The organism is Mycobacterium sp. NPDC003323 (assembly GCF_053589535.1).
Genome location: NZ_JBSFSB010000023.1, coordinates 1 through 57,443, shown reverse-complemented (window position 1 = coordinate 57,443; position 57,443 = coordinate 1). Strand labels below are relative to the sequence as shown.

The following is a 57,443-nucleotide window of genomic DNA, read 5'->3' as shown; positions in this document are numbered from 1 at the left end:
CATGCCCGCCCCCTTGGCCATCCCGCCGACGGTCCAGCTGTCGGCATGCAACGCAACCTGTTTGGGAACCGTGTCGGTGGTCATGATGGCCCGGGCGGCCTCGTCGCCGCCGGTCAGTCCGCCCGCCATCTCGTGCACGATCTCGGTGACGCCGGCAAGCACCTTGTCCATCGGCAGCCGGTCACCGATCAGACCGGTCGAGCACACGGCGACCTCGATGGCGCCGGTCTCGGTGCCCCAGTCGCTCAGCGCCGCGGCGACCGCCTCGGCCGTGGTGTGGGTGTCCTGGAACCCGCCGGCTCCGGTGCAGGCATTGGCGCCGCCGGAGTTCAGGATGACGGCCCGCAGCCGGCCCGTGGTCAGCACCTGCTGGGACCACTGCACCGGCGCCGCCTTGATCTGGTTGCGGGTGAACACGCCGGCGGCGTGATGATCGGGGCCCTCGTTGAACACCAACGCCAGATCCAGCGCACCGGAAGCCTTGATTCCGGCCGAGATCCCGGTGGCCCGGAAGCCTGCCGGCGCCGTCACGCCCTGCGTGCGTACCAGCTTCGGGGCCGGATGGTTCGCTTCGCTCACGGTGCCACTCCCACGGTCGACAGTCCTTCGGTCTCGGGCCAGCCCAGCGCCAGGTTCATCGACTGCACCGCCGCGCCCCCGGTGCCCTTGGTGAGGTTGTCGATGGCACAGATGGCCACCAGCGTCTTGGCCTCGTCGTCGACGGCTACAGCGATCTGCGCGGCGTTGCTACCGATCACGGCGCCGGTCTTGGGCAACAGCCCTTCGGGCAGCAGGTGAATGAACGGCTCGTCGGCATAGGCCTTCTCGTAGGCCGCCCGGATCTCGGCCTCGGACGCTTCGGTCGGCGCGGTGCAGGTGGCCAGGATGCCCCTCGACGTCGGGATGAGCACCGGGGTGAACGAGACGGTGACGGGCTTGTCGGTGACCGTGCGCAGCCCCTGGGCGATCTCCGGGATGTGCCGGTGTTTGCCGCCGACGTTGTAGGCCCGCGCGGAGCCGATCACCTCGGCCCCCAGCAGCTCGACCTTGGCCGACTTGCCCGCACCGGACGTTCCGCTGACCGCGACGACGGTGACCTTCGGGTCGACCAGATCGGCCGCGACGGCCGGCAGCAGGGCCAGCAGGGCCGAGGTCGGATAGCAACCCGGCACCGCGATGCGCGTCGCACCGATGAGAGCCTCCCGGCCGCCGGGCAACTCCGGCAGACCGTAGGGCCACGTGCCGGCGTGGGCGCTGCCGTAGAACTTCTCCCAGTCGGCGGCGTCGGTCAGCCGGAAGTCCGCGCCGCAGTCGATGATGACGGTGTCGCCGAGCTGTTCTGCGAGTTCGGCCGAATGGCCGTGCGGCAGGCCGAGGAACACCACGTCATGCTGGGCGAGCAGCGCGGCATCGGTCGGTTGCAGCACCCGGTCGGCCAGCGGCAGCAGGTGCGGATGGTGCTCGCCGAGCGTGCTGCCCGCGCTGGCCGCGGCGGTCAGCGCACCGATGGTCAGCCTGCCGTCGGCGTATGCGGGATGGCCGAGCAGCAGACGCAGGATTTCCCCGCCGGCATACCCGCTGGCACCGGCGACGGCTACGGAAGTCATACACCGATCTTTGCATTGTTATGCAGTCAAATGCAAACTCATTAATACCCGCGCGCCGAAGCTGACGAAATGTCGACTTCCACTCGCACTTCTCGGCCCGTTTGTTCGGTTGGGCGAGAAGGTACTAGGCACGTTGGACGGCGCCGAGACGCTCGGCCGCGGCGGCCACCGCGGCGTCGCGCGCCGCACTGGCCTCGTCTTCGGTCAGCGTCCGATCGGCGGCCCGGAACCGCAGCGCCAGGGTCAGCGATTTACGCCCCTCCCCGATCTGCGGGCCGGTGTAGACATCGAACAACCGGACATCCTCGAGCAGCTCACCGGCGCCGTCGCGGACCGCGTCCACGACCGACTGGGCGGCGACATCCTGCTCGACGATGAGGCTGATGTCCTGGAACACCGCCGGGAACGGCGACACCGCCGGCGCGGGCAGCCGCTCGACGATCGGGATGTCGTCGAGATCGAGTTCCACCGCGCAGGTTCCCGCCGGCAGCCCGGTGCGTTCGATGACCGCCGGGTGCAGCTGACCGGCATAACCCACCGGGATGTCGCCCACGAGCACCTCGGCGCACCGGCCGGGATGCCAGGGCAGGTGCGCTGCGGCCCGCAGCGTCAGTTCGACGCCGACGGCGCGGCCGATGACGCGGACCGCCTCGAAGGCATCGGCGGCCTCGACCCTGCGGCCCGGGCCCCACGGTCCGGCGGGCTCGCGCAGACCGGCCAGCACCACGCCGACGTGTTCGGGCTGCCGGGGCAGCGAACGGTCCAGCCCGGCGATCTCGGCATCGGTGGGCCTGCGGTCGGTCGGGATCCGGTCCACGGCCCTGGTGTCGTCGGTCTGCAGCGCCACATGCGAGATGGCGAACAGCGAGGTGTCCACCGCGCCGCGGGACACGTTGCGCGCCAACGCTTCCAGCAGACCCGGCAACAACGTCGTGGCCAGGTGCGGGCGATCAGCCTCCAGCGGGTTGAGCACCGAGACGACGGAGCGGCGCGGATCGTCCTCGCCCAACCCCCAGGTGTCGAAGATCCCGGCCGGCAGGAACGGGGTCGGCAGGACCTCGACGAAACCGCCGAGCGCCAGCGACTTCCCGAGCGCCCGACGTCGCTTCTGGACCGCGGTCAGACCACGTCCGGGCGGAGCCAGCGGAAGCACCGACGGGATGGCGTCCAGCCCCTCCAGCCGCAGCACCTCCTCGACCAGGTCGGCCGGCTCGCGCAGATCGGGCCGCCAGCTCGGCGGTGTCGCGGTGATGGTGCCGTCGGCCTCGGTCACCGCGGCGCCGATCTGGGCCAGCCGTCGCGCCGCGACACCGGCCGGGTAGCTCACCCCGGCGACGCGGTCGGGCAGATCGGCAGGCATGCTGACCGGCGCGGGCGAGAAGTCATCCCGCGGCGGGTCACCGCGCCAATCGGTGAGCGTGGGATCAACTGTGCCACCGGCGATTTCGGCGAGCAGCGTGGCGCAGCGGTCCAGCGCGGCCACCGAGATGGCCGGGTCGACGGTGCGCTCGTAGCGCCGGCCCGCCTCGCTGACCAGACGCAGCCGACGCTGGGTCCGCGACACCGCGGCCGGATCCCACACCGCGGCCTCCAACAGCACATCGGTGGTGGTGTCGCGCACCTCGGTGGTTCCGGCACCCATGACGCCGCCGATCGCCGCGGTGGCGACGTCGTCGACGATCAGCACATCACCGTCGTTGAGGGTGCGGGTGATGTCGTCGAGGGTGGTGACCTGCTCCCCCGCCGCGGCGAACCGCACGTCGAACGCGCCGGTGATCAACGACCGGTCGTGGGCATGCATCGGGTGGCCGAGTTCCAGCATCACGTAGTTGGTGACATCGACCGCCGGTGAGATGGCCCGGATCCCGGACAGCAGCAGCCGTCGCTGCAACCACCACGGTGACACCGCGGCCGGGTCGATGCCGGTGACCGGGCGCAGGCCGAACCGCAGCACCCCGGTGCCGGGCTGCACCGTCAGCGGCCACGCCTCACCGTCGGCGGGCAACGCCGGCACCTCGGCGGGATCGACGAAGTCGAGGTCCAGCGCGCACGCGATATCGCGGGCCAGTCCCCGCACCGACAGGCAGTAGCCGCGGTCCGGGGTGATGGCGAGGTGGAAGACCGCGTCGTCCAGGCCGAGCACCTCGATACCGGAGGCACCGGGCTGCGCGGTTCCCGGCGGCAGCACGATGATGCCGGAGTGATCGACCCCGAGGTTCAGTTCGGCGGCCGAGCAGATCATCCCATCGGAGGTACGCCCGTAGGTCTTGCGCTTGGCGATGGTGAAGTCACCGGGGAGCGTGGTGCCGGGCAGTGCCACCACCACCAGGTCATCGACCGCGAAATTACGTGCGCCGCAGACGATGTCGCGGGGTTCGGGCTCACCGACGTCGACCTTGCAGGCCCGGATGGGCTTCTTGAACTCGGTCAGTTCCTCGATTTCGGTGACGCGCCCGACGGTCAGCGGACCGGTGACCGGGCCGACCGGGATGATCTCCTCGACCTCGTGACCGATGCGGATGAGCGTCTGCTCCAGATCCGCAACCGACATGTCCCAGTCCGGAGCCCCGGCGCGCAGGGCCTCACGCAACCAGCTGTACGGAATACGCATCAGGCACCCACTCCGAACGGCAGGGAGAACCGTACGTCACCCTCGACCATGTCGCGCATGTCCGGAATACCGTTGCGGAACTGCAGGGTTCGCTCCAATCCCATGCCGAAGGCGAAGCCGGAGTACCGGAGAGGGTCGATCCCGCACGCGCGCAGGACGTTCGGGTTGACCATGCCGCAACCACCCCATTCGACCCAGCCCGGCCCGCCCTTCTTGTTTTCGAACCACACGTCGACCTCGGCCGACGGCTCGGTGAAGGGAAAGAAGTGCGGACGGAACCGGGTGCGGCCGGCCGGCCCGAATTCGGCGCGGGCCAGCGCATCCAGCGTGCCGCGCAGGTTGGCCATTGTCAGCCCCCTGTCCACGGCCAATCCCTCCACCTGATGGAAGACCGGGGTGTGCGTGGCGTCGAGTTCGTCGGTGCGGAACGTGCGACCCAGCGAGACGATGTACACCGGCAGGTCACGCTCCAGCAGCGCGCGGATCTGCACCGGCGAGGTGTGCGTGCGCAACACCTGCCGCGATCCGTCGGGCGCGATCTGGAAAGTGTCCTGCTCGCTGCGCGCGGGGTGATCCGGCGGGAAGTTCAGGGCGTCGAAGTTGAACTGCTCGGTCTCCACCTCGGGGCCCTCGGCCAGTTCCCAACCCATCGCCACGAAGGTGTCGGCGATCCGCTCGGTCAGCAGGGTGATGGGATGCCGCGCCCCGACCGGCTGCCGCGTCGAGGGCAGCGTGACGTCGATGCGCTCGGCCACCAGCACCGCGGCATCGCGCTCGGCGCGCAGCACCGCCAGCCGCTCGTCGTAGCTCTGTTGGGCCTCGGTGCGCGCGATGTTGACCCGCTTGCCGGCATCGGCGCGTTCGGTCTTGGGCAGTGTCCCCAGCACCTGGCGCGCGAGCGCGATCGGGGAACGGTCACCGAGATGTTCGGTCTTCGCCTTGGCCAGCGCGTCCAGGTCGGCGGCGGCGTCGAAGGCCTGCCGGGCCGCGGCAACTGCGCTGATCAGGGCGTCTTCTGAGAGCTCCGTCACCCGGCGATCATAGGTGATGGGTCATTGAGAGCGACGTCACGCACCCTCGGCGTCGGCGGCCTGCCCACCGGGCAACTGGGGCAGCCTCCTGACCCAGTACATCATCAGGTCCTCGGGCACGCCGCTGGGTCTGGTGGCGAAGAGCTGCTTGCGGACGCGTTTGACACCGATGCCCAGCGCCTCGAAATCCTTCTCGTCGATGGCCTCCAGCGTGGTGTGCGAGATGACCAGCCCGCCCTTGGTGGCCCGCTCCATCACGCGCGCGGCGATGTTGACATCGACGCCGAGCCAGTCCGAGCCGATGCGCTGCGGATGCCCGGTGTGGATCCCGGCCCGCATCCGTGGGGTGTAGCCGTCGACCTCGACGGTGCCGACGGCCTCCAACGCGGCCAGCACCGCCCGGATGGCGGTGGCGGCATCGGAGAACACCACCATCGCACCGTCACCCATCCGCTTCACGATGTGACCGCCCTGAGCGAGCAGCGGCGGCTCGGCGACCTGCGCGACGCGCCGCAACAGTCGCAGCGTCGCGTCGTCACCGGCGCGCAGCGACCACGCCGAGAATCCGACCAGGTCGGTGAACACCAAAGTCATCTCACGATTGGCCGGTTTACCCGAGACCCGCTCGGTGAGCGCCTGCCACACCTGCAGGGCGCCGAGGCTGATCTCGCGGGACACCGCGTCACGTTCCAGCAGCCGGTCGGCCGCCCGGGCGGCGGCCCGCGGGCCCCCGTCGCCGGCCGTCGACAGCGGATCACCGAACTCCGGATCCCCGGGCAGGGCCCGCCGCGCGCGCCGCAGGAAGGCGATGACATCGGCGTTGTAATTGGTCGCGGTGAGCCACCCCAGTGGACCCGCCGGACGCGGCACCTCGGCGGGCATGCGGTCCCCGGTGCGTGCGGATCGTTCCTCGAACGATTCGACATCCACGTCGCCACGATATGTGGCACCTGCGGTAGCGGCAACGACGCCGCGCGACGACGTTGCTCACACCGCGGCAAACACGACGAACCGACAGGTCACGGCCATGTCGAGGCGCAATCGCCGGCACATAACGGCGTTGCATCACGTCGCGCGGTGTCATAGACAACACCCGTTGTCACGCATATGGTGGCCGGATATCCGTGGTTTTCAAGGCTCGACGAGGACGCCATGACCGTTGTAGAAGCCGACCCCGATTCGACCGCCGTGCCGAAGGTGATCCCTCTCGGCCCGGACTCTTTGACCTGGAAGTACTTCGGCGATCTGCGCACCGGCCTGCTCGGCGTGTGGATCGGCTCGATCCAGAACATGTATCCGGAGTTGGGGGCCGGCGTCGAGGACCACTCCATCCTGTTACGGGAACCGCTGCAGCGGGTCGCCCGATCGGTGTACCCGATCATGGGTGTGGTCTACGACGGTGACCGCGCTACCGATACGGGACAGCAGATCAAGAGCTTCCACCACGACATCAAGGGTGTCGACGGGCAGGGGCGGCGATACCACGCCCTCAACCCGGACACCTTCTACTGGGCACACGCGACGTTCTTCATGCTGATCATCAAGACGGCCGAGTATTTCTGCGGCGGACTCACCGAATCCGAGAAACACCAACTGTTCGACGAGCACGTGCAGTGGTACCGGATGTACGGAATGAGCATGCGTCCGGTGCCGGACTCCTGGGAGGACTTCTGCCAGTACTGGGATCACAAGTGCCGCGAGGAGTTGGAGATCAACCAGGCCACCTTGGATATCTTCTCCATCCGGATCCCGAAGCCGTGGTTCGTGCTCATGCCGACGCGGGCGTGGGACCAGATCTTCCGACCGTTGGTCGGCGCCCAGCGGTGGGTGGCCGCCGGCGTGTTCGATCCGGCCGTGCGGGAGAAGGCGGGCATGCGCTGGACACCGGGCGACGAGATCCTGCTGCGCCTGCTCGGTAAGGCGGTCGAACTGGCGTTCATCGCGGTGCCCGATGAGATCCGGTTGCACCCGCGGGCCGTGTCGGCCTACCGGCGCGCCGGGGGCCGTATCCCTGCGGACGCTCCCCTGGTGGAAGCACCGGGTTTCATGGCACCTCCGGCGGACCGGCGTGGTCTGTCGATGCATTACCAACCCCCGCACAAGTCGCTGCTGGACCGCGCGGGGTCGCTCATCCACACCACGTTCTCACTGGCCGGGTTGCGCCCGTCCGCCAAACGAAAGGCTGCCTGACCCGATGCTGGAATGGTCTGATGTCGACATCGCCGTGCGCGATGCGGTGCGCGAGTTCGTCGACAAGGAGATCCGGCCCCATATCGACGCGCTGGAGAGCGGCGATATGGAGCCCTACCCCATCGTCCGTAAGCTGTTCGCCGCCTTCGGCATCGACGCCATGGCGCGGGAATCGTTGGAGCGCAGGCTGTCTCGCCTGCGCGACGGTGCACCGGCCAAGGAGTCCAGGCCGTCGGGCGGGATGTTCGGCGGCGGACCCGATCAGGCCGGCATGGGTTTCGTCCTGATCAGCGAGCTGTGCCGGGTGTCCATGGGTCTGGTCACCGGCATGGGTGTCAGCCTCGGGCTGACGGTGCCGACCATCCAGGGCCGGGGCACGGTTGCCCAGCAGGAGCGGTGGCTGCCCGGGCTGGTGACCTACGAGAAGATCGGCGCCTGGGCGATCACCGAACCCGATTCCGGCTCGGATGCTTTCGGCGGCATGAAGTCCTACGTGACCCGCGACGGTGAGGACTACATCCTCAACGGGCAGAAGACGTTCATCACCAACGGCCCCGATGCGGATGTCGTCGTGGTGTACGCCAAGCTGGACGAGCCGGGTGTCGACAAGCGCGACCGCAAGGTGCTGACCTTCGTCCTGGACCGCGGCATGGAGGGTTTCGTCCAGTCGAAACCGTTCCAGAAGATGGGTATCCACTCTTCGCGCACCGGCGAGCTGTTCTTCAACAACGTCCGGCTCGGCCGGGACCGACTGCTCGGAGAGACCGAGGACAACTCCGCGGGCGACGGCCGCGACAGTGCCCGGTCGAGCTTCTCCGCAGAGCGGATCGGGGTGGCGGCCATGGCCCTGGGAGTCATCGAGGAATGTCTGCGGCTGTCGGTCGACTACGCGAAGACCCGGGTGCTGTGGGGCAAGGAGATCGCCCAGTTCCAGTTGATCCAGCTCAAGCTGGCCAACATGGAGGTGGCCCGGATGAACGTGCGCAACATGCTGTTCCGGGTCATCGAGTCGGCGCAGCAGGGTGCGCCCATCAGTCTGGCCGAGGCGTCGGCGATGAAATGGTACTGCTCGCAGGCCGCCACGGATGTGGCGATGGAGGCCGTGCAGTTGTTCGGCGGCAACGGGTACATGACCGAGTACCGGGTGGAACAGCTCGCCCGCGACGCGAAGTCGCTGATGATCTACGCCGGGTCCAACGAGGTGCAGATCACCCATGTCGCGCGGGGGCTGTTGGGCTGATCGGCCCCATCCGGCGAGCAGACGCAAACTGGCACCAAATCGACCTTTTCTGGGCAGTTTTGCGTCTGCTCGCGTGAGGAAAGGGGATTCCCGCGCTCGCGCTAGGGGGAAAGCTGCGCGCGGGAGCTCTTGTAGAGGCAGATCGCCGCGGCGGCAGCGACATTGAGGCTCTCCGCGCTGCCCTTCATCGGAATCTGCACGCGCACATCGGCGGCCGCGGCAATGTCGGCAGGCAATCCGTGGGCCTCCGAGCCGAACAGCCAGGCCGTCGGCACGTCCAGCTTCGTGGTGTCCAGCGACGCTTCGCCCTCCAGCGTCGTGGCCATCACCACCAATTCGGCGTCGCCGAGGTCCGAGATGAGCGCCACGGTGTCGGCTGCCTGCACCACCGGGACCGAGAAGATGCTGCCCGCCGAGGATCGCAGGCATTTCGGGTTGTAGGGGTCCACGCTGTTACCGGCCAGGACCAGCGCGTCGGCGCCCATGGCGTCGGCCAGCCGGATCAGTGTCCCGGCGTTGCCCGGATCCGAGGTCTCCACCGCCACGGCCACCAGCTTCGGCCCGGCGGCCAGCACCCGCTCCAGCGATATCTGCGGGGTGGCGCAGACCGCGATCAACCCGACCGGGGTGACCGTGTCGGACAACGCCTTTGCGGCCTTGTCGGTGACCACGTAGGTCGGCGTGTCAGCGAGCAGCGACCCGAAACGCTGCGCGGCGTCTTCGGTGACGAACACCTCGGAAACGAGACCGCGCCGCAACGCTGCCTCGACGAGATTGGGTCCCTCGGCGAGAAAGCGTGCGGCGCGGCGACGTTCGGCGGGTCGCTGCAGCTTGATCGCTGCGGCTACCCGGTCAGCCCGCTCGGTGAGCGGCGTGACGGAGCCACTCATTCAGCGGTGTCTCAGGCGGCTTCGCCCGACGGTGCGTTGACATCCTCGGGCAGGGCCGCCTTGGCGACCTCGACCAGCGCGGTGAACGCGGCGGCATCGCTGACGGCGATCTCGGCCAGGTTCTTGCGGTCCACCTCGACGCCGGCGGCCTTGAGGCCCTGGATCAGGCGGTTGTAGGTGATGTCGTTGGCGCGGGCCGCAGCGTTGATCCGGGAGATCCACAGCTTGCGGAACTCACCCTTGCGGGCGCGACGGTCGCGGTAGGCGTAGGTCAGCGAGTGGAGCTGCTGCTCCTTGGCCTTGCGGTAGAGCCGCGAACGCTGTCCGCGATAGCCCTTGGACGCCTTGAGAACTGTGCGCCGCTTCTTCTGAGCGTTGACTGCGCGCTTCACGCGTGCCATGAGAGTGTTCCTTGTCTTACGGGGTGGAAAGTGGGCGGTGAAGCGGTGTTAACCGTTCAGCATCTTCTTGACGCGCTTGGTGTCGTTGGCGGCCACCACGGTGCGGCCGTCGAGACGACGGGTGCGCTTGCTCGGCTTGTGCTCGAGCAGGTGGCGCTTGTTGGCCTTCTGGCGGACGACCTTGCCGCTTCCGGTGACGCGGAAGCGCTTGGATGCGCCGCTGTGGGTCTTTGCCTTGGGCATGTGTCCTCAGTTCGTGTGGTGTAGCGGTTCTACGTGGTCTCGTTGGGCTCGGCGTTCGCCGCGCCGCCCGACCGGGGTGTCGGAGCGTCGGCATCATGCGCGGCCTTGGCGCGGGTCTTGGCGCCGCGGTGCGGTGCCAGCACCATCGTCATGTTGCGGCCGTCCTGCTTGGCCGAGGTCTCGACGAAACCGTAATCAGCGACGTCGGCGCCGAGGCGCTGCAGCAGTCGGTAACCCAGTTCGGGGCGGGACTGCTCGCGACCGCGGAACATGATGGTGACCTTGACCTTGGACCCGGCTTCCAGGAAGCGGACCACGTGGCCCTTCTTCGTCTGGTAGTCGTGATCGTCGATCTTCGGCCGGAGCTTCTGCTCCTTGACGACGGTCTGCTGCTGGTTCTTGCGAGACTCGCGCTCCTTGAGTGCCGTCTCGTACTTGAACTTGCCGTAGTCCATGATCTTGCACACCGGCGGCTTGGCGTCCGGGGCGACTTCGACAAGGTCGAGATCGGCGTCGACGGCGACGCGGAGAGCATCTTCGATACGGACGATGCCTACCTGCTCGCCGTTCGGTCCGATCAGGCGAACTTCAGGTACGCGGATGCGCTCGTTGATGCGGGTCTCAGTGCTGATGGGGCCTCCTACGTTGTCTGCTCGTGCCACGACCGTATGGAAGGCCGGGCCAGCAGAGAATCCAACGCCATCAGCAGCTCTGTTCTTCCGAACAGAAAGGCCCTGCACACAGCAGGGCCCGATGCCGACCGATCACGGCTTTCGCCGTCTGCGCGATGCGCAGAACAGGACATCCGCAGATGCCTGTGACCGGACCGCTGGACCGGTATGGTCAGCGGTGGGAGCGGGACTCCACTTACTGTCCCTGGCGTTCGCCGGGACGGTCGATCATGCCACTCTATCAGGCATGACCGATGATCAGGAAACCCAGTCCGCCACAGACCCGCAGATCAGAGAGCTCGCGGAGATCCCGGCGGTCGAGGTGATCACCCGTTCGGCCGTCATGCTGATGAGCGCGGCCGCCGAGAAGCTGGGCTTGGGCGCCGAGGATCCCGACGACAGCCCGCACCGCGACCTCGACGAAGCCCGCCGGCTGATCACCGCGCTCGCCGGTCTGGTCACCTCCTCGGCGGAGTTCCTGGGCCTGCACGCGGGTCCGCTGCGGGACGGTCTGAAGAGCCTGCAGCTGGCGTTCCGCGAGGCCAGCGCCGCCCCCGAGGAACCCGGCCACGGGCCCGGCGAGAAATACACCGGCCCGGTCTGGTGAGCCGGGCCGACGCCCGCCGCGCTCGGGAGTCCGCAGAAACACCCATCTGAGCCGGTAAGCGCCTATTCTCGCGGCCTATGACGGCCACCACCACGCAGCCCCCGTCGGCCCACTCTTCCGCTCCCCGCCGCCCGGCCGGATTTGCGTGGGTGCCCACCGCCGCCGGCTGGATCGTGGGGGTCATCGCGACACTGTCGTTGGTCGCGAGCATCTCGCCCTTCGTCCGCTCGGTCATCCGGGTGCCACGCGAATTCGTCAACGACTACATCTTCAACTTCCCCGACACGAGCTTCGCCTGGGCGTTCGTACTGGCGCTACTGGCCGCCGCGTTGGCGGCCCGCAAGAGCATCGCCTGGTGGATCCTGGTGCTGTACATGGTCGCCGCGGTGGCGGTCAACATCGTCGATCTGGTCACCGGCGACGAGACCTCGATGGACGAGTTAGGCGAGGTCATCGGTCTGGTCTTCCATCTGGTCGCGATCGGTTTCCTGATGCTGGCCCGCCACGAGTTCTGGGCGAAGGTGCGCCGCGGCGCGCTCATCAAGGCGATCGCCACGCTGCTGGCCGGGATGGCGGTCGGCATCGGCACCGGCTGGGGGCTGCTGGAGCTGTTCCCCGGCACATTGGAGCGCGACTTCCGGCTGGCATACGCCGCCAACCGGGTGGTGGCCTTCGCCGGCGTCGATGCCGCCGTCTTCGACGGACAGCATCCCGGCGTCCTGGTCAACGCACTGCTCGGGTTGTTCGGTGCGCTGGCGTTGATGGTGGCGGCGATCGTGTTGTTCCGCTCGCAGCGAGCCACCAACGCGCTGACCGGACCGGACGAATCCGCCATCCGCGGGCTGCTGGAGCTGTACGGCAAGAACGATTCGCTGGGCTACTTCGCCACCCGCCGCGACAAGTCGGTGGTGTTCGCCCCGAACGGACGGGCCGCCATCACCTACCGGGTCGAGGTGGGCGTGTGTCTGGCCAGCGGTGACCCCGTGGGTGACCCGAAGGCCTGGCCCGCCGCGATCGGCGCCTGGCTCAAGCTCTGCCAGGCCTACGGATGGGCGCCGGGTGTGATGGGTGCCAGCGCCGCGGCCGCGCAGGCCTTCCGGGAGGCCGGGCTCAACGCGATCGAACTCGGTGACGAGGCGATCCTGCATCCCGACCGGTTCAAACTGTCCGGCCCCGATATGAAGCCGGTGCGCCAGGCCGTCACCCGGGCACGGCGGGCCGGGCTGGCCGTGCACATCCGCAGGCATCGGGAACTGACCTCCGACGCGATGGCCATGGTGATCGCCCGCGCCGACGAGTGGCGCGACACCGAGACCGAGCGCGGCTTCTCGATGGCGCTGGGGCGCCTGGGCGATCCCGCCGACGGCGACTGCCTGTTGGTCGAGGCGGTTGCCGAAGGTACGACCGACGGCTCCGAGGATCAGGTGGTCGCGATGCTCTCGCTGGTGCCGTGGGGCGCAGGCGGGGTGTCGCTGGATGTGATGCGGCGCTCACCGCAGTCCCCCAACGGCACCATCGAACTGATGGTCAGCGAGCTGTGCCTGCAGGCCGAGGATCTGGGGATCAGCCGGATCTCGTTGAATTTCGCGATGTTCCGCTCCGCCTTCGAACAGGGCGCCCAACTCGGCGCGGGTCCGGTGGCCCGGCTGTGGCGCGCGCTGCTGGTGTTCTTCTCGCGGTGGTGGCAACTGGAAACCCTGTACCGCTCGAACATGAAGTACCAGCCGGAGTGGGTGCCGCGGTACGCCTGCTATGAGGAGACCCGCGAGATCCCGCGGGTCGGTGTCGCCTCGGTGATCGCCGAGGGCTTCCTGGTGCTGCCCCTCTCCCGGCGCAAACCGCACACCGGCGAGCATGTCGCCGCCCCGAAGGCCCTGGTCGACAGCGGCCTGCTGCACCGGGACGGCACCGCCCCGGATGTCGCCTCACTCGCCGAGGATCTCCCCGGGGCCGAGGACAACCGGCTGCCCGAACAGGTCCGCGTCCGGATGGCCAAACTGAAGGCGCTGCAGGACAACGGAGTCGACGCCTATCCCGTCGGAGAGGCACCCAGCCATACGGTGGCTCGGGCGCTGGCCGTGACCGCCGCCGACGAGACCGTCACGGTGGCCGGCCGAGTACTACGGCTGCGCGATTACGGCGGGGTGTTGTTCGCCGTGCTGCGGGACTGGTCCGCCGATGTGCAACTGCTGCTCGACGATTCACGCCTGACCCAGGGGCGCAACGCCGATTTCACCGCCGCGATCGACCTCGGCGACCTGATCGAGGTGACCGGCACCATGGGGCACAGCCGCAACGGCACGCGATCGCTGCTGGTCACCCGGTGGCGGTTGATCGGCAAATGCCTGCGGCCGCTGCCCGACAAGTGGAAGGGACTGACCGATCCGGAGGCGCGGGTGCGCACCCGGTATGTCGACCTGGCGATCAACACCGATGCGCGCGATCTGATCACCGCGCGCAGCCGGATCCTGCATGCCATCCGGGAAACGCTGGTGGGCAAGGATTTCCTGGAGGTCGAGACGCCGATCCTGCAACAGATCCACGGCGGGGCCAACGCCCGGCCGTTCGTCACCCACATCAATGCCTACGACCTCGATCTGTACCTGCGCATCGCGCCGGAGCTGTATCTGAAACGGTTGTGCGTCGGCGGAGTGGAGCGGGTGTTCGAGTTGGGCCGGGCGTTCCGCAACGAGGGTGTGGACTTCAGCCACAATCCCGAGTTCACGTTGCTGGAGGCGTATCAGGCCCATGCCGACTACAACGTCTGGATGCACGGCTGCCGCGAGCTGATCCAGAATGCCGCGCAGGCCGCCAACGGCCGTCAGGTCGTGATGCGGCCCGGACCCGACGGCGCCCTGAACGAGGTCGACATCTCCGGGAACTGGCCGGTCAAGACGGTGCACGGCGCGGTGTCCGAGGCGCTGGGGGCGCAGATCGGGCCGGACACCGACCTTGCCACGCTGCGGTCGCTGTGCGACGAAGCCGGGGTGCCGTACCTGACGCACTGGGACGCCGGTGCCGTCGTGCTCGAACTCTACGAACGGCTCGTCGAGGGGCAGACCGAGCATCCGACGTTCTACAAGGACTTCCCGACATCGGTGTCGCCGCTGACCCGCCCGCACCGCAGCATTCCCGGGGTTGCCGAGCGATGGGATCTGGTGGCCTGGGGTGTCGAACTGGGCACGGCCTACAGCGAGCTCACCGATCCGGTGGAGCAGCGCCGCCGCCTGCAGGAACAGTCATTGCTGGCCGCCGGTGGCGATCCCGAGGCGATGGAACTGGATGAGGATTTCCTGCAGGCGCTCGAATACGCGATGCCGCCGACCGGCGGTCTGGGCGTCGGTGTGGATCGGGTGGTCATGTTGATCACCGGTCGCAGCATCCGCGAGACGCTGCCGTTCCCGTTGGCCAAGCCGCGCTAGGTACCTTTCAGCGACCTCTCAGCGAGCGACGCCACGATGTGGGCGTGACGCTGATGTCCGGCTTGTTCACCCACCGTGATTCGCTGACGCACGGCTGGATTCCGTTGACCGCGCAGGTGATCGCCGGCGCGGTCCTGCTGTTGGTGGTGCGCCGGTATCCCTGGCGGATCCTGTTCGCCGCAGCCGTCGCCGGTATCGCGGCGGCAGTGGCCGCGCACGGGTATGTGAACAGTCAGGGACTCGCCGGCGAACCGGCACCGCCATCGCTGTGGGTGTGGGTGGGATTGACCGGTTTCGCCTGCGGCGCAGCGCTGCTGGGTGGTGCCCGCCTCCGGCCAAGACATCGGGGGGTCGCGCTTACCGCGGTGCCGCTGTGTGCCCTGTGCGCGGCGCTCGCATTGAACCTGTGGACCGGGTACTTCCCCACGATGGGCTCGGCATGGGGACAGCTGACCGATGGGCCGCTGCCCGATGAGACCGATATGGCGACCGTGGCCGCTTTCCAGCCCGGGCACGCGTTGCCCCGTCACGGGTCCCTGGTGGAGGTGGACACCGGGGACGCGGGGTCGCATTTCGCGCACCGCCCAGAACTGGTCTACCTGCCGCCGGCGTGGTTCGCATCGGACCCGCCGCCGCGCCTGCCCGCGCTGCTGATGATCGGCGGTGAACTGAACACGCCGCAGGACTGGGTGCGGGCCGGTTCGGCGGTACAGACTGCCGATGCCTTCGCGACCGCGCACCACGGGAACGCCCCCGTACCGGTGTTCGCCGATGTGGCCGGCGCCTTCAGCAACGACACCGAATGCGTCAACGGTGTTCGCGGCAAGGTCGCCGATCATCTCACCAACGACGTTGTGTCCACAGTTATCTCGAACTTCGAAGTGAGCGCTGACCCGGCGCAGTGGGGCGTGGTGGGCTTCTCGATGGGCGGCACCTGCGCGGTCGACCTGACGGTCATGCACCCGGAGCGGTTCTCGGTGTTCGAGGACATCGCCGGTGATCTGGCCCCGAACACCGGCACCCGCGAACAGACCATCGAGCGACTGTTCGGCGGGAACGCCGCCGCCTACGCCGATTTCGACCCGGCCACCGTCATCGCCCGGCATGGGCACTACTTCGGCGTGTCGGGGTGGTTCGCCGTCAACGGTGCCGGCACCTCACCGCCTCCGCCGCAGGCGGGCGCCGCGCAAACACTGTGCGACCTGGGTACCGCGCACGGTATCGACTGTGCGGTGGTCACCCGGGCGGGCAATCACGATTGGCCCTACGCCGGTGCCGCATTCGCCGAGGCGCTGCCGTGGCTGGCCGCCCGGGTGCACACCCCGGATGTGGCGAGCAGTCCCCTGCCGGGCACCCCCACCGGTCCGGCCACCCGGCAGGTGGCGCGGTGAGGACCGGATCAGTAGTCGGACTCGGCGGCCAGCACCTCGGCGAGGAAGGCGTCGTCGGCGCCCTGCAACCGGCGGCGCGCGAAGGACCGGATCAGCTCACGGGCCGCGCGGTCCTCACCGGACCCGGCTCCGACGGCGACCGACGCGGTACGCCAATCATGGTTCCAGGCGGTGGATTCCGAGATCGGCAACGACAAGGTCGCGGTACCGTTCTCGGCCAGCACACCGTCGGCGGCGATATCACCGCTGCGCAACCGCACCGCGATGCCGGCGGCGCTCGCGGTCACCGCGGCGCGAACGACGACCACCACCGACCCGGCAGCATCGGCGCGCACCGACCAGTCGACGGTGTCCTCTGCCGCGTCGAACACCGCGGGCGGCACCGCGCTCCAACTGACCGACGCCGCTCCCCCGGCGATGACCCCGGCGGCCGATACGTCGACGGGCCCGGCGGCCAGCGCGTAATCGTCTCGACGGCGGTCGGCCGGGGCCGACTCGGCAAGCTCCGGGAGCTCAAGCCAGTCGGCGAGTTCCGCGCATGAGCGCACCAATTCGGTGACTCGTGGATCCCCGGTGCCCAGATGCTGCGCGAGCGTGTCCCGGTGCGGGCGGAGCAGCCCGTCGATATCGGAATCCAAGGTGTCCTCGGCGAAGAAGTCCTGCGCCGCCGCGGTCTGCAGGGCGATCTCGGCGTCCAGGACGGCGGCATCCAGTTCGGCGATCGCGTCGCGCACGCTGGCCGGCCACCACCGACGCAACCAATGCCCGAGGGCCAGGCGTCGCAGCGGCGCCAACGCGGCGGTGTCCACGGTGACTCCCGGCAAGTCGACGGTCGCACCCGGTTCGGCGGGTCGCTCGCGCAGCGCCTCGACGAGTGCGACATGCCCGGCCTCGCCGGTGACCCGCCATACCCAGTCGGCGACGGCAAGATCGGTGAAGGTGAGCTGCACCGGTGCCGCCGGGTCGTCGACCGGCCAGGCCAACACCGCCCCGGCGACCTCGAGCACCGCTGCGGCCGGCGGGTCCGCCACCGGCGAACCGGTGGCCCACAGCCCGTCCTGCGCGACCAGCCTCACCGGACCGCCGCCATCTCCAGCATCGCCTTGATGCGTTGGCGGTGATCAAGGCTCACCGATCGCGCCACACCCTCCAGCAGCGCACGCATCTCGTCGACGTCCACGCAGCTTTCCTGCCAGACATCGCGCCCGTGCAGTCGCGCCCAGAGCCGGCTCAGGTACGGGCGGGCGAAGGCCGACAACTCGTCGGTGACCTGCTGCTGGCGCGGATGCAGCGACTCACCCGCCGCCAGATAGCGGCGAGCGTGCAGCACATAGGCCTCCTTGCGCAGCCGCGCCTGGATCTGGGCGGCCAGCCGGTAGGCCGGTGCCGCCGCCTCGTTCAGCGGCGCGAGTTGGACGGCGATCTCGATCCCGGCCAGCAGGGTGGCCTGGATGTCCTCGGCCAGCAGTCCCCATGGGGCGCAGGCCCGGTCGACCTCCTCGGCGCACAGCAGCGGCACATCGGGCAGTTCGTCGCGATCCAGCGCCCGCCGCAGGGTCGCGCGCACCCGGTCGACGACGCTGCGGTTCAACGGCCGGTCGGTGTCGCTGCCGCCACGTACGGGCGGAGCAGGCTGCGGCACCGCCGAACTCAGCCCGATCGCGGTCAGCGACCACGGTAACTCGGCGTCCGGGTGATGGGCACGCGCACCGAGATTGTAGGGCGTCGCGTCGGCCACCAGCGCCGACCAGACCCGTTGCCGGGCAGCCGATTCGCCGTGGCTGTCGGCATCACCGAGCACCGTGGCCAGCCCGGCCAGGAACGGGTCGGTGATGGCCGCTGTCGGCCGTACGTCTGCCCAGCTGCGCTGCAATTGGGCCGACAATGCGGCGATCGTCCGATCGTCGTCGATGAAGCGGTTGAGCACCTCGATGGCATTGCGATCGCGATCGCCGTGGATGCCGCGTAGAACGGTTTCCGCGGTATCGGAATCATTCGGCGCCGGGGTACCTTTGGTGACGGCCAGTTCGAAGCAGACCGGGAAGTACAGTTCCTGGGCGTTGCCCGTGGTCAACCGCAGCTTGCGGCGCCGAGCCTTGAGCACCGCGAACCACGCTGCGGTATCCCGCAGTTGGCTCTGATGGGACAGGATCACCTGACACATCGTCTCGGCGACCTCGGCCGGCACCACCGGCGTCGAGAAGTGCGGGTTGGACCGCAGTCGCAGCACCAGCGGATCGAGGATCCGTTTCACGGTGCGACTGAGCGGGCCGCCGTCGTCGGCGTTGAGCACCTCGACCCCGGGTCCGATCGCCCGCCAGGCACGGTCGATGACGGCCCGCCGCGGCTGCGGGGGCGCAGCGGCGGCGACCCGTGTCGCGGCCTCGGGGGCGGTGCTCACCCGATCAGGATAGGCATGTCGCCGTCGGGCGCCGCAAAAGTTGGGTTCGGTAGCGCGACGCCGGCGCGAATCTGTACGACATGTCCGCCAGCCTGCTGATGCTCCTGTCCCTGACCTGCGCCATCGTCGGTGCAGCAGCCATCGTTGCCGCCGCGCGTGCCCGATGTGACGATCCGGTGCCGCCGGTATCCACCGCCGTCGGAATCGGCACCGTGTCGACGGTGACCGATCGCATCACCGTGGAGGTCCAGAGCGTGTGCGGTCAGAGGTTCACCGGCCGCCTGCTGGGTTCCCCGGATGATCCGATCACCGCCGCGATCAAGCCGGGGGTCGTGCTGCTGGTCGCGTTCGATCCGGATGCCCGCGAGGAGCTTTCGTTGGCCGACGACATGGTGGCGATCCGTGCCGCGTTCGACCAGATGTTGATCGGCAAGGGGCTGGTCACGAATGATCAGCTGAGCCTGATCCGGCACGGGGTCAAGGGCGCCGGGGTGGTGACGGCTGCCCGGCCGACGGGTGCCGCCCGCGAGGATTACCGCGAGGTCGTGCTGGATCTGATGGTCCGCCGGCCCGAGGGCGGACAGTTCCCGGCGCATGAGACGGCTCTGGTCCCGGCAACCTCACTGGCCCGGCTGCGTCCCGGCTCAGTGATCGACGCCTATTACCGGCTTGGCGACGAATCGTCGGTGGCCGTGTGCGTGCCACCGGCCTGACCGGTGGCGAAGCTGACCAGCGCGGCCCAGTAGACAGGATTGGCGCCGCGGTCCCCCGCCCGCCAGTCCGCCAATCGGTCACGCTGCCAGCGGTTCACCGCGCAGGCGGCATGAAAATCGGTGTCGGCCTGGTGCGCGGTGTCGACCGCGGCGATCACCTCGCCCATCGGATCTGAGTGCGCGTCCTCGGCGAAGCGCCGGTAGCCGGCGCTGGTGGGCAGCGACCACAGCGTGGCGGTGACCAGCTGCGCCCCGCCCAGCACCATCGCCGCGACGATCCCGGTGGCCTCGTCGAAGCGATAGTCACCACCGGAAGCGCAGGCCAGCAGGGCAACTCGGGTTGGAATGGTCAGGTCAGCGGCCATCAGATCCGCCGCGGTGAGCGGTCGGTGGTCACCGACGGGGTCGCCGTAGCCGGGCACCGATGCCCGGCACGCCAGATGCAGCGCGGCACGTTCGGCATGGCCCACACCGCCGTCGGGGTCGGCGCGCCGGGCGCTGTCGCCGGCGCTGGCGTGTCCGACGAACATCAGCCGACTCGGCCGGTGCGCCAAAGCCCCGGCCAGCCAGTGCCGGTCGATATCGGTGCGCCGGAACAGTTCGACGGCGGCCTCGACGCGCGGCAGCACCCGCCGGTCTCGCATCAACGCGGCGTAGTGGGTCGCCAGGACGGTGTCCGGCGCGGGTCGGCCGAGCACGGACCCCAGCGGTGAATCCGGACGCTGGCCGGGCACCCGCGGGTCGAGCACCAGCAGCGGATCACCGTCGGGCGTGGGAATGTTGGGCCGTCGGTTGCGGTCGATGTTGACCGGGACGGCCATCAGCACCTCGGTCAGTTCCATCAGCCGGGTGCCCGACGTCAGATCATCGATCTCGCCTGGCGGCCAGGGGATCACCGCCGGCTGCGGACCATCCGGGGTGATGGCTTCCTGGCGGGCCTGCAGCATCGCGGTGACCTCGGGGCGGACCAGTGGTTCGGCCAGCAGCCCCCAGGGGATGCGGCCCAGTCGTGCGCTCGGCGCGATGAACAGGATCGGACGCGCGGAAGCGGATGCCTTGAGCAGTTGCCAGCCCGCGGCTCCGATCAGCAACACGCCCAGCCGGTAGGCCAGTGCGCTTTCGCTGTCGGGGTCGGTGAACGCGCCGCGCGACAGCGCCCGCTGCAGGGCGTCGACGGGGGTCTCGTCACCGCGCGGGTCCGGTAGCGCGCCGGCGATCTCGTCGAGAGCGGCCAGCAGCAATGTCTCTTCGACGACCCAGGTGACGGTGCATTCCGGTGCGCCGATGATGCGCAGGCTGGCGTAGGTCGCGATCCCGACGTCGGCGAACCGCAGCACCAGCCTCGGACGATCGGTCACGGCCATGTCGGCCAGGCCGGCTGGTCGTTGGTGATCTCGCGGCCGTATCGCTGCCGAGCCAGTGCTCGGTATTGCGCGAGAATCGGTTCTGCGCCGGGGTCCATCCGCAGAGGCGGCAGCGGGCCCAGCCGGGTCAGGGACGGTCCGTGGATCACCGAGCCGGCGGCGACGTCGGCGAGTTCGAGTTCGGGTGTCTGCACGTCGCTGTCGATCAGGACCGCCTGCGCCCCGGCCCAGGCAGGCAGGTTCCCGTCGTTCTCTGCCGCCGTGCTGAATGTGCCCCGCGCACTGTGATATTCGATCAGTTCGGCGGTCAGCGCGGTGTTCTCCCATTCCCAGGACACCGCGAAGGCGCCGGCCAACATGGGCGCCGAGACCCTGGCGGCCCATTGCGCGCGGGCATCAGCATCGGCGATGGTGTGGCGCACGGAATCCACGGCGAGTGCGGCGGGCACCTTCAGCAGTGCGGCCTGTTCCAGTTTGCCCATCGCTCGTCTGAACCCGGCGCTGCCCGTTTCGGCGTTGGTGGTGCCGAGCGACGCGGCGTGCTTGGCCTCGACCTCGTCCCAGGTGTCGTCGGGCTCCCCCGATCCGTCGAAGCCCATATCGGCCAGCGCGTCGGCCCGCCACACCGTGCCCAACTGATCGTCGAGCCGCGCGTATTGCAGCCAACTGCTGCGCGGCCATTCGTCCAGCAGGGTCCGGGCCTGCGCGATGAGTTCGACGGCTTCGGCAAATCGGCCGAAGAATATCGGGATCCAACTGCGCTGCAGCAGTATCCGGTGCAGGTAGAGCGGTTTGCCGAGCTCACGCCAATGCCGCTCGGCATGTTCCCAGCACCGGTCCGCCTCTTCGAGTGCCGCCGAGGCCAGCTTGGTGAAACCGAGGTAGAACCAGCATCGCGACACATCGTGGGCGCGCGCATAGCGGGCGATCACCGGGTACGCCTCGGTGATCAGCCGTTCGACCGACGTATGGTCGCCGCAGGACCACTTGGCGATGGCGCGTTCCAACAGCGTTCTGGCGGTGTCGAGTTCCCAGCCGTGTGCCTCGGCGCGGGCGCCCGCTCTGCGCAACCACGGCTCCGCCTCGGCGAGCCGTCCGGTCTGGATACAGAAACCGCCGTATGCGATTCCGGCGAGAACGAGCAACCGGTCGCCGTGGCTGCCGTCCGGCGCGTCGAGGTCCAGATCCTCGAGCACCCGGTCCCACAGCGGCACGGCGCGGTGGTGCAGATCGTCATCGGCCAACCCTGTGGCACAGTGCATCCGCGCACAGTTCACCAGGTAGCGGTGCTCGGCCGACAGATCCGCGGGTCCGGCCGATCCGCACAACGCGGTCAGGAAGACGGCCGCGTCCTCGTGATCACCGCGGGCCGCCGACAGGCCGGTCTGCAGGAAGTCGGCGCGGCGGCCGTACCGGCACATCATGTGTTCGGTGTCGGTAGTGCGCGCCGACAACGCCCGGTAGGCGTCCAGACAGTCTCGGATGCGCCTGATGCACTCGGCCACACCGTCGTACGCGGTACGCACCAGATAGATCTCGCCGAGTTGGGCGAAGACCTCCATCGCCCAGTCATCTCGATCGGCGGCCTCGGTCGCCGGCAGTTGTGCCAGCAGAAGGTCCTTGGCCGCCGATTCGTTCGACGCCCACGACAGCCGACGGGCCTCGTCCAGTGCATCGGTGATCGACACGGCGTCATCATAGGACGCGCGAAGGCGGCGGACGTGTTTCCACGTCCGCCGCCGTCGGTGATCGATCAGCTGCAGTCGACCTTGATCTCGAACTTCTTGGTGATCATCCCGGCCATGGGATTCTTCATGTCGGCGCCGGTGGCCTCACCGGTGATGGTGTAGGTGCTGCCGTCGACCTTGACCTCTGCCGATCCGGTGCTCGCGCCACCCATCGACGCGACTGCGAGCGCGTTGCCGTCGACCACCAGGCCCACCGACTCCACCTTCGGGGTGGCCTCGTCGGTCATCACGACGCCCAGACCCTGCTGACCGCCGATCGCGCCGCTGGCGACGTTGATCTTGTCGCCCGCCTTGACGCAGGTGACGGAGTTGAGGTCCAGACCGGCCAGGTCCTGACCCTCCACCTTGACCTCGGTGTTGCCGCCGGTAGCGACCTCGGCGGTGCCGGCAGCGCTGCCGGTGCTCGACGCCGACGGTTCGGCCGCCTTGTCATCGGAGCACCCGACCAGTACCGCCGCGGTGGCGAGCATCCCGATCCCGGCGGCCAGAACGCGATTCTTCGTCATGTGTAGTCCCCTTCATTCGCCCGTCGCCCCAGTGGCGCCGTCGTGGGAGTAAGTACATCCGCGGCCGACGGCTACCGATCCCAAACTTCGTGCGGGGGTACGGTGGCGCTATGCCCGATGAGCAGCAGTCATCAGCGGATGAGCCGCTCGACGCCGAGATCGTTCCGGCGGCGCCTGTGCCGCCGGTACCGACCGAAGTCGATACCGGTTACACGCCGGCGGGGGTGCCCACCTTCGATTCGGTGCGCGAGAAGATCGAGACGCGGTTCGGCACCGCAATCGGCGCGACGGAGCTTGCCGAGGAGACGCCCGAGGGGCGATCGGTGGCCGAGCAGTTCGACGCCCGCCAACAGGCGGCGGCCGAACGGCTCAAGCAGATCCGCGAGTCCATGAACCGCGACTAGTGCGTACGTTCACCGTCGCCGAACGCCGCGCCCGGCTGGGCCGGAGGCATCATCTGGCCGCACCCGGCACCGACCTCAAGATGGTGACCGCGGACCTGGTGGGACTGCACGCCACCGATCCGACGACGCCGTATCTGTCGTTGTGGGCCCGGGTGCCGGGGTTCGAGCTCGATCACCTGAGTTCGGCGCTGTACACGGATCGCACGCTGGTGCGGCAGGTGGCGATGCGCCGCACGCTGTGGATGGTGCCGGCGTTTCGGTTGCCCGCCGTCCAGGTTGCCGCCAGCGACCGGGTGGCCGATGCCGAGGGACGCAAGCTGATCGCCGACGTCCAGAAGGCCGCGGTGGCGGCCGATGGTTCGGCCTGGCTGGAGACGGCAGGTACCGCAGTGCGCCGGCATCTCGCGGCCAACGGGCCGACCGGCTCGGCCGAGCTGCGGGCGGCCCTACCCGAACTGGCCGGAACCTGGGATCCCGCGCCCGGAAAGCCCTGGGGCGGTGAGACTCCCCTGGCACCGAGGGTGCTGACGGTGCTCGACCTGCGCGGTGACATCATCCGCGGGCGCAACCAGGGCGGCTGGACATCGTCACGGCCGCTGTGGGTGTCGGCCGATGATTGGCTGGGTGACACCGATCCCGCCGAACCCGACGCTGCCGCCACCGAATTGGTGCGCACCTGGCTGCGCGCCTTCGGACCGGCCACGGTGGCCGATATCAAATGGTGGTTCGGCCACACCGTGACCTGGGTGCGTCGCGCACTGGCCGATATCGGCACCGAGGTGGTCGACCTGCATGGGACGCCCGGGGTGGCGCTGGCCGATGACCTGGACACCGAGCCCGAAGCCGAGCCCTGGTGCGCACTGCTGCCCGGACTCGATGTCACGACGATGGGCTGGACCGAGCGGGACTGGTATCTCGACGGCCATCGCGCCCAGGTCTTCGATACCCGCGGCAACGCCGGTCCGACGGCGTGGGTCGATGGCCGGGTGGTCGGCGCGTGGCGGCAGGACGAGGACGGCCGGGTCGAGTTGAAATTGGTCGGCGATGTGAGCCGCGGCGCACGGAAAAGCTTGCAGCGCAAGGCCGACGAGTTGACCGAGTGGCTGAACGGGGTGCGCATCAGACCGCGTTTCCCGTCACCCTTGAGCAAGAGCTGACCCGCCCTCGGTCGAGCCGCGCACCACCAGCGTGGGCGCCAGAAGAGCAGCTGTACCGAACGGCACCCATGAGTTCGCGAGGTTGGTGCATGCTGCACTCGTTGCCCGTAGCGGCCCGCTGCTTCTCGGGTTGTTCGCGATCGGCACCCTCGGGCAGGTCATCGATGAGTTCCAGAGGATCATCGACAGGCACCGGCTGCGCGACGCCCGACCTGGGCGGGACCGTCCTGATCGTCGCGGTCGCATTCTGGCTCGGTGATGTCTACCCGTTCCTCGGCTGAGCCCTACGGATCGTCATCCACATCCTCGTCGCCCCGCTCCAATAGCCCTTCGGGGTGGTGGTAGTGGTTGAGGGTGTCTTGGCCGACGTCCAGTAGTGGTGGTGGGTGCCAGTGGATGCGGCCGTCTTCGCCGATGCTGGTTGCCCATTTGGTGTCGAAGGCGAGGTGGTTGTCGGGTGCGCAGCCCAGGCCGAGGCCAACGCATTGGCGCACAATACTTTCGAGTCGTATCACCCCGCCACGCTTGACCTGAACCGAACTTGCGGTTCTACCCTGACGGCATGGAACTCGGACAGTACGGCTTCGCCGTCGACCCGACCGACCCGGACGCCCAGCAGATCGCCGATCTCGGGTGCGACACCCTGTGGGTCAACGGTGGTCAGATCGATCGACTTGCTGTCCTCACCGATCTGTTGGCCGCGACGGAACGGGTGCATGTCGCTCCCGCCATCATCCCGCCGGATCTGTACCGCCCCGCCGATGTCGTCGACCTGTACCGCCGGGCCGAGGCCGACACCCCGGGCCGGTTGCTGATCGGACTGGGATCGTCACAACAGAAACCGTTGTCAGCGTTGAAGGATTACGTCGATCAGCTCGCCCAAATCCCCCGCGACCGTCGCCTGCTCGCGGCCTTCGGACCACGCAAACTCGATATCGCCCGGGATCGATTCGCCGGTGCGATGCCGGGCATGGTCACCCCGGAGTACACCGCCGCAGCACGAATTCGACTGGGAGCGGAGGCAGCCCTCGCGGTGGGACAGTACGCCGTGCTCGACACCGACCCGGATGCCGCGCGGCGCACCGCCCGCGTGCCCCTGAAGTTCCTGATGACCATGCCCGGCTACATCAACTCCGCACGACGACAAGGGTTCTCGGACTGCGATATCGAAACTCTCGGCGACCGACTCGTCGACGCATTCGTCGCCTGGGGCACCGCCGACGATATCGCCGCCCGCGTCGCCCGCCATCGGGACGCCGGCGCCGACCACGTCTACCTCAGCGTGCTGTCCGACGGTACTCAACCCAGCGGCCTTGACGCCGCAAGGAAACTGGCGTCCGCCGTCAGGCGCTGACCTTGCTGCGACGCCGCCGCGTCTTGGGTGCCGGTGCCTCCTCGACAGGCGCCGGATCGAGCATCTCGACCAGGAACTGCCCGGTGTAGCTGCCTGGTGTCGCCGCGACATCCTCCGGAGTGCCCGCCGCCACGACGGTACCGCCCCCGGCGCCGCCCTCGGGCCCCATGTCGACGATCCAGTCCGAGGTCTTGATGACATCGAGGTTGTGCTCGATGACGATGACGGTATTGCCCTTGTCGACCAGGCCGTTGATGACCTTGAGCAGCTTGCGGATGTCCTCGAAGTGCAATCCGGTGGTCGGCTCGTCCAGGATGTAGACGGTGCGCCCGGTGGAGCGCTTCTGCAGTTCGGCGGCCAACTTCACACGCTGCGCCTCACCGCCGGACAGCGTCGGCGCCGGCTGGCCCAGCCGCACATAACCCAGACCCACGTCGACAAGCGTCTTCAGGTACCGGTGGATGGAGCTGATCGGCTCGAAGAACTCGGTGGCCTCCTCGATCGGCATGTCCAGCACCTCGGAGATGGTCTTGCCCTTGTAGTGCACCTCGAGGGTCTCGCGGTTGTACCGCGCACCGTGGCAGACCTCGCACGGCACGTACACGTCGGGCAGGAAGTTCATCTCGATCTTCAGCGTGCCGTCACCCGAGCAAGCCTCGCAGCGGCCGCCCTTGACGTTGAAGGAGAATCGGCCCGGCTGATAGCCGCGCACCTTGGCCTCGGTGGTCGCGGCGAACAACGTGCGGATCTTGTCGAACACACCGGTGTAGGTAGCCGGGTTGGACCGCGGTGTGCGACCGATCGGCGACTGGTCGACGCGCACCAGCTTGTCGAGTTGATCGATACCGTTGATCCGGGTGTGCCGGCCCGGGACCTGTCGCGCCCCGTTGAGCTTGTTGGCCAGCACCGTCGCCAGGATGTCGTTGACCAATGTCGACTTACCGGATCCGGACACACCGGTGACGGAGGTGAGCACGCCGAGTGGGAACGCGACCTCGACATCCTTCAGATTGTGCTCGCGGGCGCCGACGACGGTGAGCTGGCGTTTGCGGTCCACCGGCCGGCGGATCGCCGGGACCTCGATGCTCTCCTTGCCCGAAAGGTAAGCGCCGGTGAGCGATTCGGGATTACGGAGCAGGTCTTGGTAGGAACCGCTGTGCACGATGCGGCCACCGTGCTCGCCCGCGGCGGGGCCGATGTCGACCACCCAGTCGGCATGGGCGATGGTGTCCAGGTCGTGCTCGACGACGATCAGTGTGTTGCCCAGATTGCGCAACCGCACCAAAGTGTCGATCAGCTTGCGGTTGTCGCGCTGGTGTAGCCCGATGGACGGCTCGTCGAGCACATACAGCACGCCCACCAGACCGGATCCGATCTGGGTGGCCAACCGGATACGTTGCGCCTCGCCACCGGACAGCGTCGCGGCGGCCCGCGACAGCGACAGGTACTCCAACCCCACGTCGAGCAGGAAGCCCAGCCGCGACTGGATCTCCTTGAGCACCTGCCCGGCGATGGCCTGCTCGCGGGCACCCAGGGTGAGGGCGTTGAGGAAGTCCGCACAGTCGGCGATCGACAGTTCGGCGACCTCGGCGATCGACTTCGCGCCGAACTCGCCGGCCGCCAGGGTGACGGCCAGGATCTCAGGCTTGAGCCGCGTGCCGGAGCATTCCGGGCACGGGATGTCGCGCATGAAGCCCTCGTACCGCTCCTTCATCTGCTCGGAATCGGTCTGCTCCATGCGGCGCTGCAGGAAGGCGAGCACACCCTCGAAATCGGCATAATAGGACCGGGTACGCCCGTACCGATTCTTGTAGCGGACGTGCACCTGATGATCGGAACCCTCGAGGATGGCTTTGCGCGCCTTGGCGGGCAGCTTCTTCCATGGGGTGTTGACGTCGAACCCCATCTCGTCGCCCAGCCCGGACATCATTCGGGTGAAGTACTCCGAGGTGTGCCCCATGGACCAGGGGGCCACCGCCCCTTCGGCCAGTGTCAGCTCCGGATCCGGCACCACCAGATCCGGATCGACCTCCTTCTTGATGCCCAGGCCGGTGCACTCCGGGCAGGCGCCATACGGCGAGTTGAACGAGAACGACCGTGGTTCCAGATCGTCGACCGCCAGTGGGTGGCCGTTGGGACAGGCCAGCTTCTCGGAGAACCGCTGCTCGCGGTGCGGATCGGTCTCGGCGCGGTCGACGAAGTCGAGCACCACGATGCCGTCGGCCAGACCGAGCGCGGTCTCGACCGAGTCGGTGAGCCGCTGCTTGGAGGACGCCTTGACCGTCAGGCGGTCCACGACCACCTCGATATCGTGCTTCTCCTGCTTCTTGAGCTTGGGCGGGTCGGTCAGCGGATAGACCACACCGTCGACGCGCACCCGGCTGTACCCCTGGGTGTTGAGCTTGTCGAACAGGTCCACGAACTCGCCCTTGCGGGTGCGCACCACCGGCGCCAGCACCTGGAACTTGGCGCCCTCCTCCATCGCCAGCACCTGGTCGACGATCTGCTGGGGCGTCTGGCGGGCGATGCGCTCCCCACAGACGGGGCAGTGCGGGGTCCCGGCGCGCGCGTAGAGCAGACGCAGGTAGTCGTACACCTCGGTGATGGTGCCGACCGTCGAGCGCGGGTTGCGGTTGGTGGACTTCTGGTCGATCGACACCGCCGGTGACAGACCCTCGATGAAGTCGACGTCGGGCTTGTCCATCTGCCCGAGGAACTGCCGGGCATAGGCCGACAGCGACTCGACATAGCGGCGCTGGCCCTCGGCGAAGATGGTGTCGAAGGCCAGCGAGGACTTCCCCGAGCCGGACAGCCCGGTGAAGACGATCAGGGCGTCGCGCGGCAGATCAAGATCGACTCCGCGCAGGTTGTGCTCGCGCGCGCCCTTGACGATCAGACGGTCAGACAACGGGTTTTCCTCCCAAGACAGAATTCATCGCCCATGCTAAGTGCCCCCACCGACAAGCCCGCTAGCGTGTGAGTGTGACCAGCCCACACACCCCGTTCACCGAGACCTACACCGGCCATGTCGACCCTGGTTGCGCGGCGCGGCGGACACTGCCCGCCGCGACCATCGTGAAGGCCTCGGTCGGCCCGATGGACAACAACGCCTACCTCGTCACGTGTTCCGCGAGCGGGAAGACGCTGCTCATCGACGCCGCCAATGATGCCGACCGACTGATCGGGCTGATCAGGGAGCACACCCCGGGTGTGGACCTGATCGTCACCAGTCACCAGCACTTCGACCACTGGCAGGCGCTGGAGTCTGTGGCGGCCGCCACCGGCGCACCCACCGCCGCACACGCGCTCGATGCCGAGCCGCTGCCGGTCACCCCGGATCGCATCCTCGCCGACGGCGACACCGTCACGGTCGGGAAACTCACCTTCGATGTGATCCACCTCCAAGGTCACACCGAGGGTTCGGTCGCACTGGCGCTCAAGGACGCCGATGGTGAAGTCACCCACCTGTTCACCGGGGACTGCCTGTTCCCCGGCGGGGTCGGCAAGACCTGGAAGGACGGCGACTTCGAGCGGTTGCTCGGCGATGTGTCGGACAAGCTGTTCGACGTATACCCGGATTCCACCGTGGTCTATCCGGGCCACGGTGATGACACGACGCTGGGTGCCGAACGCCCGCACCTGGCCGAATGGAAGCAGCGCGGCTGGTGAGACCGGAACCCGACAAGCCCGGTCCCGGCCAGGAGTCGGTGTGGGATTATCCCCGGCCACCCCGGCTGGAGGAGTTCCGCGGGTCGATCACCATCGACCTCGGCGGGCAGCGGATCGCGACCACGGACCGCGGCTGGCGCGTCCTGGAGACGAGCCATCCGCCGACCTACTATCTGCCGCAGCAGGCGTTCACCGCCGGGGCGCTGCGACCCGCGGCGGGATCGTCATGGTGTGAGTGGAAGGGTGCGGCCGGCTACTTCGATCTGGTGTCGGGCGACACCGTGGCGCCGCGCGCCGCGTGGACCTATCCGGCACCAACGCGTGGTTTCGAACCGATCGCCGACGCCGTCGCCGTGATGGCCGCCGCGGTCGATCGGTGCACCGTCAACGGTGAGACCGTCACACCGCAGCCCGGTAATTTCTACGGTGGCTGGATCACCAGCTGGGTGACGGGACCCTTCAAGGGCGTCCAGGGCTCGATGGGCTGGTAGCGCTCAGACCTTGCTGATCACCTGGTCGCCGAATCGGGTGATCACCTCGGTCGTGTGTTCCAGGCTGTCGCCGGGAACCTGCACCTGGATCCAGCTGACGCCGATATCGGCCAGCTTCCCCACCCCGTCGAGATATGCCGTCGCGTCGAAATCCGGCGCGCCCGGCACACCGCCGACCGCGTTGCTGAAGGTGATGTCCACCGCGGCCGGATCACGGCCCGCGGCGTGCAACCGGCGATGCAGATCGGCGATACCGGCCCGCAACGTCTCCAGCGAGTCCATCGGGTCGGTCCGCGCGGTCTGGGCGAGCACACCGGCGGCCGGGAACGGACACCAGCCGTCACCGTGTTCGGCGACGCGGCGGCGGGCAGCCGCGGTATTCCCGCCGATCCAGATCGGCGGCGGCACCGACGGTCTGGGATGCGCGGTGATACCGACGGCTTCGAAGTGGCTGCCCTCGACGCTGACGTCATCACCGGACCACACGGCGCGGATGGTCTTCAGCGCCTCCTCGACCAGCGCACCCCGCTGCTCGAAATCGACGCCGAGGGCCGCGAATTCGCGTTTGAGGTAGCCCACACCGACGGCCAGGGTGAACCGTCCGCGCGACAGCAGGTCCAGCGTCGCACCGGCCTTGGCGACGACGAACGGATTGCGGTAGGGCAGCACGACGACATTCGGTATGAGGCGAAGTGTGCTGGTGTGCGCCGCTGCGAAACCCATCGCCACGAACGGATCCAGGGCATCATGCCCGCCGGCATCCAACCACTTCTGGGTCGGCGCCGGATGATCTGTGAATCCGAAACCCCCGAACCCGGCGGCCTCGGCCACGGCCGCCACCGCCGCCACCCCGACACCACTGGCGAGTTCCGGATTGTAGGGGTGGCTGTGCATCGGATAGGTGAACGCGAACTTCATCGAGTTTCCTTCGCAGAGGCGTAGATCGGCCGTGGCAGGCCGAGTGCGTGCTGGGCGATCATGTTGCGGAACACCTCCAGCGTTCCGCCGTAGATCCCGGTCGGCCCCGCCAGCCGGAAGATGTACTCGGGGGCACCGTCGGCCGCGGCGCCGGGACTGTCCACCGGCAGCGCACCCGCCGAACCGAGGATGTCCATCAGATCCGGGGCGATATCGCGCATGGTCTGCGCGATGGCGATGCGACCGAACATGTCCGGTGCACTCATGGCCGCTTCCAGGCGTGCCACGGCTCGACCGAGCCGGTGATCCGGTTCGGCGACGGCCGCCACGCTGTCGACGGCTTCTGCGGTCAGCAGGATGTGCTCGGTCATGGTGGCGATCTTCTGCAGACCACCGGAGTCGCGTTCGAACGTGCCGTGTTCGGCATTGAGCGCCTCGCGCAGCACGGTCCACCCGCCGTTCACCTCGCCGATGCGGTGGTCGTCGGCGACGCGCACATCGCTGTAGAAGGTGATGTTCGTGCGGTCACCGTCGACGGTACGGATCGGCTGGACATCGACACCGTCGGCGTCCATCGGGACCAGGAACATGGTCAGGCTCTGGTGTTTGGGCGCCGCCGGATCGGTATTGGTGATCAGGAAGACGTACTGGGCGTTGTGAGCGTTGGAGGTGAACATCTTGGAGCCATTGATGATCCAGTCCGCACCGTCGCGCGTCGCCCTGGTCTTGCACGTCGCCACGTCCGAACCGCCACCTGGCTCGGTATAGCCCAGACAGAGCCTGAGATGCCCGCTGAGCACACCGGGCAGGATCCGCGCCACCAGGTCGGGTGCACCGAAAGCCTCCACCGACTTGGCGACCATGGCCGTTGTGCCCCAATGGAACCACGGGGTGCGCGCCCGGCCGATCTCCAGTTCCCAGATCCGCCTGCGCACGGCGGTGAATCCGCCATCGGCCTCCGATCGGTAGTCGGCGGCCAGGTAGCCGGCCGCACCGAGCGCCAAATGCACTGACTCGTCGAAATTTTCGCCGGACTCCCGATCACGGCGGATCACCTCGTCGGTGACGATGCCAGCCAGGAAGGCGCGCAGTTCATCGCGGAACACCAGGTCGTCGTCCGACAGTTCGACGCGCGCGAAGTCCATCCGGTTACCGTGACACTTGCGAAACTATTTGTAAAGCCGTCGGCGCACGGAACACCGAGGCCCGGCGCCACCTGCGGGTGACGCCGGGCCTCGGCGCTTCAGTTCTGTCGATTCAGGACGTGTGCACGATCAGCACATCGACCTTGGACCGACGGGCCACGTTGGCGGGCACCGATCCGAGCAGGCGGCCGGCGATGGTGCTCAGACCGACGTTGCCGACCACCAGCAGGTCGGCCTTCACCTCTTCGGCGAGATCGACGAGCGCATCGACGGGAGCGCCGACGACGGCCTTCTCGACGACCTCGGTGGCACCGGCGGCCTTCGCGCGGTCGGTGGCCTCACGCAGGATGGCGTAGATCGGAGCGTTGCCGGTGGTCTTGTAGCCCTCGTCCTTGAGGACATCGGCGGCGTGGTGATCTTCGTGCTGCGGGAAGTAAGCGGTCGCCACGACCACCTTGGCCCCCGATCCGGCGGCGATTTCTCCCGCGCGGTCCACCGCACGCAATGACGAATCCGATCCGTCCGTGCCGACCACCACGGTCCGATAGGCGCTCATCCATGCCCTCCCAGTGTCGATTGCCAAGCCAACCGAGACCCTAACCCGTCGCTCGTCGGCCGTGGGCTCGAATCACCAACACCCGCGCGTCGGGCGAGGTCTCGTCGGCGCTGCTCGGAAGCCGATGTTAGTCCCACATCGGGCGCGCCAGGCACTCCGGTGACGAACATGACGCTTCCGATTCCGGTGTTTGCCATCCCGCGGCCGAACACACACGGTGAGCCAGCTCAATCCGGCATCCCCTGGCGATCACCATCACTTACCGGTCAGCTTGTCCTTGACGGCATCGACCCCATCCTTGACCTTGTCGGCCGCGTCGGCGACGGTGTCCTTGACCGCAGCGATCGCCTGGTTCACCCTGCCCTCGTTCGCCAGATCCGAGTCGCCCGTGGCCGATCCGACGGTCTCCTTGGCCTGACCCTTCAAGTCCTCGGCCTTGTTCTTGGCGTCGTCGGCAATACCCATCTCTTACTTCCTTTCGTCGAGGAGGCCGCACGCGCGGCTCCGATCGGGGCCCAGCGCAGTCCCCTCGACTGCGCTGGGCGGCTCTTCATCAGGTGAGCCCGCGCCGCGTCCTCGCGGCGGGCATCGGCTTCACCAGCAACTGGAACTCGACGTCGGCGTCGGCGGCCCGGCGGACGTCGTCGGCGCATCGTCGTGCGAGGCTGCGGATCTCGGTCCGGGGCGTGGAGGCCGGGATCTCTGCGGTGATCCGTACGACGGCCCGGCCGGCGACGGTCCGCGTCGACGCCTTCGCCGACCCGACGGACGGGTGCTTGCCGAGGTCCGTTGCCGCCGCGTCGGCCAACCGGGTCAGATCGACGGCACCGACGTGTGCGGTCGACACCGCGTGCACCGATCGGGGGCGCAGGTGTAACAGGACCAGCCACGCCCCCACCACGAGCGCGGTGATACCGCCGGCTCCCAGTGCCGCAGACCACCACGGCCAATCGGGCGCAGCGGCAATCGCTTGAGCGTCGATGCGCGCTGCCGCGTCCCGGGCGAATGGGGCGTCGAGGCCGTAGCCGATCAACCATGCCGCGCCGGCGAGCAGCAGCACGGCGAGCACCGCGGTCAACACGCGGTCGGTTGCGCGCAACGCGGACGTCATCGCGGTTCTCCTGGAGTCTCGTTCGCGTGTTCGGCCCAAAGGTTTTCCGAACCGCGTGGCACCCAGACGTGGTCACCGACGGACACGTGGGTGTGCCGTCGGGGTTTCACGGCGATCACCAGCAGCACCGATCCGATGACGGCGGCCGCCACCGCCGCGGGCCAGGTCCACCATTGCCATTGAGCGTCGGCGACCGCGGTCAATGCCGGGGCGACCCACGGATCGTCCGGCAGCAAAGCCTCACGGATCGCCACCGCGCCGACTGTGATGAGGACGAGCGCGGTGAGCACACCTGCGAAGGTGGCCCCCGCGGCGCGCTTCGGAGCGAACCGGCGGTGTGGCACACCGGCATCGTCGGGTTGATCCCCGGCGGCGTAGGCGTCGGCAACCTGCGCCGGCGCCCGGTCGGACTCAACCCTGGCGATCACCACGTCGACCCGATCGGGCTGTTCACCGAGACTGACCGCGAGTTCGCGGACCACCGCAGAGCGCGCCGCCGCGAGGACCGCGGCACTGTCCACCGGCCAGGACGCGGCGATCTGCACGTCCACGGCGCCCCGGCAACCGGACACGGCGACCGCGGGCAGGGTGCGACCGGGGATGATCGTCCGCCGGGCCACCACCCCGGGCGTCGACAGCACCGCACGCTCGATCAGACGCGCACGCACCCGATCGTCGATGATGGTGCTACCGCGCGTTGCGACCGCTGCCGCCGGTGCTACCGGTGCGACCACGTCGGGTGTCATGTCAGCTCCCGGACCGGCGCCCGAGGGCGGTCAGATCGATAGAGCCGTCCAGGTGCGCACCGACGGCGGCGCCGGCGGCGCCGAGCACGAGTGCCAGCAGGAAGCCGATCAGACCTCCGGTGACTGCTGCTATCGCGAGCAGTAGGCCGGCGAAAAGGCCTGGCATCGAGTACTTTCCGGTCATCGCACTCTCCTATGCGTCTTCCTCGACGGCGTCGACTCGGGCGCCGTCACGTCTCCCACCACCACGTCGACCGGCACGCCGGCGGCCGTACTGGCCGCGCGCTGCACCCGTTCGACGGTGCCCAACAACGCTCCTCGCAGTTCGAGGACCACATGCACCTTGCCTTCGGTCTCACCGAGCCGGATACCGCCGACGGTGCGGCCGGGTAGGTACGTGGCGGGCACACCGGGTCCGGAGTGCAGGCCGATCACGCCTTCGACGGCCGCCACCGCCGCCACGACGCGGTCGACCCGCTCACCCGACGCGCTCACTGGACCCGGGGCTGGGCTTCGGACGGGGTCTCGATACCGGCCTCGTCATCGGCGAAATGCACGTCGTGCACCGTGATGTTGACCTCGGTCACCTCGAGGCCGGTCATGTTCTCGACCGCGGAGATCACGTTGTGCCGGATGCCGTCGGCCAGATCGTGGATCGCCACGCCGTACTCGGCGACGATGCCGATATCGACGGCGGCCTGCCGCTCGCCGACCTCGACGTGCACGCCCTGGGTCAGGCTGGGCGCACCCGGCAAAGTTTCGCGGAGTTTCCCTACCACGCGGGCGGCCTGCCCGCCGAGGTCGTACACACCGTCCACCTCGCGGGTCGCGATACCGGCGATCTTGGACACGACGACATCGGCGATGGTGGTGACACCGTGGTCGGTGGCGAGCGTGTCCAGCTCCTTGCCCGCGTTTTCTGTCTGAGCGGCGGAGGTGACCTCGCGGGACTGGGTTGCAGCGGTCATGTGGCTCTCCTTCGAACTTCTTCCAGCTCGGACCGTTTCGCCCGGCTCACATGGTTCGTCGCGTCGAACCGGGCCAAGCGCACTTCCACGAGACATAGAACACACCTGGTTTAAGGATTGCGCCAAGTGGAGAAGTACACCGCGTGCTGGACGCGCTGCCCGATGAGACACTTGCCCGACGGGCGCAGCGGGGCGATCCGGCGACCTTCGACGCCTTGGTGGTGCGGCACGGCCCGGCGTTGCTGAAATTTGTCAGGCAAACCTATCCCGAAGCCGGCGACTGCGATGACATCGTCCAGGAGACGTTCATCGCGGCATGGAAGGCGCTGCCGACATTCGCCTTCCGCTCCAAGTTCCGCACCTGGCTGTACTCGCTGGCCTCCCGCAAGACCGTCGATGCGATGCGTCGCCGCCGGCCGCAGAACGACCTGGATTCTGCCCTCGAGACCGTCGACGTCCGGCCGGGACCCGGACAGCAGGCCGAGCAGAACGCATTCGTCGAGGCGCTGCATCGCGAGTTGGCGCTGCTCCCCTACCCGGCTCGGGCCGCGTGGTGGTTGCGCGAGGTTTATGACCTGCCGCTGGCCGAGATCGCCGTCGTCCTGCACACCACCGAAGGTTCGGTGCGCGGATTGCTGCAACGGACCCGGAAACGTCTGGCCACCACACTCGAGGAGTTCCGTCCATGAGGATGACCGGCCGGCTGTACACCGGCAGTCACGTGCGCAACACTGGAGAGCACATGAGCACGGCAGCACAGGACGATTACGAAGCAACCGCCGAGGCGGCGGCGTGGATAGCCGATGCGACCCGCCGATTCGCCGGCCTGTCCGACGCCGATACCGGCAGCGACAGTCGTTGGGCCGAAACAAATTCGGCGTTGTCCGAGCTGCGCAGCGATATCGCGCAACGCATTTCGAAACTGCCGCGCAAGGGCAAGCTGATCCGCACGACACATCCGGGAATCGGTATCAGCCACATCGCCCTCGCCAAACTGCTGACCTGGGCACTGGCCGAACCGGCGGCCGCCGTCGCGGCCGCGGTCGCCGATGTGCAACTCACGATCACCGAGGACACGTTGACCACCGTGCACATTCACCTCATCGGAATCGGCGCCGACGAGCGGTCGGGGACCTATCTCGCAGACGGTGACGCACTGCGGCGAGATGCGGCGCTCATGCTGCGCGAGACCATCGGCGACAACGCGGCCGAGATCACCGCCACCTGGGACGACGTGGTCGTGACGACCCCGTAGGACTCAGTTCGCGCCGGCCGCGATCGCCTGGTCCACCTCGTCCTTGCGGATCGCCATCTCGGCGTGCGCCTTGTCCAACGCCTCGGCCTGATCCTCGTCGGCGCGCATCAGCGCGTCGATGTCGAAGGCCGCCATGTCGAGAACCCCCATGTCCGCAAACGCCTTCTGCACTTTGTCGCCCCACAGCCCGATGTCCTTGACGATCGGCACGATGCGACTGAACAGATGGGACCGGAACTGGATCATCAGCGGTGACGTCTCGACCCATTCCGCGCATTCCCGGACATCGAGGCCCAATGTCTCGAACACCTCCTCGCCACGGAAGCGGTCCCGCATCAGATAGCAGGCCTCGACGACGAACTCCTCGCGCTCGGCCCGCTCCGCGGTCGTCAGCGCGGAGTAATAGTCCTTCAAGGAGATTCGGCCGAACGCGACGTGCCGCGCCTCATCCTGCATGACGTAGGCCAGGAGTTGTTTGGCCAGCGAGTTCGGCGGAGTCAGATCGCGCAGCACCCCGAAGGCCGCCAAGGCGAGCCCTTCGATGAGGACCTGCATGCCCAGATACGGCATATCCCAACGTGAGTCACGCAGGGTGTCCTCCAGCAGCGCGGTCAGATTGGTGTTGATCGGGTACACCATCCCGACCTTGTCCTGCAGGAAACGCGCAAAGGTCTCGACATGCCGGGCCTCGTCCATGGTCTGGGTGGCGGCATAGAACTTGGCGTCCATATCGGGGACGACCTCGACGATCTTGGCGGCGCACACCATCGCGCCCTGCTCGCCGTGCAGAAACTGCGAGAACTGCCAGGCCTGCGAATGCCTGCGCATCTCGGCGCGGCGGCCGTCGTCGGCGGATTCCCACATCGGGCTGCCGAACAGGGGATGGAACTCATCAGGCAGGCCGATCGGGTTCATCGGATCGACGTCCTGGGACCAGTCGATACGCGACTGTGCGTCCCACTGCTTGTCCTTGCCCTTCTGGTACAGCGACAGCAGTCGTGCGCGGCCATCGTCGTACTCCCAGGTGAAGCGGGCGTCACCGACGCTGGGCACGTCCCAGGAGAACGGTGTGGGAACCTCCGTGTACTTGTCCCTGGTCGACATCGTCCGCGCCCTCCCGGTGATCGCACTGTGGTGATGCATATCACAGTGCGCCTCACCGGAGACAGCGTCAAGCAAGCGCGCCCGCTGGAGCGAGTGACGGGATTCGAACCCGTGTAAACGGCTTTGCAGGCCGGTGCCTAGCCACTCAGCCACACCCGCAGCAGGTGTCAATCTGCCAGCGGGCCCGGCGTGTGGACAGGGTTGCGATCGCGGGGATTCTTATCCCGCGAGCCTCACCCCGCGGCGCCGACGCGCGCCCGTGTCACCGACGGCCGCTCGGCCGTCCTGGGACCGGTCTTAGCAGCCGCGGCCGCGCTACGTTCGCCGGCGAGAGAAGGAAGCTCGTCGGATGCCTCGGACACCGTGTCGGCCGCCGCATCCTCGGTCAACATGTCGGCGGGCTCCGAGGAGTCGACGACGGGCTCGGTCACCTCGGGTGACACCGCACCGGTGTCGGGCGCCGACGGCTCGGTGACCGGGTCGACGACCGGATCCACGATGGGCGCCTCCTCGGCGGGCACCTCGACGACCGGCACCTCCTCGGCAGGCACCTCCTCGACGGGGACCTCGGCCACCGGCACCTCCTCGACGGGGACCTCCGCCGTGGGCACTTCGACCACCGGCACCTCCTCGGCAGGCACCTCCTCGACGGGGACCTCCGCCGTGGGCACTTCGACCACCGGCACCTCCTCGGCAGGCACCTCCTCGACGGGGACCTCGGCCACCGGCACCTCCTCGGCAGGCACCTCGACCGCACCTTCGGCCGGAACCTCGACCGGGGCTTCGACCGGCACCTCGCCGGGAACCGCGGCATCCGCAGTCGAGCCGCCGATGCTGACATCGGTCGGACCTGTCACCTCGGCCACCTCCGCGGGGCCGGGATCGTCGGCCGCCATCAGCGAGGCCCCGGCGGCCTGCGCCGTCGACGCACCCGACAGACCACCGAGGATCGAACCGATCAGGTTGGCCACGGTGGAGACCACCGACGCGACCAGATTGGGCACGAAGGTGAGCACCTGCGTGACGAGTTGCCCGATGAATTGCACCAGTTGCGCCAACGGATTCTCCGGCGAACAACCATCCAGGCAATCGATCAATCGCTTGAAATCGCGGAATGCCTGAGCGCTGCCCTTGAAATTTCCGTGCTCATCGAAGAGGCCGAAGAATCGTTCGTCCCCGATCGCGCTCATATCGTCTTTGGTGGTGTACATGAAAATGGGCCCACCACCGGAGAACGATTGCCACGCCTTCAACAGATCGGCGATGAAGGCCTGCTGCTTTTCCGGCGACACCACGCTGGTCGGCAAACCATATTCACTGATCCAGATCTTTATCTGTTCCTCGCCGGGATCGAGATGTTGATCCAGCAGGTGGCGAAGTTTCTGCACCTGGAACAGTGGCATCAATTCACGCCAGTCGACCTCGTCCTGTTCAGAGAACTTCGTATCGAAGTTGTACGGATGGAACGACAGCGCGTCGAAGAATCCGTCGGCCCCCGCGGCGTACATCGCCTCGACGAAATCCACCGGGTTCATGGTGGTCTCGCCCCAGGTCAAGGTGGCGCTCACCACGGCGCCGACCACCGTGATTTCTGGGTTGACGGCCTTCAACGAGTTGTAGGTCGCCTTGAGCAACTTGGTGTACTCGACCGGATCGACGGGGTTCCAGAAGAAGGAGGCGTTGGGCTCGTTCCACACCTCGTAGGCGGTGATCTCGTCGCGATAGCGGTCGGCCACCGCGGCGGCGAAGTCCGCGAAGTCCTGCGGGTTCGCCGGGTGTCCGCTGCCGACCGGCCCCTCGGTGGCCCAATCCGGCGACCACTGCAACACACCGAGGATGCCCATCCCCCGGTTGTGCGCCTCCCGAACGATCTCGTCGAGTTTGGCCCAGTTCAGGTCCTGTTCCCAATCGACCGGACCGCCCATCGGATCCTGCGGCTGCATGAAAATCCACGGAACCAGCAGCCGGACATTCTTGACACCCAGCGATTCCATCAAATTGAGGTGTTCGCGCACCTCTTCGAGGCTGTCGGTGAAATAGATATTCGAATCGGCGATGCCGATCGTGCTTGGCGATTCGTCGATTGCAGCGACATTCATGACGTGATGGGCGACCACCGGCTTTATGTCCGGGATAGCGAATTGACTTCCGGTTGCCGCAACGAGTGCGGCAGTCGTGACGCCGACAGCGATCCGGTTGGCAATACCTCGCACCGACCGAGGAGCGTGACTCCACATATGACCACCAGTTCTCCAGTTATGGGCCAACCCTGCAGGGATCGACAATGCAAGGAAATTAGCCCACGTGACGGCGGTTTGCCCAACTTACCCAGAAGTAATATAAGTCCCGCTCAGCAAACCGTGACTGGCTGATTTATAGCAAATAATTTACATATACGCCATTTTGTAAAGCGCTCCGCGCGGTGCAAATCTGGCAAATCTGCCGACGAGCCCGCCGCCGAGTCGGATCTGAGATGTCAGCTGTCACTGTAGAAACAACTGTGCAGTTCTCGACCACGTTCCTCAGGCACATCAACGGTTTCCTTCAGCCCCAAAAGCTCACATCCGCCTCAATCTCGACGCGTCAGCAAATTTCAGGACCGGCGTGCGTGCGGTGGATGCGCGGTCCGTTTCGGTTTGTGGACAACCTGTGCCGAAATCCGACATTTCGGCGCGACTCGACACCTGTCTTGACATGTGGGACCGGCAGGCGCGCTTACTGATGCGGCATGCCCGCGGCCACGCCGCGCTGCGGCCAACCCGGCGGTGAGTCCTCCCACGGCTCCTGTCGGCCATAGGGAGTCAGATCCAGGAACGGATATCCCACCGCGGCGTGGTCGAGTCCGCGAGCGTAGGTGGAGTAGGTGTGAAACACCGTGTTGTCGCGCCGCAGGAAGACACTCGCGCCGGGCCAATCACCGCGCAGGTCTGCCTCGGTCCAACCGTCGCGGCGCAGTTCTTCGTGTGATTTGTAGTTGTACTGCACCGCAGCGCGACCCGGGTCGAGCGTGACGTGGAAGTCATAGGAAAAGTCACCATCGCGCGTCGAATACCAGGGAAAGGTCCATCCGTGCCGATCGCGGTAGCGCGCGATGCTGGCATATGGTGCGCGCGAAACACAGGCGAAGGTGACGTCCTTGGCGTTCAGCAGGATGCGATCGGACTCGGTGAAGGTCAGATCGGCCGCCGCGGTACAGCTGGGACACCCCTGATCGAGGTCATCCAGCCACATGAAATGGTGCACATAAAGTTGCCGGCGCCCCTCGAACAGGTCGAGCAACCCCACCTCACCGGACGGACCGTCGAACACGTAGTCCTTGTCCACCTCGACCATCGGTAACCGGCGCCGTTCGGCGTTCACCGCATCGCGCAGATGGGTGACGGCCCGCTCGGACTCCAACAGCCTCATTCGGGCGGCCAACCACAATTCGCGGGACACGACCTCGGGGTAACCGATGGGCTGGGGCACCGACATCTCCTCTCACGGCATGAGCGTCGTCAGTACCGACCCACCGGAGATCGAAGACTCATCGCGATGTTGCTTGCCGTTCGTGAACCGGACGACCCGCTCGCCACGCCGCGATGACCGCCACCGCGGCGAGCATGGCAAAGGCGAGAAACAGTGTCTGCGCGGCGGAACCGTCATCGGTCCCGGCACGGTTGACGACGACGGAGGCGACCCCGGCGCCGAAGGCTCCGCAGATCAGCTGGACGGTGTTGATCGCCGCGGCCGCCACCGGCCCCTCGGCGGGATCGTCGACGGTGCCCATCGCCCATGCCGACAGATGCGGCCAGGCCATGCCGATGCCGGTGCCGGTCACCCCGAGGGCCAGCACCCAGAGCCCGACCGACCAGCCGGCCATCCCGTCGCGCACCAGCAGCGCGGCACCGCCCAGTCCGACGGCCATGACCACCGGTGCCAACGCCACGATCCGGATGACCGCGGTCCGCCGGTCGACCGACGCGCTGAGCACCTCACTGACCGTCCAGCCCACGGCCAGCGCCACCCCGAGGAATCCCGCCGCCAGCGGTGCCAGGTGAGCAAGCCGCTGGCCGAACAGCGGCACGTACATGTCCACCATGGTGGATGCCATCAAGACACCCAGGGTCAGATAGATCCACTTCAGCGGCCCGCGACGAAACGCGGTGGGCGGCAACACCGATGGTCTTGCCACCCGCGCGGCGCGACCATCGGTGACCACGAACGCGGCCACCGCGACAGCACTGGCCCCTAGCGCCGCAGCCGTCCACGTCGAGCCGGTCGCCGAGCCGGCCACGCTCACCAGCAGCGCCGCGGCACCCAGCAGAACCAGCGACCACGTCGGAATCCGGATGGCGGCGGTCACAGCATCCGCCCGCCTCGGCAGCGCCATCGGTACCAGCACCGTGATCAGTACCGTCAGAACCACCAGTGCACCGAAAGCCCAACGCCACGAGGCATATTGCGCGAACAAGCCACCGGCCGCGGGACCCAGCAGGGTGCCGACTCCCCACATCGCCGACACCAGCGCCGACGCCCGCGTCCACAGCGATCGCGGCAACGCGGAGTTGATCACGGCATAACCAAGCCCGGCGAGCAGACCCCCGGCCGCTCCCTGCACGGTCCGGCCCGCCAGCAGCAGTTCCATCGTCGGCGCCAGCGCGCAGGCCACACTGCCGAGACCGAAAACCGTCAGTGCACCGAGGTACGCCGATCGGGGCCCCAGCCGGGCCAGTACCGCGCTCACCGTCGTCGCGGCCGCGACCGAGGCGACCAGGTACACCGTCATCACCCAGGCGTAGTAGCGATGGCCGCCGATCTCGGCGACCGCACTGGGCATCAGGCTGATGGTCAGGAACTCGTTGGTCGCATACAGCGCCACGCCGCCGGCGAGGACTGTCGAAGCGCCGAGGTGCTGTGGGCCCAGCAGATCACGCCAACGGCCGCCGGTCGGGGTTTGCGTGTGCGTCACCCCGACAACGCTAGAAGCTCAACCGTGGTTGAGCTCAAGACCCGATCGTGCCCGGATGGCTACTTGAGACCGGCGGCGTCCATGCCGCGCAGTTCCTTCTTCAGATCCTGGATCTCGTCGCGGATGCGCGCGGCCAACTCGAACTGCAGGTCCCGCGCCGCCGTCATCATCTGCTCGGTCAGATCCTTGATCAGATCCGCCAACTCGGCGCGGGGCATGTTCGCGGTGTCGCGTCCCTCGACGATGCCGGCGCTGACCGCCCGGCCCGGTTCGCCCTGCGCCCGGCGACCACGCGACGCATTCCGCCCGGATCCGCCGACCTCGACGTTCTCGGAGTCGTCGGCCTCGCGATACACCTGGTCGAGGATGTCGGCGATCTTCTTGCGCAGCGGCTGCGGATCGATGCCGTTGGCCTCGTTGTAGGCGATCTGCTTGGCACGACGACGCTCGGTCTCGTCGATCGCCTGCTTCATCGAGTCGGTCATCTTGTCGGCGTACATGTGCACCTCGCCGGAGACGTTGCGCGCGGCGCGGCCGATGGTCTGGATGAGGCTGCGCGGCGACCGCAGGAAGCCCTCCTTGTCGGCGTCCAGGATGGCGACCAGCGACACCTCGGGCAGGTCCAGCCCCTCGCGGAGCAGGTTGATGCCGACCAGCACGTCGTACTCGCCGAGGCGCAGCTGGCGCAGCAGCTCGACCCGGCGCAGGGTGTCGACCTCGGAGTGCAGGTAACGCACCCGGATGCCCATCTCCAACAGATAGTCGGTCAGGTCCTCGGCCATCTTCTTGGTCAGCGTGGTGACCAGCACGCGTTCATCGCGTTCGGTGCGCAGCCGGATCTCGCCGATCAGGTCGTCGATCTGGCCCTTGGTGGGTTTCACCTGCACCTGCGGGTCGACCAGTCCGGTCGGGCGGATGACCTGCTCGACGAACTCACCACCGGCTTGGGCCATCTCGTAGTCGCCCGGAGTCGCCGACAGGTACACCGTCTGACCGATGCGCTCGGCGAACTCCTCCCAGGTGAGCGGCCGGTTGTCGACCGCCGAGGGCAGCCGGAACCCGAAGTCGACCAGGTTGCGTTTGCGCGACATGTCGCCCTCGTACATGCCGCCGATCTGCGGCACGGTGACGTGCGATTCGTCGATGACGAGCAAGAAGTCCTCGGGGAAGTAGTCCAACAGGGTCGCCGGTGCCGAGCCGGCCGGGCGGCCGTCGATATGTCGCGAGTAGTTCTCGATGCCGGAACAGAACCCGACCTGCTTCATCATCTCGAGGTCGTAGTTGGTGCGCATCCGCAGCCGCTGGGCCTCCAGCAGCTTGCCCTGGCCCTCCAACTCGGCCAGCCGCTGCTCCAGTTCGGCCTCGATGGTGGAGATCGCCTGCGCCATCCGCTCCGGTCCCGCGACATAGTGGGTGGCCGGGAAGATGCGCACCGAATCGACCTTGCGCACCACGTCGCCGGTCAGCGGGTGCAGATAGTAGAGCGCCTCGACCTCGTCACCGAAGAACTCGATGCGCACCGCGAGTTCCTCATAGGACGGGATGATCTCCACGGTGTCACCGCGCACCCGGAAGGATCCGCGGGTGAAGGAGACATCGTTGCGGTCGTACTGCACGTCGACCAGCAGCCGAAGCAACCCGTCGCGGGGCACCTCGTCACCGACGTTGAGTTCCACCGAGCGATCCAGATACGACTGCGGCGTACCGAGGCCGTAGATGCAGGACACCGACGCGACCACCACGACATCGCGCCGCGACAACAGGCTCGACGTCGCCGAGTGCCGCAACCGCTCGACATCGTCGTTGATCGAGCTGTCCTTCTCGATGTAGGTATCGGTCTGCGCGATATACGCCTCGGGCTGGTAGTAGTCGTAATACGAGACGAAGTACTCGACCGCGTTGTGCGGCAACATCTCTCGCAGTTCGTTGGCCAACTGCGCGGCCAGTGTCTTGTTGGGCGCCATCACCAGGGTCGGCCGCTGCAGCCGTTCGATCAGCCACGCGGTGGTCGCCGACTTACCGGTGCCCGTCGCGCCCAGCAGGACGACATCGCGCTCCCCCGCCCTGATACGGCGCTCGAGGTCGGTGATGGCCGCCGGCTGGTCGCCGGCGGGCTCGTACTCGCTGACGACCCGGAAGTCGGCGCCGCTGCGCACCAGGCCGCTGACGGCGTCGCCTGCGGGTCGGTACTCCGAATGCGCGAGCACGGGATGTTCGGTCGCAAAAGCCATGATGTCCAGGTTAAGCGTGCCCACCGACATGTTCATTCCCCGCGAACGCCGCCGCCGCGCTACCGTGACGCCGTGCCCGAACCCGCCCGCATCGCGCTGCGTCAACTGGGTCTACTTCTGCTGGTCGCGGGGCTGGTGTGCGCGGTCCTGCTGATCTGGCCGGGCCCCGGAGAGATCGCCGAGCGCCTCGGCTCGACCTGCGGGGACGGCGGTCTGCGCCCCTCGCACCAGTGCAGCTGGCTGGAGGCCGCCGACCTGTTGTGGACCGGATGCTGGCTGGCCATCGTCCTGGGCGCGGTGCTGCGGATGGTGACCCGCCCGGCCGGTCAGGGGCCGCGGGTGCTCGATCTGCGCCGGTGGCGGTGAGCGTGCACCCGCCCAAGCGCGAGGTGTTCGACCTGCGCGAAGGTACCAACACCGATCCGAAGGGCATCGTGCGCGATGTCGAGACGTTCGTCGTGCAGCCGTGGGGTCTGTACATGGACCGGCCGGCGCCGGGCCGCGCGCAGTTCCACCGGCTGGAGTCCTGGTTGCTGCCGGCACTGTCGCTGCGGGTGACCATTTTCCACTTCAACCCGGGCCACGAACGCGACCAGGATTTCTACCTGGACGTCGGCCGGTTCACCGCGGGAGCCGAAAGCTGGCATGCCGAGGATCATTACCTGGATCTGGTGCTGCGCAGTGGCCGCGACGTCCTGCTGACCGACGCCGACGAACTGGTCGCCGCCGTGAGCGAGGGCTTGCTGGGAGCCGAAGACGCCGAACGAGCCATCGCGACGGCCGTGTCGACCGTCGATGGACTGGCCGGTCACGGCTATGACCTGGACCGCTGGCTGGCCGGGCATGGTGTGACGCTGACCTGGCGGGCGTAAAGTCAGCACCATGAGTGTTCGCAGGCACGCAGCGCTGACGGCTGCCGCGGTACTGCTGCTGGCCGGTCAACTGATGCCCGCCTCGGCCGTCGCCGAACCCGACGCCGAACAGCCACAGCCCGAAGCCACCGAGCCGATGCCACCACTGCTGCACAACGTCACCTACCGGGCGCGTGCCGACGGCACGTCCCGGGGCGCGGTCGTCGTCTACAAGGCCGACGACCACAACGTCAACAGTGAGCAACCGACGATGCTGCCCGGCCAGACGTTCGAGGTCAACACCGTGATGGCCGACCCGAATCTGGCCGGTATGGAGTTGTCCATCGAGTGGCCCTACGGCTCCAACCTGCATTGCGAGATCCTCGTCGACGACCAGATCGTCGCGCAGGCCGACCAGTTCATCGCGCCGCGGCTGTTCCGACCCAAGGACGACCCGCTCTACGGGGTGCTGCAGTGCGGGGCGCCGCTCAACGATCCGGCCTCACCGCTGACGGTGCCGGCGGGGGTTCCGGAGCTGCCCGGGTATCCGGGGCAGCCCGCGCCGGCGGCACCGCCGCAGCCATAGCGGCTCAGGCGCTCCAGCCCGTGGTGTTCGCCCACTCCCACGCACGGCGATACGCGTCCAGGAACCAGGGTTCCTTGGCCTCGGCGTAGTCCGGCGCCGACAGCGCGGCCTGCTTGGCAGCCAGATAGTCTTGGCGCACACCGGGATTGGCGCGCAGCCAGGCCACGAACAGTAGCGCGAACCGCTGATTGGGCCATCCGTCGACGCGCAGGTGCACATGGGTCGGACGCCCCGGGTCGGCCGAGGCGTGATAGCGCTTCTGCCACTGCGCAGCGTCCGCACCGTGCGCGGTGTCGGCGGTGACGCCGTCCACCTTCGGATACCCGGCGGCCAGTAGCGCCTCGGACAGTTCGTCGGCCACCTCCAGCGAGGCCACCGTCACCTGCACGTCGATGACGTCCTTGGCATCCATGCCGGGCACCGCGGTCGACCCGATGTGATCGATGCGCACGGCCCGGTGCCCGCATGCGGTGTTGAGCCGGGCCACGATGCGTCGGGCCTGGTCGGGCCAGGTCGGGTCGTACGGGACCACCGCGGCTGGGCGTCGCGCCGGCCGGCGGGCCTGCAGATTGTGCGCGAACGGCAGGATGCGCTCATGCCAGAGGGCGCGCGCCTGCTCCACCAGCGCCCCGGCCGTGCCCGAGTTGTCCAGCCACACATCGGCGACCGCGCGGCGCTGTTCCTCGGTGGCCTGGGCGGCGATCCGGGCCCGGGCGTCCGCCTCGGTGAACCCGCGGTATTCGATGAGCCGCTCGACCCGCAGTTCGGCATCGGCGTTGACGACGATGACGAGCGGGAACATCGGTGCCATCTGGGATTCCACCAGCAGGGGGATGTCCTCGATGATGACCGCGTCTTCCGATGCGGCTGCGATCAGCTCGGAGCGGCGGTGTGCCACCAGCGGGTGCACGATGCCGTTGAGGGTCTGGCGCTTCTCGTCATCGCTGAAGGCGACGGCCGCCAACGCCGGGCGGTTCAGCGCGCCGGCCATTTCACCGCTGTCGTGCAGGATGTCGCGGCCGAAGGCATCGACCAATTTGGCGAGCCCCTCGGTGCCCGGTTCGACCACCTCGCGGGCGATGACATCACCGTCGACGACGATGCCGCCGAGATCCGAGAACGTCGAGGACACCGTCGATTTGCCGGCGCCGATGCCGCCGGTCAGTCCGATACGAAGCACCGGCACAGTCTCTCCAATTGCGCGAGCAGACACAAAACTGCCCCAATTTCGCCGTTATAGCGCAGTTTTGCGACTGCTCGCGGGTAGGTCCCGCCCCGCTGGCCGCGAACGACGAACGCCCCGACCCTCATGGGTCGGGGCGTTCGATCGTGAACTACCTAGGCGTTGCCCGCGAGCTTCTCGCGCAGCGCCGCCAGCTGGGCGTCGCTGGCCAGCGAACCGCCGGCAGACTCCTCCGAGCGGCCGTTGGACGACGAGGAGGTCGGGCGTGCCGCCTCTTCGGCCTCGGCCGCGGCGAACTTCTCCATCTGCGCGGTGTGCATCTTGTGCCGACGCTCGGCCTCGGCGTACCGGGCCTCCCATTCGGTGCGCTGCTTGTCGAAGCCCTCGAGCCATTCGTTGGTATCGGCGTCGAAGCCCTCGGGGAAGATGTAGTTCCCCTGCTCGTCGTAGCTGTCGGCCATGCCGTACTTCGAGGGGTCGAACTCCTCGGTGTAGTCCTCGTTGGCCTGCTTGAGGCTCAGCGAGATGCGGCGGCGCTCCAGGTCGATGTCGATGACCTTGACCATCGCGTCGTCGCCGACCTGGACCACCTGGTCCGGGACCTCGACATGGCGCTCGGACAACTCCGAGATGTGCACCAGGCCCTCGATGCCCTCTTCGACGCGGACGAATGCACCGAACGGCACCAGCTTGGTGACCTTGCCCGGCACGATCTGACCGATCGCGTGGGTGCGGGCGAAGTGGCGCCACGGGTCTTCCTGGGTCGCCTTGAGCGACAGCGAAACCCGCTCGCGATCCATGTCGACATCCAGGACCTCGACGGTGACCTCGTCGCCCACGGTGACGACCTCGGACGGGTGGTCGATGTGCTTCCAGGACAGCTCGGAGACGTGCACCAGGCCGTCGACGCCGCCCAGATCGACGAAGGCGCCGAAGTTGACGATCGAGGACACGACACCCTTGCGGATGGCGCCCTTGGTGAGCTGGTTGAGGAACTCGCTGCGGACCTCGGACTGGGTCTGCTCCAGCCAGGCACGACGGCTCAGGACCACGTTGTTGCGGTTCTTGTCGAGCTCGATGATCTTGGCCTCGATCTCCTTGCCGATGTACGGCTGCAGATCGCGGACGCGACGCATCTCGACCAGCGATGCCGGCAGGAAGCCGCGCAGGCCGATGTCGAGGATGAGGCCACCCTTGACGACCTCGATGACGGTGCCCTTGACGGCCTCGTCCTTTTCCTTGAGCTCTTCGATGGTGCCCCAGGCACGCTCGTACTGAGCGCGCTTCTTGGACAGGATCAGACGGCCTTCCTTGTCCTCCTTGGTGAGAACGAGGGCCTCGACCTCATCGCCCACGGAAACGACCTCGTTGGGGTCGACATCGTGCTTGATGGAAAGTTCGCGGGAAGGAATGACACCTTCGGTCTTGTAGCCGATATCGAGAAGGACCTCGTCGCGGTCCACCTTGACGATGGTCCCTTCGACGATGTCGCCATCGTTGAAGTACTTGATGGTCTTGTCGATGGCGGCGAGGAAGTCCTCCGCAGAGCCGATGTCGTTGACGGCAACTTGCGGGGACGTGACGGAGGGACTTGGCATGTGGTGGGTTGCTCCGGACAGGTTTACTCGTAGGGACAGTTCTCTATTTGTGCCGCACAATGGGTGTTTCGACGCGGGCGCCAGAATTGTGCGATGTGCCCGCGGGGCCCAGGACACGACTGGACGCACAGGTACTTCTCAAGGGTACTAGAACCAGTCCACGCTGGACAAACCCGGTCCATCGAGCGCAGGTCTGGTTACAGTCCTGACGTGTCCGTGACGCCCCAGCCAACACAGCCGCCCCAGCCGCACCTGCCGACCTGGCCGCCGACCGTCCGCAAGGTCGGCGCGCCCCTGGCGGTGATCATCGGCCTCAGCGTGGTCGTCGGCCTGCTGATGATCCTGCTGACCGCGACGAACCCGGTCGGCACCGCGATCGGGTTCGTGTTGTCCAGCATCGCGATCGCCGTGGTGGTGCTGTGTTATCTGTGGCTGGACCGCTGGGAGCCGGAACCGCCGCGGCTGTTGATCGTGGCCTTCCTCTGGGGTGCGTCGGTGGCGATCATCCTGTCGCTGATCCTGGAACTGTGGGCGGACGCGGTGTTCCTGCCAACGCCCGGCTTACCGGAGGGATTCGAGTCGACGGCGCTGCGCGCACCGATCATCGAGGAGGCTGCCAAGGGGCTGTTCCTGTTGATCATGATGACCGGACGGCGCCGTCACGAGATGAACTCGCTGACCGACTGCCTGGTGTACGCCGGACTCGTCGGAGCGGGCTTCGCCTGGTTCGAGGACATCCTCTACATCGCCAACAGCGAATCGCTGGCCGGTTCGTTGATGACGGCGGCGTTGCGGTTGATCATGGCGCCGTTCGCGCATTCGCTGTTCCTGTCGGTGCTGGCGGTCGGCATCTACTTCGCACTGCACCGACGCAGCGTCCTGGCCAGGGCGGGCTGCATCATCGTCGGGTATCTCGGCGCGGTGATCCTGCACGCCATGTGGAATGGATCCTCGGTGATCGGCATCGAGGCGTATTTCGCGGTGTACGTGCTCTGGATGATGCCGGTCTTCGCATTGGCCATCTGGTTGGCGGTCCGCAGCCGGCGCCGCGAACAGCAGGTGGTCGCCGCGAAGCTGCCGAGCATGGTGTCCGCGGGCCTGATCAGCGCCAACGAGGCCAGTTGGCTCGGGTCGATCCGGACCCGGAAGCTGGCCGTCGCGGAGGTCACCCGGCACAACGGGAAGGCTGCGGGCAAGGCGGTGAAGGGTTTCGCCACCCAGGTCGTGGAACTGGCATTCGTACGCGACCGCATCGACCGCGGGTTCGGCGATGAGCGGGTGCACGCGATGCTCACCGAGGAGGCCTACGCGGTGCACGCCGCGCGGGCGGCCACCCCGGCGCTGCAGCATCTGGCGCATTACCGGGCGCCGGGCGTCTAGCGGCGGGCCAGCTGCCAGATCACCAGGCCGGCCTGCAGCCCGAAGGCCACCGAGATCATCGAGATGAGGGTGGCGGGCAGCGCCGAGTCCCCGTCGGCGCCGAACAATTCGGTGACGCCGATCAGCCCCATCGAGCCGGGGACCAGCAGCCAGAACCCGGGCAGGATCATGGTGATCGCGGGTGGCGCACTGCGCCGCCGTGACACCGCCAGCGCCACCACGGTCAACGCCAGTCCCCCACAGAAACCGCTGGCGTAGCTGCCCAGCACCAGATCGCCCAGATACTGGGCCGCGAACGCGGTGTAGGTGATGAGCACCAGCCACGGCAGGAAGGACGCCGGCGGAGCCAGGAACAGCATGACGCCCAGACCGTAGACGGCGACCCCGAGCCACGGCGCCCACGGCCCGATGTGGTTGACCGCCTCGGAACTGAGCTGGTCCTCACTCATGCCGAGAATTTGCGTGGCGATCAGGATGCCGAAGGCGAGTTGGACGATCTGCACGAACCCGGCGATCAGTCGACTGGTCCCGGCGATGACGTCGCGCGAAATCAGTTCGATGACGGCCAGCGTGATCGCCGCCCCGGGCAGGAACACCGCCAGCGGTGGGATCAATGCGCGCAAGCCGACGTGGTCGAGGTTGAGTTCCAGTGCCGACACGATGCAGATCGAGGCGACCGCGAACGCGCTGATCGCCGGCACCAGCTGGGCCAGCACCCCGAACCGTTGGCTCACCACCAGGAAGCTGCCGACCATCACACCCAGCAGCAGCGCCGCCAGCACGTTCAGCGCCGTCGGCTCCAGTACGAGCGCCAGGCCCGCGCTCTGGATGCCGTAACCGATGACGCTCACCCAGGCCGGGTATCGACGGGCGGCGTCTTCGATCTGGTCCAGACGGCGTTCGCCGTCCGGCGCGCTGACCCGCCCCGACATGGCATCGGACACCAGCCGTGCCAGCGGGAAGATCTGGTCGAACCGCAGATCGGCGTCGACCCGCATGCCGCGGACCACCGTGCCCTCGGCCGTCACGGGGCCGACCACCTGCACATGATTGGGCAGCGCGATGCCGTCGTTGCGTACCCCGTAGTGGGCCGCGGTCCGATCCAGCATCTGCCGCACCAGGGTCACCGGATAGTTGGCGGCACACATGGCCGCCCCCAGCCGAGCCAGAAAGCGGATCTGCTGTTCGCCGGTCGACGTCATGGGGTCAGTGCGCCGCCGCGTCCCAACTGCGTCCGTAACCGACCGAGACCTCCAGCGGCACATCCAGCGGGTAGGCGTTGCCCATGTGTTCGCGGACAAGCGCCTCGAGGGTCTCGCGCTCACCCTCGGCCACCTCGAAGAGCAGTTCGTCGTGCACCTGCAGCAGCATCCGCGATTGCAGGCCCGCCGCCTTGATCGCCTCGTCGACGTTGATCATGGCGACCTTGATGATGTCGGCCGCGCTGCCCTGGATGGGCGCGTTGAGCGCGGCGCGCTCGGCGGCCTCGCGCACATTGCGGTTGCTGCTGTCGAGTTCGGGCAGATACCGGCGACGGCCCAGGACGGTCGAGGTGTAGCCGTCTTTGCGGGCCTGATCGACGACATCGCGCAGGTAGTCGCGGATGCCGCCGAACCGGTCGAAGTACTGCTCCATCTGTTGTTTGGCCTCTTCGGTGCTGATCTTGAGCTGGGCCGACAGGCCGTAGGCGCTCAATCCGTATGCCAAGCCGTAGGACATGGCCTTGACCCGGCGGCGCAGCTCGGGGGTGACCTCGTCGATCGGTACGTCGAACGCGCGCGATGCCACGAACGAGTGCAGATCCTCTCCGGTGTTGAAGGCCTCGATCAGGCCTTCGTCGCGGGACAGGTGCGCCATGATGCGCATCTCGATCTGGCTGTAGTCGGCCGTCATGAGCTCGGCGTAGCCCGCGCCGACGACGAAACCGTCGCGGATCCGGCGGCCGGCCTCGGTGCGGATCGGGATGTTCTGCAGGTTGGGCTCGGTCGACGAGAGCCGACCGGTGGCCGCGATCGTCTGATTGAAGGTGGTGTGGATCCGCCCGTCGGAGGCCACCGAGTTCAGCAGCCCGTCGACGGTCACCTTCAGCCGGGTGGCATCACGATGAGCGAGCAGGTGCTGCAGGAACGGGTGTCCGGTCTTGTCGAAAAGCCCCTGTAGCGCATCGGCATCGGTGGTGTAGCCGGTCTTGGTCTTCTTGGTCTTGGGCATCTCGAGTTCGTCGAAGAGCACGACCTGCAACTGCTTGGGCGACCCGAGGTTGATCTGCTTGCCGATCACCGCGTAGGCGGCTTCGGCGGCGTCGCGGATCATGTCACCGAACTCGCTCTGCAGTTGCTGCAGGAAGGCGATGTCGACCGCGATGCCGGTGGTCTCCATCTCGGCCAGCGCGCGCTGCACCGGCAGCTCCATCCGGCCCAGCAGCGACGACGAGTCGATGCGGGCCAGCTCTTCGTCGAGCGCATCGGCGAGGTCGAGCACGGCGGCGGCCCGCAGCAGCAGCGCCTGCACGGCTTGTTCGTCGACGCCCTCATTGTCATCGAGCAGCGAAAGCTGTTGCTGCTCTGGGCTTTCCGCGCGCAACTCGCGTTTGAGGTAACGCAGCGACAGGTCGTCGAGGGCGAAGCTGCGCTGCCCGGGCCGCACCAGGTAGGCCGCCAGGGCGGTATCTGAGGTGACGCCGGCCAGCTTCCAGCCGCGGCCCTCCAGGTCGTGCATGGCGAGCTTGGCCTCGTGCAGCGCCTTGGGCGGGCCCGGGTCGGCCAGCCAGGACGCCAGCGCGGCCTCGTCATCGGGGTGGATGGTCGTGGTGTCGATGTAGCGGCCGTCACCGTCGTTGGCGACGATGGCCACGGCGGTGGCGTCACCGTCGAAGGCCAGGTGGGTGCCGACCACCGCCACGCCGAAGCGGTTGCCCAGGCTGTGTTCGGACAGCCAGGCCGCCAGCTCACCGTCGGCCAGGGCACCGCCGCGCACGTCGAATCCCTGGTCGACCTCGGGGTCGGCCGAGGCCAGCGTGTCGAACAGTCGGTCGCGCAGTACCCGGAACTCCAGGTCGTCGAACAACCGGTGGATGTGGTCGCGGTCCCACGGCATCATCCGCAGCGTGTCCGGCGTCTGGGGCAGCGGAACCGTCTTGACCAGTTCGGTGAGCTCGCGGTTGAGCACCACCGAGGACAGGTTGGCGCGCAGCGCATCTCCGACCTTGCCCTTGACCTTGTCGACGTTGTCGACCAGCCCCTGCAGCGAGCCGTGTTCGACGATCCACTTGGTCGCGGTCTTCTCGCCGACCCCCGGGATGCCCGGCAGGTTGTCACTGGGATCGCCACGCAGCGCCGCGAAGTCGGGATACTGCGCGGGCGTGAGCCCGTACTTGGCCTGCACGGCGTCGGGGGTGAAGCGGGTCAGCTCGCTGACGCCCTTGACTGGATACAACACCGTGACGTCGTCGCTGACCAGCTGCAGCGAATCGCGGTCACCGGTCACCACCAGCACCCGATAGCCGGTGTCCTGCGCCTGGGTGGCCAGCGTGGCGATGATGTCATCGGCCTCGAAACCCGGTTCGGCCAGCACCGTGATGCCGAGCGCGTTCAGCACCTCCTTGGTGATGTCGATCTGGCCGCGGAACTCATCGGGGGTCGCCGAGCGGCCCTCCTTGTATTCGGGGTACTTGTCCTTGCGGAACGTCTGCCGCGACACATCGAAGGCCGCCGCGACGTGGCTGGGCTCCTCATCGCGCAGCAGGTTGATCAGCATGGCGGTGAAGCCGTAGACCGCGTTGGTGGTCAGCCCGCCCTGGGTCTTGAAGTTTTCCGCGGGCAACGCATAGAACGCCCGGAAGGCCAGTGAGTTGCCGTCAAGCAGCATCAGGGTGGGCTTGTCGGTGCTCGTCTTCTTTGCGGCGGTCTCGGTCTTCGCGGGGCTCACGCCCCCAACTCTAGGCACCCACTCCGACAGCCGGTCACCGCCGTTCACCTTGCTCGGATCTCGCGCCGACGATCCCACCGGCGCCCGACCGACCGCTACCCTGGGGGGGGGCGGTGACTCGATACCCAGCACACCCGTTTGCCCTCCGCGCAGTGGCGGTTATCGCCGGACTCGTCGGCATCACGCAGGTGGCCGCGGCAATCGCCGGCAGGGACTACTGGTTCGACGAGGTCTACATGCTGGCCATCGGTCGCAGCCACCTGGACTGGGGCTCGGCCGACCAACCTCCGCTCACTCCGGCGCTGGCGGCATTGAGCGACGTCGTGTTTCCCGGCTCCATTCTTGCTCTTCGCATTCCGGCCATCCTGGCGACGGTGGCGGCCGTCGCGGTGGCCGCACTCATTGCACGGGAGATGGGCTGCGACCGGCGGGCACAAACGTTGGTCGCCGCCGCCCAGGCCACCGCCTTCTGGGCCGCGATGGGCGGACATTGGCTGACCCCGTACACGTTGGAGCCCGTGACCTGGCTGTTGATCCTGTGGCCGCTGATGCGCTGGATCCGGGTGCGCGACGATCGGCTGTTGCTCGCCGTGGGGGTGGCAGCGGGCATCGCGGCGATGACGAAGTTCCAGGTATTCGCGCTGGGCGCGGTGCTGCTGCTCGCCGTGCTCGCCGTCGGCCCTCGCACACTGGCGCGCCGACCCATGCTGTGGGCAGGACTCGGCATCGCCACGGTGATCAGTGCTCCGACGCTGTGGTGGCAGGCCCGGCACGACTGGCCTCAGCTGCGGATGGCCGAGGTGGTCGCCGCCGAGGCCGGTCCGTTGTACGGCGGACGCAGCGGGATCGCAGTCCAGCTGCTGATGGCCGGCGGGATCGCCGCCGTGGCACTGGCGGTGTATGGCCTGACCCGATTGCTACTCGACAAAACGTTGCTCGACTTCCGCTTTCTCGGCCTGACGTTCGCGGTGCTCTACATCGTGTTCGTGGTGACGGCGGGCCGGCCGTACTACCTGTGTGGATTGTTCGCTCCGGTGGCCGCAATCGGCGCGCTGAGCTTGCAGCGCCGTCGCGAACGCGGCCGGCAACGGTGGGGGTGGATGGTGTGGCCCGCGTATGCGCTCAGCACGGCCGCGGCGATCGGCGGTGTGGTCCTGGGGGTTGTGATGACTCGCTCGGATGTGGGCGAGCAGATCGCGCAGCGCGCGGCCGCGGATTTCCACGGGCTGTCCCCGCAGCAGCGAGAGCGGACCGCCATCATCGGTGAGTCCTACATCGTGGCCGCCTATCTCGACGGGTACGCCGATCGATACGACCTGCCGGCGGCGTTCAGCCCGACACGCAGCTACGGCTATTTCCCCGCACCGGCCGCCGGGTTGGACACCGTGTTGCTGGTGGGTGACCACGGCCCGGAGCGGTTGGCACCGTATTTCACCGGGATCCGCGAACTCGAACGCGGCGATGGCGATATCGGCCGATGGTTGCTGACGGGTCCGAAGGAGGACTGGGACACGCTGTGGCCCAAGGTCAGGACGCTGAGCGTGATGTGACCCGGCCGTGCGGTGGACCGACCGTCCCACGCCTCGATCTGGTGAGCACCATGATGTCCTGCCGCGCTCAGCCGAGGAACTGACTCAGCGTCAGCTCCGCACCCTGCGGGTCCCGGATCGTGACGGCCCGCGTCCAGTCGGTGTCCTCGCTGGAAAGGACGGTGGCTCCCGCCTTCTCGGCGTCGGCTGCCGATGCATCGCGGTCGGCGACCGTGAAAGTGACGTGCCAATGGTCCGTTTCGCCGGGCTGCCCGATCATCCAGGCGACCGCGTCGGCGAATCCCGGCGGTGCCTGCGTGGCGGACTGACGCTCGTGGATCGAGGGATCGACGGTCGCGGCCAGATGTTCGCCGTAGCCGGGTTTGCGGACCAACGTCGCGAATTCGGTGTCGTCGAACTGCCAACCGAACAGCGGCCCGTAGAACCGCTGTGCGGCGTCGATATCGCCGCTGTGCAGATCGGTGAAGTTCCACGCATTCGGCACATTGGAGGCCTGTACACCGGGGCGGCGGTAGGGCTGCCACAGCCGGAAGTGCGCGCCTCGCGGATCCATACAGTCGGCACGCCGCCCGCCCGGGCCGGCATCCTGCGGTTCCATGGTGACCGCTCCGCCTGCTGTACGCACCGCGGCGGCGGCGACGTCGGCGTCGTCCACGGCCACGTAGGTGTTCCATCGCGCCGAATCAGCACCGCCGTCGGGCCCGATGGCCGCGACATCGCGGCCGTCGAGTTCGGCGATCAGATAGGTTCCGGGCGCGTGGGCCGGTATCGCGTCGGTGAAGGTCCAGCCGAACAGCGCACCGTAGAACTGGGCGGCCGCCTGCACGTCGGGCGATTCGAGGTCGATCCAGCACGGCACACCGGGCGGGTAAGCGCGATGAACGGTCATGAGGCAGTTGTAGACGACGGGTACGACAACAGATCCGCCAACAGAACTGCAACACGTTTCAGTTTCGCGGTCGGACCGGATAGTGTGACCGTCGTGCCAGCAGCATCCACGCAACCCGCGATCGAAGGGTGGTTCACCACCGACGAGTCGGGCGCGACGCGCCTCATCGGTGGCAAGTGCCCCACCTGCGCCACCTACGTGTTCCCGCCGCGGGAGAACAACTGCCCCAACCCGGCCTGCGACAGCGACGTGCTCACACTGGTCCCGCTGAGCCGGCGCGGCACGGTCTGGAGCTACACCGAGAACCGCTACGCACCCCCACCGCCGTATCCGTCCCCGGACCCGTTCGAACCGTTCGCCGTGGCCGCCGTCGAACTGGCCGC

At 67.8% G+C, this 57,443-nt stretch carries 53 protein-coding genes, 1 tRNA gene and 1 pseudogene (1 of these 55 running past the window's edge); 19 read left to right on the top strand and 36 right to left on the bottom strand.

The window, feature by feature from the left end; genetic code table 11:
* The 5 genes from argJ to ACWDUN_RS27950 form a co-directional block, all read right to left on the bottom strand.
* On the bottom strand, window positions 1-579 hold the start of the coding sequence (gene argJ / locus ACWDUN_RS27970) for a bifunctional glutamate N-acetyltransferase/amino-acid acetyltransferase ArgJ (protein ID WP_449933855.1). 636 nt of this gene lie to the left of the window's left edge; the window shows 579 of its 1,215 coding nt (coding positions 1-579); its start codon is at window positions 577-579; the stop codon falls past the left edge of the window.
* Window positions 576-1,607, bottom strand: a complete 1,032-nt coding sequence (argC, locus tag ACWDUN_RS27965; RefSeq protein WP_449933853.1) for an N-acetyl-gamma-glutamyl-phosphate reductase — start codon at window positions 1,605-1,607, stop codon at window positions 576-578. The genes argJ and argC overlap by 4 nt, the downstream gene beginning before the upstream one ends.
* A gap of 124 nt (window positions 1,608-1,731) precedes the next feature.
* Complete coding sequence (pheT, locus tag ACWDUN_RS27960; protein WP_449933851.1) at window positions 1,732-4,218, bottom strand: phenylalanine--tRNA ligase subunit beta; 2,487 nt, start codon at window positions 4,216-4,218, stop codon at window positions 1,732-1,734.
* On the bottom strand, window positions 4,218-5,249 hold the full coding sequence (gene pheS, locus ACWDUN_RS27955; RefSeq protein WP_449933849.1) for a phenylalanine--tRNA ligase subunit alpha: 1,032 nt from the start codon (window positions 5,247-5,249) through the stop codon (window positions 4,218-4,220). The genes pheT and pheS overlap by 1 nt, the downstream gene beginning before the upstream one ends.
* A 36-nt stretch (window positions 5,250-5,285) precedes the next feature.
* The gene (locus ACWDUN_RS27950; protein WP_449933847.1) at window positions 5,286-6,179 is read right to left on the bottom strand and encodes an adenylate/guanylate cyclase domain-containing protein; all 894 of its coding nucleotides are present in this window, start codon (window positions 6,177-6,179) and stop codon (window positions 5,286-5,288) included.
* 222 nt (window positions 6,180-6,401) lie between these two features.
* Between ACWDUN_RS27950 and ACWDUN_RS27945 the strand changes: the two genes are divergently transcribed.
* Complete coding sequence (locus ACWDUN_RS27945) at window positions 6,402-7,439, top strand: oxygenase MpaB family protein (RefSeq protein ID WP_449933845.1); 1,038 nt, start codon at window positions 6,402-6,404, stop codon at window positions 7,437-7,439.
* Between the two features lie 4 nt (window positions 7,440-7,443).
* The gene (locus tag ACWDUN_RS27940; protein ID WP_449933844.1) at window positions 7,444-8,679 is read left to right on the top strand and encodes an acyl-CoA dehydrogenase family protein; all 1,236 of its coding nucleotides are present in this window, start codon (window positions 7,444-7,446) and stop codon (window positions 8,677-8,679) included.
* Between the two features lie 101 nt (window positions 8,680-8,780).
* Here the strand turns inward: ACWDUN_RS27940 and ACWDUN_RS27935 are convergent, their stop codons facing one another.
* From ACWDUN_RS27935 to infC, 4 genes are read right to left on the bottom strand one after another with little or no spacing between them, the layout of a single operon-like run.
* Window positions 8,781-9,569, bottom strand: a complete 789-nt coding sequence (locus ACWDUN_RS27935; RefSeq protein ID WP_449933842.1) for a TrmH family RNA methyltransferase — start codon at window positions 9,567-9,569, stop codon at window positions 8,781-8,783.
* 11 nt (window positions 9,570-9,580) lie between these two features.
* Window positions 9,581-9,970 (bottom strand): 50S ribosomal protein L20, encoded by a 390-nt coding sequence (gene rplT / locus ACWDUN_RS27930; protein ID WP_011560372.1) that lies wholly within the window; start codon window positions 9,968-9,970, stop codon window positions 9,581-9,583.
* Window positions 9,971-10,018: 48 nt separating this feature from the next.
* On the bottom strand, window positions 10,019-10,213 hold the full coding sequence (gene rpmI, locus ACWDUN_RS27925; RefSeq protein ID WP_449933837.1) for a 50S ribosomal protein L35: 195 nt from the start codon (window positions 10,211-10,213) through the stop codon (window positions 10,019-10,021).
* Between the two features lie 29 nt (window positions 10,214-10,242).
* A complete protein-coding gene (gene infC, locus ACWDUN_RS27920) occupies window positions 10,243-10,845 on the bottom strand; it encodes a translation initiation factor IF-3 (RefSeq protein ID WP_449933900.1) in 603 nt (200 codons plus the stop codon).
* Window positions 10,846-11,131: 286 nt separating this feature from the next.
* Here infC and ACWDUN_RS27915 point away from each other — a divergent pair, with 286 nt between their 5' ends.
* From ACWDUN_RS27915 to ACWDUN_RS27905, 3 genes are all read left to right on the top strand, one after another.
* Window positions 11,132-11,491, top strand: a complete 360-nt coding sequence (locus ACWDUN_RS27915) for a DUF1844 domain-containing protein (protein WP_449933835.1) — start codon at window positions 11,132-11,134, stop codon at window positions 11,489-11,491.
* 77 nt (window positions 11,492-11,568) lie between these two features.
* Window positions 11,569-14,913 carry a bifunctional lysylphosphatidylglycerol synthetase/lysine--tRNA ligase LysX gene (gene lysX / locus ACWDUN_RS27910; protein WP_449933834.1) on the top strand — a complete coding sequence of 1,115 codons (3,345 nt, stop codon included), beginning with the start codon at window positions 11,569-11,571 and terminating at the stop codon, window positions 14,911-14,913.
* Between the two features lie 53 nt (window positions 14,914-14,966).
* Entirely contained in the window at window positions 14,967-16,304 is a 1,338-nt protein-coding gene (locus ACWDUN_RS27905) for an alpha/beta hydrolase (protein WP_449933898.1), read from the top strand.
* Window positions 16,305-16,312: 8 nt separating this feature from the next.
* Here ACWDUN_RS27905 and ACWDUN_RS27900 read toward each other — a convergent pair whose 3' ends face one another.
* Together ACWDUN_RS27900 and ACWDUN_RS27895 are read right to left on the bottom strand one after the other, a co-directional pair.
* Window positions 16,313-17,380: a hypothetical protein gene (locus ACWDUN_RS27900; protein WP_449933833.1), complete on the bottom strand. Its 1,068-nt coding sequence runs from the start codon at window positions 17,378-17,380 to the stop codon at window positions 16,313-16,315.
* Window positions 17,377-18,705 (bottom strand): hypothetical protein, encoded by a 1,329-nt coding sequence (locus tag ACWDUN_RS27895; protein WP_449933831.1) that lies wholly within the window; start codon window positions 18,703-18,705, stop codon window positions 17,377-17,379. The genes ACWDUN_RS27900 and ACWDUN_RS27895 overlap by 4 nt, the downstream gene beginning before the upstream one ends.
* A 497-nt stretch (window positions 18,706-19,202) precedes the next feature.
* Between ACWDUN_RS27895 and ACWDUN_RS27890 the strand changes: the two are divergent.
* Window positions 19,203-19,418, top strand: a pseudogene (locus ACWDUN_RS27890) (hypothetical protein); the annotation flags it as partial.
* Here the strand turns inward: ACWDUN_RS27890 and ACWDUN_RS27885 are convergent.
* From ACWDUN_RS27885 to ACWDUN_RS27875, 3 genes are all read right to left on the bottom strand, one after another.
* Window positions 19,367-20,782, bottom strand: coding sequence for a CHAT domain-containing protein (locus tag ACWDUN_RS27885; protein ID WP_449933829.1), 1,416 nt, complete (start codon window positions 20,780-20,782; stop codon window positions 19,367-19,369). The pseudogene ACWDUN_RS27890 and the gene ACWDUN_RS27885 sit on opposite strands and share 52 nt — an antisense overlap.
* Window positions 20,773-22,470 carry a hypothetical protein gene (locus tag ACWDUN_RS27880; RefSeq protein WP_449933828.1) on the bottom strand — a complete coding sequence of 566 codons (1,698 nt, stop codon included), beginning with the start codon at window positions 22,468-22,470 and terminating at the stop codon, window positions 20,773-20,775. Before ACWDUN_RS27880 ends, ACWDUN_RS27885 begins: the two co-directional genes overlap by 10 nt.
* A 65-nt stretch (window positions 22,471-22,535) precedes the next feature.
* Entirely contained in the window at window positions 22,536-23,036 is a 501-nt protein-coding gene (locus tag ACWDUN_RS27875; protein WP_449933826.1) for a lipoprotein LpqH, read from the bottom strand.
* Window positions 23,037-23,146: 110 nt separating this feature from the next.
* Here ACWDUN_RS27875 and ACWDUN_RS27870 point away from each other — a divergent pair, with 110 nt between their 5' ends.
* Together ACWDUN_RS27870 and ACWDUN_RS27865 are read left to right on the top strand one after the other, a co-directional pair.
* A complete protein-coding gene (locus ACWDUN_RS27870; protein WP_449933824.1) occupies window positions 23,147-23,440 on the top strand; it encodes a hypothetical protein in 294 nt (97 codons plus the stop codon).
* Window positions 23,440-24,597: a winged helix DNA-binding domain-containing protein gene (locus ACWDUN_RS27865; protein ID WP_449933822.1), complete on the top strand. Its 1,158-nt coding sequence runs from the start codon at window positions 23,440-23,442 to the stop codon at window positions 24,595-24,597. The genes ACWDUN_RS27870 and ACWDUN_RS27865 overlap by 1 nt, the downstream gene beginning before the upstream one ends.
* A gap of 284 nt (window positions 24,598-24,881) precedes the next feature.
* Here ACWDUN_RS27865 and ACWDUN_RS27860 read toward each other — a convergent pair whose 3' ends face one another.
* Window positions 24,882-25,091 carry a hypothetical protein gene (locus ACWDUN_RS27860; protein WP_449933821.1) on the bottom strand — a complete coding sequence of 70 codons (210 nt, stop codon included), beginning with the start codon at window positions 25,089-25,091 and terminating at the stop codon, window positions 24,882-24,884.
* 68 nt (window positions 25,092-25,159) lie between these two features.
* Between ACWDUN_RS27860 and ACWDUN_RS27855 the strand changes: the two genes are divergently transcribed.
* Entirely contained in the window at window positions 25,160-25,951 is a 792-nt protein-coding gene (locus ACWDUN_RS27855; protein WP_449933819.1) for a TIGR03620 family F420-dependent LLM class oxidoreductase, read from the top strand.
* Here the strand turns inward: ACWDUN_RS27855 and uvrA are convergent.
* Window positions 25,941-28,859 (bottom strand): excinuclease ABC subunit UvrA, encoded by a 2,919-nt coding sequence (uvrA, locus tag ACWDUN_RS27850; protein ID WP_449933817.1) that lies wholly within the window; start codon window positions 28,857-28,859, stop codon window positions 25,941-25,943. The genes ACWDUN_RS27855 and uvrA overlap by 11 nt on opposite strands.
* A gap of 74 nt (window positions 28,860-28,933) precedes the next feature.
* Here uvrA and ACWDUN_RS27845 point away from each other — a divergent pair, with 74 nt between their 5' ends.
* Window positions 28,934-29,620, top strand: coding sequence for an MBL fold metallo-hydrolase (locus tag ACWDUN_RS27845; RefSeq protein ID WP_449933815.1), 687 nt, complete (start codon window positions 28,934-28,936; stop codon window positions 29,618-29,620).
* Entirely contained in the window at window positions 29,599-30,111 is a 513-nt protein-coding gene (locus ACWDUN_RS27840) for a DUF427 domain-containing protein (RefSeq protein WP_449933813.1), read from the top strand. The genes ACWDUN_RS27845 and ACWDUN_RS27840 overlap by 22 nt, the downstream gene beginning before the upstream one ends.
* 3 nt (window positions 30,112-30,114) lie before the next feature.
* Here ACWDUN_RS27840 and ACWDUN_RS27835 read toward each other — a convergent pair whose 3' ends face one another.
* The 9 genes from ACWDUN_RS27835 to ACWDUN_RS27795 form a co-directional block, all read right to left on the bottom strand.
* On the bottom strand, window positions 30,115-31,029 hold the full coding sequence (locus ACWDUN_RS27835; protein ID WP_449933812.1) for an LLM class F420-dependent oxidoreductase: 915 nt from the start codon (window positions 31,027-31,029) through the stop codon (window positions 30,115-30,117).
* The gene (locus ACWDUN_RS27830; protein WP_449933810.1) at window positions 31,026-32,174 is read right to left on the bottom strand and encodes an acyl-CoA dehydrogenase family protein; all 1,149 of its coding nucleotides are present in this window, start codon (window positions 32,172-32,174) and stop codon (window positions 31,026-31,028) included. The genes ACWDUN_RS27835 and ACWDUN_RS27830 overlap by 4 nt, the downstream gene beginning before the upstream one ends.
* Before the next feature lie 112 nt (window positions 32,175-32,286).
* Entirely contained in the window at window positions 32,287-32,730 is a 444-nt protein-coding gene (locus tag ACWDUN_RS27825) for a universal stress protein (RefSeq protein WP_449933809.1), read from the bottom strand.
* A 255-nt stretch (window positions 32,731-32,985) separates the two neighbouring features.
* Window positions 32,986-33,195 (bottom strand): CsbD family protein, encoded by a 210-nt coding sequence (locus ACWDUN_RS27820; protein ID WP_449933807.1) that lies wholly within the window; start codon window positions 33,193-33,195, stop codon window positions 32,986-32,988.
* 88 nt (window positions 33,196-33,283) lie between these two features.
* Entirely contained in the window at window positions 33,284-33,841 is a 558-nt protein-coding gene (locus ACWDUN_RS27815; protein ID WP_449933805.1) for a hypothetical protein, read from the bottom strand.
* Entirely contained in the window at window positions 33,838-34,587 is a 750-nt protein-coding gene (locus ACWDUN_RS27810) for a hypothetical protein (protein ID WP_449933803.1), read from the bottom strand. The genes ACWDUN_RS27815 and ACWDUN_RS27810 overlap by 4 nt, the downstream gene beginning before the upstream one ends.
* A gap of 1 nt (window position 34,588) precedes the next feature.
* Window positions 34,589-34,753, bottom strand: coding sequence for a DUF2273 domain-containing protein (locus ACWDUN_RS27805; RefSeq protein WP_449933896.1), 165 nt, complete (start codon window positions 34,751-34,753; stop codon window positions 34,589-34,591).
* Window positions 34,754-34,767: 14 nt separating this feature from the next.
* On the bottom strand, window positions 34,768-35,082 hold the full coding sequence (locus ACWDUN_RS27800) for a hypothetical protein (RefSeq protein WP_449933801.1): 315 nt from the start codon (window positions 35,080-35,082) through the stop codon (window positions 34,768-34,770).
* The gene (locus ACWDUN_RS27795; protein ID WP_449933799.1) at window positions 35,079-35,555 is read right to left on the bottom strand and encodes an Asp23/Gls24 family envelope stress response protein; all 477 of its coding nucleotides are present in this window, start codon (window positions 35,553-35,555) and stop codon (window positions 35,079-35,081) included. Before ACWDUN_RS27795 ends, ACWDUN_RS27800 begins: the two co-directional genes overlap by 4 nt.
* 116 nt (window positions 35,556-35,671) lie before the next feature.
* On the opposite strand from ACWDUN_RS27795, the gene ACWDUN_RS27790 reads away from it, so the two are divergent.
* Together ACWDUN_RS27790 and ACWDUN_RS27785 are read left to right on the top strand one after the other, a co-directional pair.
* On the top strand, window positions 35,672-36,244 hold the full coding sequence (locus ACWDUN_RS27790; RefSeq protein WP_449933894.1) for an RNA polymerase sigma factor: 573 nt from the start codon (window positions 35,672-35,674) through the stop codon (window positions 36,242-36,244).
* A 53-nt stretch (window positions 36,245-36,297) separates the two neighbouring features.
* Window positions 36,298-36,810: a hypothetical protein gene (locus ACWDUN_RS27785; protein ID WP_449933797.1), complete on the top strand. Its 513-nt coding sequence runs from the start codon at window positions 36,298-36,300 to the stop codon at window positions 36,808-36,810.
* Between the two features lie 3 nt (window positions 36,811-36,813).
* Here the strand turns inward: ACWDUN_RS27785 and ACWDUN_RS27780 are convergent, their stop codons facing one another.
* From ACWDUN_RS27780 to uvrB, 6 genes are all read right to left on the bottom strand, one after another.
* The gene (locus ACWDUN_RS27780) at window positions 36,814-37,914 is read right to left on the bottom strand and encodes a ferritin-like domain-containing protein (protein ID WP_449933795.1); all 1,101 of its coding nucleotides are present in this window, start codon (window positions 37,912-37,914) and stop codon (window positions 36,814-36,816) included.
* An 85-nt stretch (window positions 37,915-37,999) separates the two neighbouring features.
* Window positions 38,000-38,073 (bottom strand) — tRNA-Cys (locus tag ACWDUN_RS27775).
* Between the two features lie 74 nt (window positions 38,074-38,147).
* Window positions 38,148-40,013, bottom strand: coding sequence for a cellulase family glycosylhydrolase (locus ACWDUN_RS27770; protein WP_449933793.1), 1,866 nt, complete (start codon window positions 40,011-40,013; stop codon window positions 38,148-38,150).
* 616 nt (window positions 40,014-40,629) lie between these two features.
* On the bottom strand, window positions 40,630-41,382 hold the full coding sequence (locus ACWDUN_RS27765; protein WP_449933791.1) for a DUF899 domain-containing protein: 753 nt from the start codon (window positions 41,380-41,382) through the stop codon (window positions 40,630-40,632).
* A 58-nt stretch (window positions 41,383-41,440) separates the two neighbouring features.
* Complete coding sequence (locus tag ACWDUN_RS27760; protein ID WP_449933789.1) at window positions 41,441-42,865, bottom strand: MFS transporter; 1,425 nt, start codon at window positions 42,863-42,865, stop codon at window positions 41,441-41,443.
* 59 nt (window positions 42,866-42,924) lie between these two features.
* Window positions 42,925-45,096: an excinuclease ABC subunit UvrB gene (gene uvrB / locus ACWDUN_RS27755; RefSeq protein ID WP_449933788.1), complete on the bottom strand. Its 2,172-nt coding sequence runs from the start codon at window positions 45,094-45,096 to the stop codon at window positions 42,925-42,927.
* A gap of 72 nt (window positions 45,097-45,168) precedes the next feature.
* Here uvrB and ACWDUN_RS27750 point away from each other — a divergent pair, with 72 nt between their 5' ends.
* From ACWDUN_RS27750 to ACWDUN_RS27740, 3 genes are read left to right on the top strand one after another with little or no spacing between them, the layout of a single operon-like run.
* Complete coding sequence (locus ACWDUN_RS27750) at window positions 45,169-45,462, top strand: hypothetical protein (protein WP_449933786.1); 294 nt, start codon at window positions 45,169-45,171, stop codon at window positions 45,460-45,462.
* Between the two features lie 2 nt (window positions 45,463-45,464).
* Window positions 45,465-45,968: a DUF402 domain-containing protein gene (locus tag ACWDUN_RS27745; RefSeq protein WP_449933893.1), complete on the top strand. Its 504-nt coding sequence runs from the start codon at window positions 45,465-45,467 to the stop codon at window positions 45,966-45,968.
* A gap of 10 nt (window positions 45,969-45,978) precedes the next feature.
* Window positions 45,979-46,533, top strand: a complete 555-nt coding sequence (locus tag ACWDUN_RS27740; protein ID WP_449933785.1) for a hypothetical protein — start codon at window positions 45,979-45,981, stop codon at window positions 46,531-46,533.
* 4 nt (window positions 46,534-46,537) lie between these two features.
* Here ACWDUN_RS27740 and coaE read toward each other — a convergent pair whose 3' ends face one another.
* Both coaE and rpsA read right to left on the bottom strand, forming a co-directional pair.
* Window positions 46,538-47,713, bottom strand: a complete 1,176-nt coding sequence (coaE, locus tag ACWDUN_RS27735; protein ID WP_449933783.1) for a dephospho-CoA kinase — start codon at window positions 47,711-47,713, stop codon at window positions 46,538-46,540.
* 158 nt (window positions 47,714-47,871) lie between these two features.
* Window positions 47,872-49,314: a 30S ribosomal protein S1 gene (gene rpsA, locus ACWDUN_RS27730; RefSeq protein WP_449933781.1), complete on the bottom strand. Its 1,443-nt coding sequence runs from the start codon at window positions 49,312-49,314 to the stop codon at window positions 47,872-47,874.
* Between the two features lie 210 nt (window positions 49,315-49,524).
* Between rpsA and ACWDUN_RS27725 the strand changes: the two genes are divergently transcribed.
* The gene (locus ACWDUN_RS27725; RefSeq protein WP_449933780.1) at window positions 49,525-50,694 is read left to right on the top strand and encodes a PrsW family intramembrane metalloprotease; all 1,170 of its coding nucleotides are present in this window, start codon (window positions 49,525-49,527) and stop codon (window positions 50,692-50,694) included.
* On the opposite strand, the gene ACWDUN_RS27720 is transcribed toward ACWDUN_RS27725, so the two are convergent.
* Together ACWDUN_RS27720 and polA are read right to left on the bottom strand one after the other, a co-directional pair.
* Window positions 50,691-51,896, bottom strand: a complete 1,206-nt coding sequence (locus tag ACWDUN_RS27720; RefSeq protein WP_449933778.1) for a threonine/serine ThrE exporter family protein — start codon at window positions 51,894-51,896, stop codon at window positions 50,691-50,693. The genes ACWDUN_RS27725 and ACWDUN_RS27720 overlap by 4 nt on opposite strands.
* Window positions 51,897-51,900: 4 nt before the next feature.
* Window positions 51,901-54,561, bottom strand: coding sequence for a DNA polymerase I (gene polA / locus ACWDUN_RS27715; protein WP_449933891.1), 2,661 nt, complete (start codon window positions 54,559-54,561; stop codon window positions 51,901-51,903).
* A 212-nt stretch (window positions 54,562-54,773) separates the two neighbouring features.
* On the opposite strand from polA, the gene ACWDUN_RS27710 reads away from it, so the two are divergent.
* Window positions 54,774-56,171, top strand: coding sequence for a glycosyltransferase family 39 protein (locus tag ACWDUN_RS27710; protein ID WP_449933776.1), 1,398 nt, complete (start codon window positions 54,774-54,776; stop codon window positions 56,169-56,171).
* Between the two features lie 67 nt (window positions 56,172-56,238).
* Here ACWDUN_RS27710 and ACWDUN_RS27705 read toward each other — a convergent pair whose 3' ends face one another.
* A complete protein-coding gene (locus ACWDUN_RS27705) occupies window positions 56,239-57,060 on the bottom strand; it encodes a VOC family protein (RefSeq protein ID WP_449933775.1) in 822 nt (273 codons plus the stop codon).
* A 93-nt stretch (window positions 57,061-57,153) separates the two neighbouring features.
* Between ACWDUN_RS27705 and ACWDUN_RS27700 the strand changes: the two genes are divergently transcribed.
* Window positions 57,154-57,443 (top strand): Zn-ribbon domain-containing OB-fold protein (locus ACWDUN_RS27700; RefSeq protein ID WP_449933773.1); only part of this gene is annotated, 290 nt, incomplete at its 3' end.

Bases quoted from the DNA above. Each gene is read 5' to 3' on its own strand.
- pheT (WP_449933851.1), bottom strand. From the start codon at position 4,218: ATGCGTATTCCGTACAGCTGGTTGCGTGAGGCCCTGCGCGCCGGGGCT.
- ACWDUN_RS27805 (WP_449933896.1), bottom strand. From the start codon at position 34,753: ATGCCAGGCCTTTTCGCCGGCCTACTGCTCGCGATAGCAGCAGTCACC.
- ACWDUN_RS27780 (WP_449933795.1), bottom strand. From the start codon at position 37,914: ATGTCGACCAGGGACAAGTACACGGAGGTTCCCACACCGTTCTCCTGG.
- ACWDUN_RS27835 (WP_449933812.1), bottom strand. From the start codon at position 31,029: ATGAAGTTCGCGTTCACCTATCCGATGCACAGCCACCCCTACAATCCG.
- ACWDUN_RS27855 (WP_449933819.1), top strand. From the start codon at position 25,160: ATGGAACTCGGACAGTACGGCTTCGCCGTCGACCCGACCGACCCGGAC.
- ACWDUN_RS27795 (WP_449933799.1), bottom strand. From the start codon at position 35,555: ATGACCGCTGCAACCCAGTCCCGCGAGGTCACCTCCGCCGCTCAGACA.
- ACWDUN_RS27830 (WP_449933810.1), bottom strand. From the start codon at position 32,174: ATGGACTTCGCGCGCGTCGAACTGTCGGACGACGACCTGGTGTTCCGC.
- ACWDUN_RS27940 (WP_449933844.1), top strand. From the start codon at position 7,444: ATGCTGGAATGGTCTGATGTCGACATCGCCGTGCGCGATGCGGTGCGC.
- ACWDUN_RS27815 (WP_449933805.1), bottom strand. From the start codon at position 33,841: ATGACGTCCGCGTTGCGCGCAACCGACCGCGTGTTGACCGCGGTGCTC.
- ACWDUN_RS27915 (WP_449933835.1), top strand. From the start codon at position 11,132: ATGACCGATGATCAGGAAACCCAGTCCGCCACAGACCCGCAGATCAGA.
- ACWDUN_RS27935 (WP_449933842.1), bottom strand. From the start codon at position 9,569: ATGAGTGGCTCCGTCACGCCGCTCACCGAGCGGGCTGACCGGGTAGCC.
- ACWDUN_RS27905 (WP_449933898.1), top strand. From the start codon at position 14,967: ATGTCCGGCTTGTTCACCCACCGTGATTCGCTGACGCACGGCTGGATT.
- ACWDUN_RS27945 (WP_449933845.1), top strand. From the start codon at position 6,402: ATGACCGTTGTAGAAGCCGACCCCGATTCGACCGCCGTGCCGAAGGTG.
- lysX (WP_449933834.1), top strand. From the start codon at position 11,569: ATGACGGCCACCACCACGCAGCCCCCGTCGGCCCACTCTTCCGCTCCC.
- ACWDUN_RS27740 (WP_449933785.1), top strand. From the start codon at position 45,979: ATGAGTGTTCGCAGGCACGCAGCGCTGACGGCTGCCGCGGTACTGCTG.
- ACWDUN_RS27885 (WP_449933829.1), bottom strand. From the start codon at position 20,782: ATGGCCGTGACCGATCGTCCGAGGCTGGTGCTGCGGTTCGCCGACGTC.
- ACWDUN_RS27875 (WP_449933826.1), bottom strand. From the start codon at position 23,036: ATGACGAAGAATCGCGTTCTGGCCGCCGGGATCGGGATGCTCGCCACC.
- argC (WP_449933853.1), bottom strand. From the start codon at position 1,607: ATGACTTCCGTAGCCGTCGCCGGTGCCAGCGGGTATGCCGGCGGGGAA.
- rpmI (WP_449933837.1), bottom strand. From the start codon at position 10,213: ATGCCCAAGGCAAAGACCCACAGCGGCGCATCCAAGCGCTTCCGCGTC.
- ACWDUN_RS27825 (WP_449933809.1), bottom strand. From the start codon at position 32,730: ATGAGCGCCTATCGGACCGTGGTGGTCGGCACGGACGGATCGGATTCG.
- ACWDUN_RS27785 (WP_449933797.1), top strand. From the start codon at position 36,298: ATGAGCACGGCAGCACAGGACGATTACGAAGCAACCGCCGAGGCGGCG.
- rplT (WP_011560372.1), bottom strand. From the start codon at position 9,970: ATGGCACGCGTGAAGCGCGCAGTCAACGCTCAGAAGAAGCGGCGCACA.
- ACWDUN_RS27840 (WP_449933813.1), top strand. From the start codon at position 29,599: ATGGAAGCAGCGCGGCTGGTGAGACCGGAACCCGACAAGCCCGGTCCC.
- uvrB (WP_449933788.1), bottom strand. From the start codon at position 45,096: ATGGCTTTTGCGACCGAACATCCCGTGCTCGCGCATTCGGAGTACCGA.
- ACWDUN_RS27810 (WP_449933803.1), bottom strand. From the start codon at position 34,587: ATGACACCCGACGTGGTCGCACCGGTAGCACCGGCGGCAGCGGTCGCA.
- polA (WP_449933891.1), bottom strand. From the start codon at position 54,561: ATGCTGCTTGACGGCAACTCACTGGCCTTCCGGGCGTTCTATGCGTTG.
- rpsA (WP_449933781.1), bottom strand. From the start codon at position 49,314: ATGCCAAGTCCCTCCGTCACGTCCCCGCAAGTTGCCGTCAACGACATC.
- ACWDUN_RS27770 (WP_449933793.1), bottom strand. From the start codon at position 40,013: ATGAATGTCGCTGCAATCGACGAATCGCCAAGCACGATCGGCATCGCC.
- ACWDUN_RS27705 (WP_449933775.1), bottom strand. From the start codon at position 57,060: ATGACCGTTCATCGCGCTTACCCGCCCGGTGTGCCGTGCTGGATCGAC.
- ACWDUN_RS27720 (WP_449933778.1), bottom strand. From the start codon at position 51,896: ATGACGTCGACCGGCGAACAGCAGATCCGCTTTCTGGCTCGGCTGGGG.
- ACWDUN_RS27870 (WP_449933824.1), top strand. From the start codon at position 23,147: ATGCCCGATGAGCAGCAGTCATCAGCGGATGAGCCGCTCGACGCCGAG.
- ACWDUN_RS27820 (WP_449933807.1), bottom strand. From the start codon at position 33,195: ATGGGTATTGCCGACGACGCCAAGAACAAGGCCGAGGACTTGAAGGGT.